This window comes from Cupriavidus sp. FW305-27, assembly GCF_058787995.1.
The window spans coordinates 1-56,324 of sequence record NZ_JBYTAG010000021.1; the positions used below are offsets into that span (position 1 = coordinate 1).

49 protein-coding genes (1 of these 49 running past the window's edge) are annotated in these 56,324 nt (G+C 68.7%); 23 read left to right on the top strand and 26 right to left on the bottom strand.

All coding sequences use genetic code 11. From position 1 onward, the window contains the following. The 3 genes from AC3WRI_RS12435 to AC3WRI_RS12445 all read left to right on the top strand — a co-directional run. On the top strand, window positions 1-239 hold a 239-nt coding region (locus AC3WRI_RS12435; protein ID WP_492293384.1), incomplete at its 5' end, for a hypothetical protein. Between the two features lie 150 nt (window positions 240-389). After that, on the top strand, window positions 390-779 hold the full coding sequence (locus AC3WRI_RS12440; protein WP_010813534.1) for an OsmC family protein: 390 nt from the start codon (window positions 390-392) through the stop codon (window positions 777-779). Between the two features lie 430 nt (window positions 780-1,209). After that, complete coding sequence (locus tag AC3WRI_RS12445) at window positions 1,210-2,031, top strand: hypothetical protein (protein WP_010813533.1); 822 nt, start codon at window positions 1,210-1,212, stop codon at window positions 2,029-2,031. Window positions 2,032-2,213: 182 nt separating this feature from the next. Here the strand turns inward: AC3WRI_RS12445 and AC3WRI_RS12450 are convergent, their stop codons facing one another. From AC3WRI_RS12450 to AC3WRI_RS12485, 8 genes are all read right to left on the bottom strand, one after another. Then, window positions 2,214-2,975 carry a lipoate--protein ligase family protein gene (locus tag AC3WRI_RS12450; RefSeq protein WP_454751022.1) on the bottom strand — a complete coding sequence of 254 codons (762 nt, stop codon included), beginning with the start codon at window positions 2,973-2,975 and terminating at the stop codon, window positions 2,214-2,216. 46 nt (window positions 2,976-3,021) lie between these two features. After that, window positions 3,022-3,363 (bottom strand): carboxymuconolactone decarboxylase family protein, encoded by a 342-nt coding sequence (locus AC3WRI_RS12455; RefSeq protein WP_010813531.1) that lies wholly within the window; start codon window positions 3,361-3,363, stop codon window positions 3,022-3,024. A 79-nt stretch (window positions 3,364-3,442) separates the two neighbouring features. Continuing rightward, the gene (locus AC3WRI_RS12460; RefSeq protein WP_439669585.1) at window positions 3,443-4,567 is read right to left on the bottom strand and encodes an acetoin dehydrogenase dihydrolipoyllysine-residue acetyltransferase subunit; all 1,125 of its coding nucleotides are present in this window, start codon (window positions 4,565-4,567) and stop codon (window positions 3,443-3,445) included. Beyond that, on the bottom strand, window positions 4,567-5,583 hold the full coding sequence (locus AC3WRI_RS12465; protein ID WP_010813529.1) for an alpha-ketoacid dehydrogenase subunit beta: 1,017 nt from the start codon (window positions 5,581-5,583) through the stop codon (window positions 4,567-4,569). The genes AC3WRI_RS12460 and AC3WRI_RS12465 overlap by 1 nt, the downstream gene beginning before the upstream one ends. 36 nt (window positions 5,584-5,619) lie before the next feature. Continuing rightward, complete coding sequence (locus AC3WRI_RS12470; RefSeq protein WP_011616379.1) at window positions 5,620-6,621, bottom strand: thiamine pyrophosphate-dependent dehydrogenase E1 component subunit alpha; 1,002 nt, start codon at window positions 6,619-6,621, stop codon at window positions 5,620-5,622. A gap of 71 nt (window positions 6,622-6,692) precedes the next feature. Further along, the gene (locus AC3WRI_RS12475; protein ID WP_010813527.1) at window positions 6,693-7,772 is read right to left on the bottom strand and encodes an ATP-NAD kinase family protein; all 1,080 of its coding nucleotides are present in this window, start codon (window positions 7,770-7,772) and stop codon (window positions 6,693-6,695) included. A 234-nt stretch (window positions 7,773-8,006) separates the two neighbouring features. Further along, window positions 8,007-10,013 (bottom strand): sigma-54-dependent Fis family transcriptional regulator, encoded by a 2,007-nt coding sequence (locus tag AC3WRI_RS12480; protein WP_011616377.1) that lies wholly within the window; start codon window positions 10,011-10,013, stop codon window positions 8,007-8,009. A gap of 214 nt (window positions 10,014-10,227) precedes the next feature. Next, entirely contained in the window at window positions 10,228-11,268 is a 1,041-nt protein-coding gene (locus AC3WRI_RS12485; RefSeq protein ID WP_010813525.1) for an LLM class flavin-dependent oxidoreductase, read from the bottom strand. Between the two features lie 191 nt (window positions 11,269-11,459). Here AC3WRI_RS12485 and AC3WRI_RS12490 point away from each other — a divergent pair, with 191 nt between their 5' ends. Continuing rightward, complete coding sequence (locus AC3WRI_RS12490; RefSeq protein ID WP_037025844.1) at window positions 11,460-12,215, top strand: IclR family transcriptional regulator; 756 nt, start codon at window positions 11,460-11,462, stop codon at window positions 12,213-12,215. A 12-nt stretch (window positions 12,216-12,227) separates the two neighbouring features. On the opposite strand, the gene AC3WRI_RS12495 is transcribed toward AC3WRI_RS12490, so the two are convergent. Then, entirely contained in the window at window positions 12,228-14,972 is a 2,745-nt protein-coding gene (locus AC3WRI_RS12495) for a hypothetical protein (RefSeq protein WP_492293385.1), read from the bottom strand. 203 nt (window positions 14,973-15,175) lie between these two features. Between AC3WRI_RS12495 and AC3WRI_RS12500 the strand changes: the two genes are divergently transcribed. The 6 genes from AC3WRI_RS12500 to AC3WRI_RS12525 all read left to right on the top strand — a co-directional run bounded on the left by AC3WRI_RS12500 (window position 15,176) and on the right by AC3WRI_RS12525 (window position 21,931). Continuing rightward, on the top strand, window positions 15,176-15,889 hold the full coding sequence (locus tag AC3WRI_RS12500) for an IclR family transcriptional regulator (RefSeq protein WP_492293386.1): 714 nt from the start codon (window positions 15,176-15,178) through the stop codon (window positions 15,887-15,889). A gap of 63 nt (window positions 15,890-15,952) precedes the next feature. Continuing rightward, the gene (locus AC3WRI_RS12505) at window positions 15,953-17,560 is read left to right on the top strand and encodes an OPT/YSL family transporter (protein ID WP_011616372.1); all 1,608 of its coding nucleotides are present in this window, start codon (window positions 15,953-15,955) and stop codon (window positions 17,558-17,560) included. A gap of 67 nt (window positions 17,561-17,627) precedes the next feature. After that, window positions 17,628-18,821: an aminotransferase class V-fold PLP-dependent enzyme gene (locus AC3WRI_RS12510; protein ID WP_010813520.1), complete on the top strand. Its 1,194-nt coding sequence runs from the start codon at window positions 17,628-17,630 to the stop codon at window positions 18,819-18,821. Window positions 18,822-18,865: 44 nt separating this feature from the next. Continuing rightward, window positions 18,866-19,621, top strand: coding sequence for a dipeptidase PepE (pepE, locus tag AC3WRI_RS12515; protein WP_492293387.1), 756 nt, complete (start codon window positions 18,866-18,868; stop codon window positions 19,619-19,621). Between the two features lie 134 nt (window positions 19,622-19,755). Beyond that, window positions 19,756-20,916 (top strand): porin, encoded by a 1,161-nt coding sequence (locus AC3WRI_RS12520; protein ID WP_058697761.1) that lies wholly within the window; start codon window positions 19,756-19,758, stop codon window positions 20,914-20,916. Between the two features lie 58 nt (window positions 20,917-20,974). Beyond that, the gene (locus AC3WRI_RS12525) at window positions 20,975-21,931 is read left to right on the top strand and encodes a DUF1177 domain-containing protein (protein WP_492293388.1); all 957 of its coding nucleotides are present in this window, start codon (window positions 20,975-20,977) and stop codon (window positions 21,929-21,931) included. 25 nt (window positions 21,932-21,956) lie between these two features. Here the strand turns inward: AC3WRI_RS12525 and AC3WRI_RS12530 are convergent, their stop codons facing one another. Then, window positions 21,957-22,937, bottom strand: coding sequence for a DedA family protein/thiosulfate sulfurtransferase GlpE (locus AC3WRI_RS12530; protein ID WP_011616368.1), 981 nt, complete (start codon window positions 22,935-22,937; stop codon window positions 21,957-21,959). Between the two features lie 410 nt (window positions 22,938-23,347). Between AC3WRI_RS12530 and kdgD the strand changes: the two genes are divergently transcribed. Both kdgD and AC3WRI_RS12540 read left to right on the top strand, forming a co-directional pair. Continuing rightward, window positions 23,348-24,262, top strand: coding sequence for a 5-dehydro-4-deoxyglucarate dehydratase (gene kdgD / locus AC3WRI_RS12535; RefSeq protein WP_492293389.1), 915 nt, complete (start codon window positions 23,348-23,350; stop codon window positions 24,260-24,262). A gap of 103 nt (window positions 24,263-24,365) precedes the next feature. After that, a complete protein-coding gene (locus AC3WRI_RS12540; RefSeq protein ID WP_011616366.1) occupies window positions 24,366-25,892 on the top strand; it encodes an aldehyde dehydrogenase (NADP(+)) in 1,527 nt (508 codons plus the stop codon). Window positions 25,893-26,058: 166 nt separating this feature from the next. Here AC3WRI_RS12540 and AC3WRI_RS12545 read toward each other — a convergent pair whose 3' ends face one another. The 3 genes from AC3WRI_RS12545 to gudD all read right to left on the bottom strand — a co-directional run bounded on the left by AC3WRI_RS12545 (window position 26,059) and on the right by gudD (window position 29,619). Next, a complete protein-coding gene (locus tag AC3WRI_RS12545) occupies window positions 26,059-27,057 on the bottom strand; it encodes a Bug family tripartite tricarboxylate transporter substrate binding protein (protein WP_011616365.1) in 999 nt (332 codons plus the stop codon). A gap of 101 nt (window positions 27,058-27,158) precedes the next feature. Then, window positions 27,159-28,181 (bottom strand): Bug family tripartite tricarboxylate transporter substrate binding protein, encoded by a 1,023-nt coding sequence (locus AC3WRI_RS12550; RefSeq protein ID WP_492293390.1) that lies wholly within the window; start codon window positions 28,179-28,181, stop codon window positions 27,159-27,161. An 82-nt stretch (window positions 28,182-28,263) separates the two neighbouring features. Beyond that, window positions 28,264-29,619: a glucarate dehydratase gene (gudD, locus tag AC3WRI_RS12555; protein ID WP_439669580.1), complete on the bottom strand. Its 1,356-nt coding sequence runs from the start codon at window positions 29,617-29,619 to the stop codon at window positions 28,264-28,266. A 154-nt stretch (window positions 29,620-29,773) separates the two neighbouring features. Here gudD and AC3WRI_RS12560 point away from each other — a divergent pair, with 154 nt between their 5' ends. Next, the gene (locus AC3WRI_RS12560) at window positions 29,774-30,538 is read left to right on the top strand and encodes a FadR/GntR family transcriptional regulator (RefSeq protein WP_011616363.1); all 765 of its coding nucleotides are present in this window, start codon (window positions 29,774-29,776) and stop codon (window positions 30,536-30,538) included. 66 nt (window positions 30,539-30,604) lie between these two features. On the opposite strand, the gene AC3WRI_RS12565 is transcribed toward AC3WRI_RS12560, so the two are convergent. Further along, entirely contained in the window at window positions 30,605-31,234 is a 630-nt protein-coding gene (locus AC3WRI_RS12565) for a response regulator transcription factor (RefSeq protein WP_010814027.1), read from the bottom strand. A 293-nt stretch (window positions 31,235-31,527) separates the two neighbouring features. On the opposite strand from AC3WRI_RS12565, the gene fusA reads away from it, so the two are divergent. After that, complete coding sequence (gene fusA, locus AC3WRI_RS12570; protein WP_010814028.1) at window positions 31,528-33,633, top strand: elongation factor G; 2,106 nt, start codon at window positions 31,528-31,530, stop codon at window positions 33,631-33,633. Between the two features lie 92 nt (window positions 33,634-33,725). Here the strand turns inward: fusA and AC3WRI_RS12575 are convergent, their stop codons facing one another. Continuing rightward, window positions 33,726-34,748, bottom strand: a complete 1,023-nt coding sequence (locus AC3WRI_RS12575) for a DUF1338 domain-containing protein (RefSeq protein ID WP_492293391.1) — start codon at window positions 34,746-34,748, stop codon at window positions 33,726-33,728. Window positions 34,749-34,936: 188 nt separating this feature from the next. On the opposite strand from AC3WRI_RS12575, the gene AC3WRI_RS12580 reads away from it, so the two are divergent. From AC3WRI_RS12580 to AC3WRI_RS12590, 3 genes are all read left to right on the top strand, one after another. After that, window positions 34,937-35,854, top strand: coding sequence for a LysR substrate-binding domain-containing protein (locus tag AC3WRI_RS12580; protein WP_010814030.1), 918 nt, complete (start codon window positions 34,937-34,939; stop codon window positions 35,852-35,854). A 423-nt stretch (window positions 35,855-36,277) separates the two neighbouring features. Further along, window positions 36,278-37,381 carry a porin gene (locus AC3WRI_RS12585; RefSeq protein WP_010814031.1) on the top strand — a complete coding sequence of 368 codons (1,104 nt, stop codon included), beginning with the start codon at window positions 36,278-36,280 and terminating at the stop codon, window positions 37,379-37,381. Between the two features lie 200 nt (window positions 37,382-37,581). Next, on the top strand, window positions 37,582-38,007 hold the full coding sequence (locus tag AC3WRI_RS12590; RefSeq protein ID WP_010814032.1) for a PRC-barrel domain-containing protein: 426 nt from the start codon (window positions 37,582-37,584) through the stop codon (window positions 38,005-38,007). Between the two features lie 13 nt (window positions 38,008-38,020). Here AC3WRI_RS12590 and AC3WRI_RS12595 read toward each other — a convergent pair whose 3' ends face one another. Genes AC3WRI_RS12595 through AC3WRI_RS12605 form a run of 3 tightly spaced genes read right to left on the bottom strand, consistent with a single transcriptional unit; the run spans window position 38,021 to window position 40,316 of the window. Continuing rightward, on the bottom strand, window positions 38,021-38,383 hold the full coding sequence (locus tag AC3WRI_RS12595) for a DUF3325 domain-containing protein (RefSeq protein ID WP_439669579.1): 363 nt from the start codon (window positions 38,381-38,383) through the stop codon (window positions 38,021-38,023). Next, window positions 38,380-40,023, bottom strand: a complete 1,644-nt coding sequence (locus AC3WRI_RS12600) for a PepSY-associated TM helix domain-containing protein (RefSeq protein ID WP_492293392.1) — start codon at window positions 40,021-40,023, stop codon at window positions 38,380-38,382. Before AC3WRI_RS12600 ends, AC3WRI_RS12595 begins: the two co-directional genes overlap by 4 nt. After that, on the bottom strand, window positions 40,023-40,316 hold the full coding sequence (locus AC3WRI_RS12605) for a DUF3649 domain-containing protein (protein WP_010814035.1): 294 nt from the start codon (window positions 40,314-40,316) through the stop codon (window positions 40,023-40,025). Before AC3WRI_RS12605 ends, AC3WRI_RS12600 begins: the two co-directional genes overlap by 1 nt. A 676-nt stretch (window positions 40,317-40,992) precedes the next feature. On the opposite strand from AC3WRI_RS12605, the gene fur reads away from it, so the two are divergent. Both fur and AC3WRI_RS12615 read left to right on the top strand, forming a co-directional pair. Continuing rightward, a complete protein-coding gene (gene fur, locus AC3WRI_RS12610; protein WP_011616358.1) occupies window positions 40,993-41,481 on the top strand; it encodes a ferric iron uptake transcriptional regulator in 489 nt (162 codons plus the stop codon). A gap of 28 nt (window positions 41,482-41,509) precedes the next feature. After that, on the top strand, window positions 41,510-41,773 hold the full coding sequence (locus AC3WRI_RS12615) for a hypothetical protein (RefSeq protein WP_010814037.1): 264 nt from the start codon (window positions 41,510-41,512) through the stop codon (window positions 41,771-41,773). Between the two features lie 22 nt (window positions 41,774-41,795). On the opposite strand, the gene AC3WRI_RS12620 is transcribed toward AC3WRI_RS12615, so the two are convergent. Then, window positions 41,796-42,125, bottom strand: coding sequence for a helix-turn-helix domain-containing protein (locus AC3WRI_RS12620; protein ID WP_010814038.1), 330 nt, complete (start codon window positions 42,123-42,125; stop codon window positions 41,796-41,798). Between the two features lie 314 nt (window positions 42,126-42,439). Continuing rightward, window positions 42,440-43,369, bottom strand: a complete 930-nt coding sequence (locus AC3WRI_RS12625; protein ID WP_492293393.1) for a DMT family transporter — start codon at window positions 43,367-43,369, stop codon at window positions 42,440-42,442. A gap of 519 nt (window positions 43,370-43,888) precedes the next feature. Between AC3WRI_RS12625 and AC3WRI_RS12630 the strand changes: the two genes are divergently transcribed. After that, entirely contained in the window at window positions 43,889-44,212 is a 324-nt protein-coding gene (locus tag AC3WRI_RS12630) for a PadR family transcriptional regulator (RefSeq protein ID WP_010814041.1), read from the top strand. 82 nt (window positions 44,213-44,294) lie between these two features. On the opposite strand, the gene AC3WRI_RS12635 is transcribed toward AC3WRI_RS12630, so the two are convergent. The 4 genes from AC3WRI_RS12635 to AC3WRI_RS12650 form a co-directional block, all read right to left on the bottom strand. Then, the gene (locus AC3WRI_RS12635; protein WP_010814042.1) at window positions 44,295-45,323 is read right to left on the bottom strand and encodes a putative 2-aminoethylphosphonate ABC transporter substrate-binding protein; all 1,029 of its coding nucleotides are present in this window, start codon (window positions 45,321-45,323) and stop codon (window positions 44,295-44,297) included. 61 nt (window positions 45,324-45,384) lie between these two features. Next, window positions 45,385-47,112, bottom strand: coding sequence for a putative 2-aminoethylphosphonate ABC transporter permease subunit (locus AC3WRI_RS12640; RefSeq protein ID WP_439672290.1), 1,728 nt, complete (start codon window positions 47,110-47,112; stop codon window positions 45,385-45,387). Further along, complete coding sequence (locus AC3WRI_RS12645; RefSeq protein WP_058697755.1) at window positions 47,109-48,203, bottom strand: putative 2-aminoethylphosphonate ABC transporter ATP-binding protein; 1,095 nt, start codon at window positions 48,201-48,203, stop codon at window positions 47,109-47,111. The genes AC3WRI_RS12640 and AC3WRI_RS12645 overlap by 4 nt, the downstream gene beginning before the upstream one ends. A 163-nt stretch (window positions 48,204-48,366) precedes the next feature. Beyond that, a complete protein-coding gene (locus AC3WRI_RS12650) occupies window positions 48,367-51,624 on the bottom strand; it encodes a bifunctional diguanylate cyclase/phosphodiesterase (protein WP_454750636.1) in 3,258 nt (1,085 codons plus the stop codon). 224 nt (window positions 51,625-51,848) lie between these two features. Here AC3WRI_RS12650 and AC3WRI_RS12655 point away from each other — a divergent pair, with 224 nt between their 5' ends. After that, window positions 51,849-53,840, top strand: coding sequence for a sensor domain-containing diguanylate cyclase (locus AC3WRI_RS12655; protein WP_010814046.1), 1,992 nt, complete (start codon window positions 51,849-51,851; stop codon window positions 53,838-53,840). Between the two features lie 18 nt (window positions 53,841-53,858). On the opposite strand, the gene AC3WRI_RS12660 is transcribed toward AC3WRI_RS12655, so the two are convergent. After that, a complete protein-coding gene (locus tag AC3WRI_RS12660) occupies window positions 53,859-54,233 on the bottom strand; it encodes a hypothetical protein (protein ID WP_010814047.1) in 375 nt (124 codons plus the stop codon). A gap of 323 nt (window positions 54,234-54,556) precedes the next feature. On the opposite strand from AC3WRI_RS12660, the gene AC3WRI_RS12665 reads away from it, so the two are divergent. Beyond that, window positions 54,557-54,907 carry a four-helix bundle copper-binding protein gene (locus AC3WRI_RS12665; protein ID WP_010814048.1) on the top strand — a complete coding sequence of 117 codons (351 nt, stop codon included), beginning with the start codon at window positions 54,557-54,559 and terminating at the stop codon, window positions 54,905-54,907. Here the strand turns inward: AC3WRI_RS12665 and AC3WRI_RS12670 are convergent. Beyond that, a complete protein-coding gene (locus AC3WRI_RS12670; RefSeq protein WP_010814049.1) occupies window positions 54,904-55,794 on the bottom strand; it encodes a LysR family transcriptional regulator in 891 nt (296 codons plus the stop codon). The genes AC3WRI_RS12665 and AC3WRI_RS12670 overlap by 4 nt on opposite strands. 134 nt (window positions 55,795-55,928) lie before the next feature. On the opposite strand from AC3WRI_RS12670, the gene fumC reads away from it, so the two are divergent. Further along, window positions 55,929-56,324, top strand: the 5' end (the start) of a protein-coding gene (gene fumC, locus AC3WRI_RS12675; RefSeq protein WP_010814050.1) for a class II fumarate hydratase. The gene runs 1,011 nt beyond the window's last position; 396 of the gene's 1,407 nt are visible here — the first part of the coding sequence; the start codon lies at window positions 55,929-55,931; its stop codon lies beyond the right edge, outside the window.

The following is a 56,324-nucleotide window of genomic DNA, read 5'->3' on the forward strand; positions in this document are numbered from 1 at the left end:
TCGGTTGTTTGGTTGTTAAAGAACTTCGCCGCCGGCTTTGCCGTTCAGCGCCGCTGCGTTGTCTGCAGCAGAGAAACGAGATTATGCAGAGCTTTCTTCGTTTCGTCAACCGTTTCAGCAACTTTTTTCGCTGCGGCCAGCGCGCCAACTTCGCTGCGCCAACCCTTCCGGTCGACCCCGCAACCCTTGCTGCGCCTGCTTTGCAGCGCTGCGTTGTGTTGCGAGGGGGCGAATATTAAGTGACCGCAGCGGGGTTGGCAAGGGGTATTTCGAAAAAAAGCCAACCCACCTGAAAAAGGCACTCCAAGCCACTTCAGCTCTCGGCGGGCGCTACTTATAGAATGGCTGTTCCGGCCCACCGGGCCGCTCTTTATAGATGGGGACGTTTGATGACTATCCAAGCGACCTGGCAACCAAGCCAGGGCAACAGCATCTGCCACCTGACCAACGGGACTGCCGAGTGGCAAGCCGACCTGGATGCATCCGCCGGCGGCGACACCCAATACCCGAACCCGCATGACCTGCTGGATTCGGCCCTGGCCGCCTGCACCACGCTGACTTTGCAGCTGTACGCCAAACGCAAGGGCTACGCCATCACCGAAGTCCATGTATCGGTCGGTCATGAAGAGGCCAACGGGACCTACACCATGAACCGGGAGGTCAAGGTCAGCGGCGAGCTCACGCCCCAGATCCTGGATGACCTGCTCCGCGTGGCGAATCGCTGCCCGGTGCACAAGACCTTGTCGGGACAGTTTTCCATCCAGACGTCGATTGCCTGACCCACCCTGGCAAGATCACGCTGCTATTGTCACCTCAAATGATAATCGTTATCATTTGCTGACTCAGGCTGTGACACGTCCTGAGTCAGCAAATGGGTTCACCGGACACGGACGTGTCCGGTCTTTTCTTTCCGGCGACCTACCGTCGCGGCGGCCCCGTTCCGGCCGATTCCCTCCTGCCCGATGTCATCGTCCTGACGCACGTGGTGCGATACCGTACCTGGCGTGGACCAGGCGCGTGCCCCACCCGTTCGAGGGGCATCCTGCCCCGGTGTGTTGGCTGGCCCACCAAGGTTTCGTCGCTTTCCGGGCAAACCGGCGCCGTACGCTTTATCTGCCATGCACCGCAGGCTTACCATGAACGGAAAGCAGAACAAGTAGAAGGCGCCAACAGAAAGCGCCGATACATCGAAGCGAGCGGGGGGATTCCTTGACCAACTTCATCGAAGCGTATTGCGCGCAGGTTCGGCTTGCGGGCGCAGTCGGCGTGATCGCCAAACCGGTTGTGGTGGCACAGGACGGCACCTACGCCATGCACTACGTGCCCTGCGAATACCTGAACCCCCAGGCACCCCTGGTGCTGGTCAGCACCACGCCCGGCCACGCCCATGTGCGGCTGGCCGCCGCCGTCACCGAAGAACTGATGCGCGCCCATGCACCCGGCCGCGTGATCCAGCGCGAGAACAAGCGGCGCGTCGAACTGGGCGGCAAGCTGGTGCGGCCCAACCTGATCCGCATGCTCGACCACTTCCGGGTGCCCGAACTGGTTGGCCTGCCGCACGCCGCGGCATTGTGGAACGATGGGTTCGAGCGCCTGCAACCGCTTGCCTTGCTGCCGCATGCCACCACGCGGCGCGGTCTGGCGTTCGACGGACCGCTGGAAGAACTGCTGGAGACCCCGATGCTGCGCGAGGTATTCGAAGCGCGGTTCCTGGGCGCCGTGCGCCAGATGCGCACGGATGCGCTGTACATCGCGCTGGGCCGTACCGCCTGGGCAGGGCTGCGGCATGCAGTCAGCCGCCGGCTGCTGGCAAAGCACCAACTGCTGGGGATGATGCCAGTGCCAGCGCGCGCCGGCAGCATGGTGCGCTACTTCCTGCGCGAGATCGCCGCCAGCGACCTGTCGGCCAAGGATCCGGTGCGCCATCGCGTGGCCTGGCTCGATGCCGCCCATGCCGAGCTGGAAGCCAGCGTGCGCAAGCTGCGCGCTGCCATCCGGCCGGACCCGCACTCTGCCTACCTGATCGCGTAAGCGATCACTCGCCTCCATGACTGTGCTCGACAGACCCCACCGAAGTGGGGTCTCGGCGATCCATGCTGTGCCGATAACGTCTCCTGAGGCATCTGACACGCCTCGCATTCCCGATTTTTGGCGGCCCCGCGTGGGCCGCGATTTTTTTGGGGATCGCCAAATGGCGTCGCCCGGTCAAGCAGCTACGCCGGTGGCGGCGTCTGCCCCACGCTTCGCCGCAGCGCATCCGATACCTGCGCCATCAGCGCGGCGTCGTCATCGACCGCGCGGCCGCTGGCCAACAATGCCTCGAGCACACTGACGACCTTGCCCGCGTCATAGTGCCGGCCGCTGTCGATGGCCGCTTCGAACGCATTGGCGCGCGCGTTGATCTGCACGGGGCCGGCGCTGACCAGCAGCACCGCATGGGCCAGCACCAGGTGGCGCTGCCCGTCGGCCGTTTGCATGGCCGCGGGTGCGCGCCGCCAGTACTGCGCCGTGCCGGCGATCTTGCGCGCGGCTTCGGGCGGGCCCCAGGCCAGGTTGTAGCGGCCGTCGCAGAAGGAGCCGGCCACCGCCTGCCAGTGCGTGTCGACGCCCAGCGATTGCAGCGCGTCGCCGATGACCTCGCACAAGTGCAGGTAGACCGCGTCGCTGCGCGCGCCCGGCGGCTGTTCCACTGTGTAGGCCAGGCTCAGGTTGAGGATGCCGGGGCCCTGCGGCACCAGCCCGCCGCCGGACATGCGCAGGAATACCGGACATCCCTGCTGCGCGAAGTCGGCGCGCGCGGTTTCCAGCGCGGCATGGCGCAGGTAGGTGCGCGGCACCACCAGCGACAGCGGCGCCTCCCACAGCTGCGCCACCTGCCGGCCTTGTGCCGCGAGGTCGAGCAAGGCCAGCTCATCCTGCAGCGGGTCGCTGCCCGCCTGCCCGGCATGGGCCGCATCAATAAATTCAAACGGCATGGGATGGCACCAACCTCCGGATAGCAACGTGCCGAGTCTAGCAACACTAGGCATTGAGCGCATCGAAGTACGCCAGCGCCTTCGACGCGTACATGGCGCCGGGTCCGCCACCCATCTCGATATTGATGGCCAGCACTTCGGCGAGCTGCTCGCGCGTGGCGCGATGGCGCAGCGCCTGGCTGGTGTGGAACAGCACGCAGTCGTCGCAGCCCTTCTGCACCGCCAGCGCGACGGCAATCAGTTCCTTGACGGCGGCGGGCAGGCTGCCGTCCTGCGTGGCGGCCTTCATCACGCCCTGGAAGGCGCTCATGGCGGCGGGCTGGGCCTGGCCGAGCGCACCGAATTGCCTGTTGATCTCGGTCAGGCGGGTCTTCAGGTCTGTGGTCATGAGGTCTCCTGTCTTGAATTGGAACAAGGCGAGCTGGCCGAGCGGATGGCGCCCTGGGCGGCGCCATCCGCGCGCGGCATCAGCCGCCCAGATGCTGCTTCAGCAGCGCGTTGAATTCATTGGCCTTCTCCATCTGGCTCATGTGGCCAGCATCGGCAAAGACCTTGACGGTTGCTCCCGGCGGCGCGGCTTCAGCGTGCGCGGCCGGGATGATCTGGTCCTGACCGCCCCACACCACCAGCACGCGCTTGCCGCTGTTGGCCAGCCGCTGGCCAGGCTGCTCGCTCTGGCGGCCGCCGCCGAAGAGTCCCTGCCCCAGCGCCGTCAGCGCCTCGGTGACGCCGTCCAGCCGCTTGTAGCGCAGCAGGTCGTCCAGCATCTGGCGGCTGACCAGCCCCGCGTCGGCGAACAGCAGTTCGACCACGGGCTTGAGCTCGCGCCGGGACTGGGCACTGACGAAGCCTTCGGTATAGCCGCTGTTGACGGCGTCGCCAAAGCCCACCGGCGACACCAGCGCCACCGACAGCACCCGCTGCGGTGCATCCACGGCCAGTTGCGCGGCCACGCCGCCGCCCATCGAATGGCCGACCACATGCGCCGCCTCGATCCCGGTCTCGTCCATGAAGCGCGCTACAAAGCCGGCCATCTGCGCCAGCGTCGTGCCCGCGAGCCGCGGCGACGACTGTCCGTGGCCGGGCAGGTCGAGCGCCACCACGGTGTACGCGTCGGCCAGGGGATCGAGGTTGAACAGCCAGTTGTCCAGGTCTCCGCCAAATCCGTGGATGAAGAGCACGGTTTCGGCGCCGCCACCCTTGCGGGCATAGCGGACCCGGATGCCGTCGACGTCGGCAAACTGGTACGCGGCAGCGGCGTCCTCTTCGCCAGCGTCGTCCGCCGGCGTTTCATAAGCCGCGACATAGTCATCGATTTGCGCATCGCTCACCTCCGCAGGTGCCAGCACGCCCAGCAGCGCCTTCACCGGCAGCACGTCGCCGGCCTGCGCCACCTTGCGGCGCAGCGTGCCGGCGTCGGGCGCCTCCACCGCATTGGCGATCTTGTCGGTTTCCACATCCAGGATCGGCAGGCCCACGGTAATCTCGGTGCCTTCGTCGACCAGCCACGCATTGACCGTGCCTTCCTTCATCGACAGGCCCCACTTGGGCATCACGATCGGGATAATCGTGGGGGAAATTTCGGTTGCCATCAGTGCTTGCCTCCCTTCATGGTCTTGCGCGCGGCGGCCGCGATCTGCGCGGCGCTGGGGATGTACAGGTCCTCCAGCGTCGGCGAGAACGGCACCGGCGTGTGCGGCGGGCACACCATCTCGATGCCGGCCTTGAGCGCGCCGAAGGCTTGCTGCGCAACCTGCGCGGAGATATCGGTGGCGATATTGCAGCGCGGGCTGGCCTCGTCCACCACCACCAGGCGGCCGGTGTTCTCGACCGACTCCAGCACCGTGTCCATATCCAGTGGCGAGAGCGTGCGCAGGTCCACGATCTCGGCCTCGATGCCCTCCTTGGCCAGCGTTGCCGCCGCTTCGAGCGCGCGATGCACCATCAACCCGTAGGTGACGATCGACACGTCCTTGCCGTCGCGCACGATATTGGCCTCGCCGAACGGGATCGCGTAGGCGCCTTCGGGCACCTCGCCTTCCAGGCCGTACAGGTTCTTGTGCTCGCAGAAGATCACCGGGTCGTTGTCGCGGATCGCCTGGATCAGCAGGCCCTTGGTGTCGTACGGCGTGGACGGGCACACCACCTTCAGGCCGGGGATATGCGTGAACAGCGGCGTCAGCATCTGGCTGTGCTGCGCGGCTGCGCGAAAGCCCGCGCCGACCATCGCGCGGATCACCACCGGCGTCTCCGCCTTGCCGCCGAACATGTAGCGGAACTTGGCCGCCTGGTTGAAGATCTGGTCGAAGCAAACGCCCATGAAATCGATAAACATCAGCTCGGCGATCGGGCGCATGCCGCAGGCCGCGGCGCCGATGGCGGCGCCCACGTAAGCGGATTCAGACAGCGGCGTGTCCAGCAGCCGGTCGCCGTGCTTGGCGTAAAGACCCTTGGTCACGCCCAGCACGCCGCCCCAGGCGTCCTTCTCGCCGTCCGCGCCGGCGCCGCCGACGATATCTTCGCCCAGCATGATGACGCTGGGGTCGCGGGTCATTTCCTGGTCGATCGCCTCGTTGATCGCCAGCTTGATGCTCAGTTTGCGAGCCATGGTTTGTCTCCTGATATTGGGTTAGCGCGTGGCAGATCAGTAGCTGACGTAGACGTCGGTGAGCAGGTCTTCGGGACCCGGCTGCGGCGCGGCCTTGGCTTCCTGCACGGCATGCTCGATCAGCGCGGCGACCTCGCGGTCGATGGTGTCGAGTTCTTCGCGAGCGACCACTCCCGCCTGGGTCACGGCGCGGCCAAACAGCTTCAGGCAATCCTTGTTGGCGCGGATGTCGTCGAGTTCGCCGGCGGCGCGGTAGGTCTGCGCATCGCCCTCGAAGTGGCCATAGAAGCGGACCATCTTGCATTCGAGCAGCGACGGCCCGCCGCCTTCGCGCGCGCGCCGGATCACTTCGCCGGCCGCTTCATGGACGGCGAAGAAATCGGTGCCGTCCACCGTCACGCCCGGGATGCCGAAGCCGGCGGCGCGGTCCACGTAGCTGTCCACCGCGGTGCCGTAATCGCGCGAGGTCGATTCGGCATAGCCGTTGTTCTCGATCACGAAGATCACCGGCAGGTTCCAGACCGCGGCCAGGTTCAGGCTTTCCAGGAAAGTGCCCTGGTTGGAGGCGCCGTCGCCGCAGAAGGTGATGCCGACCTCGCCCTTGCCGCGGAACTTGGCAGCCAGCGCGGCGCCGCAGATCAGCGGCGCGCCTGCGCCCAGGATGCCGTTGGCGCCCATCATGCCCTTGGACAGGTCGGCGATATGCATCGAGCCACCCTTGCCATTGCACGAGCCGCCCTTCTTGCCGTAGATCTCCTTCATCATCGCCACCGGATCGACGCCCTTGGCAATGCAATGGCCGTGGCCGCGGTGTGTGCTGGCGATGCGGTCGCCATCGTTCAGGTGGTGCAGAATGCCGACGCCCGCGGCTTCCTCGCCCGCGTATAGATGGACGAAGCCCGGGATGTCGCCGCGCCCGAAGTCCACGTGCAGGCGTTCTTCGAAATCGCGGATGGTGCGCATCTTCCGGTACACCGTCAGCAACGTCTCCTTGTCGAGCGGCAGCGCGGCGGAATCTTGAGAAGCTCTGGCTGTCATGTCTGTCTCCTTCGTTTTCAGGTGTTGCACTTCAAGAAAGGGGAAAAGCGGGCGGACGCGGTGCCCGCGCGTCATCCCACCGCGGCGGGCTGCGGCAGGCTGCGCATCAGGTGGTGGCGCGCGGCATGGCGCATGCAGGCCGCGACGTCGATGCTGCGAAAGGCGTGGTCATGCAGGGTGACCGTGACTTCGTCGTCCGGGCCGAAGGCCAGCTCGCGCTCTCCGTCCAGCGCGACAATGCCGCTGCGCTGGCGCACGCGATGGGGCCGGCCGTGTTCGAGCCGCTGCCAGCCGGCCACCGGCACGGTGCACATCAGGCCGGGTGCGATCGGCGCGCACAGGTCGAATTCGCCTTCGCCGGGCGCGGCCAGTTCGATCGCGAGGCCGCCCTCCTCACGCCGGCCCACCGGCTCCAGCAGCCCGGCGATGGATGACAGGCCGATGGCCTCGGGGTCGGCAAAGGACACGTAGACGGCGGCAAGCGTGTCGGTCTTCCACAGGGCGCGCGCGCCGATGAAGTGCTCGTGCGAGATCACCGCATCCACCAGCGCAATATCGCGGCGAAAGCCGCCGTTGCCGTCACGGATGACGATGTCGAGCCGCTTGTTCGACGCCAGCGCCTGCGCAGGAGGAATGCGGCCCGTGGCATAGAGGCCGGTTGCCAGCCCGATGATGGTGGGCTCGCGCATTTCGGGGTAGGCATTGTTGGTGCCGGTCGACAGGCCCGCGATCGGCACCGCGCCGCACTCGCGCACCACCGCGCGGTGGGTGCCGTCGCCGCCCAGCACGATGATCGCGGCCACGCCCGCATCGGCCATGCAGCGCGCGGCGCGCAGGGTGTCGTCGACGCGCGCGGTGACCGGCATGTCGAGGTAGTCGACCGCGGGCAGGCCCGAGTCCGGCCCCTGCCGGCGTGCCAGGTGCCGCGCCAGCATGACGCGCAGGCCTTCGCGGTCGGGCATCATCAGCACGCGCTCCACGCCGCAGGAGGCCAGCGCGGCCAGCAGGCGCAGCACGATATTGACGCGGTCGGCCAGCTGCAGGCTGTTGGCGTTGGCGATCACACGACGGATGTCGCGCGCGGAAATCGGGTTGGCGATGATGCCGACCACTGGCGCGATCTGCGCGCTGGCGCCTGCTGCGTGCCCCATTGCCTGTCTCCTGTTGTCGTTGTCTTGCCAGGCGTATTTGCAATGGCTGTGCCAGTGCGCGCAGGCAGTGAAAACAGCGGAAACAGGGGTATCAGCCGGTCGGATCCGAGGGATTACCCCGAGACGGCAGGGCAAAAACAACGCTGCGCTGTGACAGGTGTCACAGCGCAGGTGTACAGGGGATGGACAACCGTATCGCACGGACGGCGCGCGTGCGCCGTGCTGCCTGCCGGCTTATGCGTCGGTGGGCTCCGGGCCGCCGTCGCGCCGGTTGGGCGACTGGATGCCGTAGCGCTCCATGCGCCGGTACAGCGTCATGCGGCTGACGCCGATCTGCCGCGCCACGGCGCTCAGGTTCCAGCCGGACGCGCGCAGGTATTGCATCAGCAGCATGCCTTCCGGCGGCAACTGGTGCGGGTCGAACGGTGCGGCAGCGGGTGACTGGGCGGGCCCTGGCTGCGGCAGGGCGGCGGACGGTGCGGGTCCCGCCAGGCTGTCAGGCAGGTCCGGCACATCGATATAGCCGTCGGCGCAGACCGCGCGCGCGTACTCCAGCACGTTGCGCAGTTCGCGCAGGTTGCCAGGCCAGCGGTGGCGGTGCAGCCGCTCGCGTGCCGCGGGCGACAGCGTGATCTCGCTGCCCTCTGCGCTCCCTTCCTGCAGCAGCTTGCGGACCAGCCAGTCCAGGTCGGTACGCGCACGCAGCGGCGGCAGCGTAAAGCGCGCGCCGTTGAGGCGGTAGTACAGGTCCTCGCGGAAGCGCCCGTCGGCCACCAGTTGCTCCAGGCTGTGGTGCGTGGCGGAAATGACCCGCAGCCGCACCGGCACCGGCCGCGCGGCGCCAACAGGCAGCACTTCGCCCTCGGCCAGCACGCGCAGCAGCCGCGACTGCAGCTCGCGCGGCATGTCGCCGATCTCGTCCAGGAACAGCGTGCCGCCGTCGGCCTCCTGGATCAGGCCGCGCTTGCCGCGCGGGCCTGCGCCGGAGAAGCTGTTGGGCAGGTGCCCGAACAATTCGCTTTCAATCAGTGTTTCAGGGATCGCCGCGCAGTTCACCGCTACGAACGGCCCGCCGCGGCGCGCGCTGGCAAGATGCAGCGCCTTGGCCAGGAACTCCTTGCCGCTGCCGGTCTCGCCGTGGATCAGCAGGTTGATCGGCGAATCGACCAGGCGCGCCGCGCGCTGCAACTGCAGCTGCAGCGCGGCATCGCCGCCGGTCAGCGCCGCCAGGGCATCCGGCATCGCCACCTGCGTTTCGGCGGGCGGCGCCTGCCAGCGCAGCGCGGGCGGCAGCACGCTCAGGTACAGCAGGCCGCCACTGCGGGTCAGCGCCACCAGGCGCTGCTCGCTCGGGCGCGAATAGACATAGTGGCCCAGGTCCTCCAGGCGCGCGTCGAACAGCGTCTCGAACCGCTGGCCCAGCACGGTGGCGCCCGGTGCGCCACCCAGCTCGCCTTCCAGCATCAGCCTGGCGCGGTGGTTATGGCCGACGATGCGGCCCGCCTCGTCCAGCGCCAGCAGGTATTCGGGATTGACGTCGACGAACTCCGGCGCCACGTTCAGCTTCAGGATCCAGTCGCGGCGGTGCGCGCGCAGGAAGTTGGCGTTCTCGATATGCGCGGCGTAGATGCGCACCATCTGCAGCGCCAGCCCCTGGCTGTCCTTGGCCTGCGGCGAGGTCAGCGCGGAGATGTCGAGGATGGCGTGCAGGTTGCCGTGCGTGTCGAACAGCGGCGCGGCGGTGCAGGTCAGTGGGATATGGGTGGCGTCGAAATGGTCGGCCTGGTGCACCGTCAGCGCCTGGCCCGTGGCCAGGGCGGTGCCGACCGCGCAGGTGCCGGCGCCGCTCTCGCTCCACTCGGCGCCCAGGTACAGGCCCGCGTGGCGCAGCGCGGCATCGCTGCGGGCCTCGCCGATATAGTCGACGGTCACGCCCTGCGCATCGGTCAGCAGCACCACATAGCCCAGGCCCGCCACTTGCCCATACAGGCTCTGCAGGCCGTGGCGCGCGATGCGCGCGAAGTCGTCGATGCGTTCCTGGTGTTCGCGCAGGCGCGGCTGCGGCAGGATGCGCGCCTCCTGCATGCGCGACGGATCCAGGCCGTACTGGTGCACGCAGCGGCGCCATGAGTTCTGGATGATGGCGTCGTGCGCGATCCGGTCCGCAAGCACGGCCGGCGGGGCAAGGTATGTGGTGGCCTGGACCACCGTCTCGATGTGCTCGCGTTGCCGCAGGTCCATCGCTGTCTCCTGTCGTCGCTGCCGTCGGCCCCATGTTTCGGATGGGGGTGGATCGTGCGAACTGTCGGGCGCGTGCTGCGGGAGCCGCGCCTCTCTCGGTCTCGGGCCTTCTAATGTATCCGAGCGGATCGGCCGGGCGCAAACAGGATTCGCGGCGCGCCGGCGGGCACACGCCGCAAGTGCGGCGCACGCCATACCGGAGCATCGCAGGCGCTCAGAGCGCTGATGAGGTCTTCAGGCTACGCGCCGCATCGGCAGCGATGGCGAACGAGCGCAGGCGTGCCTGGTGGTCATGGATCTGCCCGGTCAGCATCAGCTCATCCGGGCGCAGGTCATCGACAAAGCGCTGCATGCCGGCACGCACGGCGTCGGGATCGCCCACTACCGAGCACGCCAGCGAGCGGCGGATATGGTCGGCCTCGCTCTCGGTCCACAGCGCTTCGATATCGTCCACCGGTGCGCGCAGCTGCCCCGGAGTGCCTCGCACCAGCGCCAGGAACTGCTGCTGCAGCGAGCTGAACAGGCGGCGCGCCTGGTCGCCGGTCTCGGCCGCGAACACGTTCAGGCCCAGCATCACATAGGGCCGGTCCAGCGCTTCGGAGGGCCGGAAGGTGCGCCGGTACAGGTCCACCGCCTGGCGCATGAAGCCCGGCGCAAAGTGCGAGGCAAAGGCGAACGGCAGGCCCATCGCCGCCGCCAGCTGCGCGCTGAACAGGCTCGAACCCAGCAGCCAGATGGGCACCTTGAGCCCGGCGCCGGGCACCGCGCGCAGGCGCTGGCCGGGGCGCACGTCGTCGAAATAGGCCTGCAGTTCTTCCACGTCCTGCGGGAAGGTATCGGCGCTGTCGGCCGACAGGTGGCGGCGCAAGGCGCGCGCGGTGGCCTGGTCGGTGCCGGGCGCGCGGCCCAGGCCCAGGTCGATGCGGCCCGGGTAGAGCGAGGCCAGCGTGCCGAACTGCTCGGCGATCACCAGCGGCGAATGGTTGGGCAGCATCACGCCGCCCGAGCCCACGCGGATGGTCCTGGTGCCGTTGGCGACATAGCCGATCAGCACGGCGGTGGCGGCGCTGGCAATGCCGGGCATGTTGTGATGCTCGGCCAGCCAGTAGCGGTGGTAGCCCAGCCGCTCGGCATGGCGGGCCAGGTCGAGCGAGTTGCGCATGGCCTGGCCGGCATCGCTGCCTTCAGGGATGGGGGCCAGGTCCAGCACGGACCAGGCCACGCCTGCGCCGTTGGGAATAGAGTCGTGATTCATGTGGTGGATGGCGGGCGACCGATGCCGCACGCGGGCAATGCGTATGGCCCGCTATCTTAGAGACCATGGCGCGATCGTGCTGGCGGCCTGATCGCGGCCCTTCGGGCGGCGTGGGTATCACGGGGGCGCGGGAAGGATTGAGTCGCGCCGCGCTTGCCCGTACCATGCAGCCCGATGCCAAGGAACAAGCGATGACACTCAAGACACTGGACGGTGCGCTGGCCCTGCTGACGCACTTCACCGTGCGCCAGCCGACCTGGGGCGTGCGCGAGCTGGCCAAGCACAGCGGCGTGCACTACGCCGTGGTGCACCGCGTGCTGGCGACGTTTGCCGCCAATGGCTTCCTGGTGCAGGACGCGGCCACCGGCAAGTATTCGCTGGGACTGCGGTTGTTCGAGCTGGGACAGGTGGTGCGCAAGAGCTTCTCGCCCGACGAGATCGTGCGCCCGGTGCTGGAAAAGCTCGCCGCGCAAAGCGGCGAGACCGTGTTCCTGTCGTGGCTCGATGGCCATGAGGGCCTGTGCGTGGGACTGGTGCAGAGCCAGCACCAGCTGCGCTTTTCGATCGAGCTGGGCGAGCGCTTCCCGCTCTATGCGGGCGCGCATGCCAAGGCGATGCTGGCCTTCCAGGACGATGCCTTCCGCGATGAGGTCTACCGCCAGGGGCTGGCGCGCATCGCCCCACACACGACGCTGGACCGCGAGCGCATCGAGCAGCAGCTGGCCGAGGTGCGCGAGCGCGGCTGGGCCCATACGCGCGAGGAAGCCGCCGCCAGCGTGGCCGGCCTGGCGTTGCCGCTGTGGTCGCGCGACCGCAGCGCGGTGGTGGGCTCGGTCGCCATCGCCGGGCCGCAGCAGCGGCTGGACCAAGCCGCGGTACCGCGCCTGCTGGAGGCGCTGCGCGATGCCAGCGGCCGGCTGGAAGACGTCATCGGCTTCGTGCGCTGACGCGCTGTCTCTTCACACCAGCAGCGCCTTGCCCACGGCCCCGCCCAGCACGCGCTGGCCGATCGCATGGCCCAGCGCGCGATAGCTCTCCCATTGCGCCTCATCGAAGAACTGGTCGCCGGTGGCCTCCTGCGGAAACGCGGGATGGGTCGCGCCGTAGTGGCGCACGTCGGCCGGCGCCCATGACACCAGCCGCGGCTTGAGCAGCACGATGCGGCAGGTGCGTGCGCGTGGCGCCCCGCACTCCGGGCCGGTGCGAAAGACATTGAGCAGCACCGCGCATTTGTCGCCGGTCGGCGCGCCCGGCAGGAAATCATCCGGCACGCCGAAGACACGGCTCAGCACCGGGTGCGTGGTGGCAGCCTCGGTATCGACCACGATCTCCAGCCCATGGTCGATGCGCGCCAGCCGGATCAGGTTGGCCAGGTCGCCGAAGCGGTAGTCGGGGTCGCCCCCGCAATCACACAGCACGATCAGCGAGACATCGCGGCCCGGGCGCAGCAGCTCGTACACGCCGGTGTTGTCGAAATGCCCGCCATCGGACAGGTACTGCCAGCCGCGCCGCGTGCCGTGGAAGCGCGCGCTCAGTTCGCAGCCCAGGTAGTACTGCGTGCGGAAAAGCGCGATGCCCGCGGCCAGCCATGGATGCGCGGCGCGTTCCGGATGGCGCCGCGCGCGGCCCCGGCGCCCGCCTTCGCGCGCGTGGCTGGCCGGATACGACGGCCACCATATGCCCAGACGCAGGTTCGCCAGGCCAAGCAGCATGGATGTGCCCAGCGTGGTCGCGCGCCCCAGCCTGGTGGAGACGGCCGCGCCCGAGATCGCCATCCAATCTCCCACCGTGCGCGATTCGGCCAGTTTGCCCGAAGACGGCCATGAAACGTCGGGGCAGCAACCCCGGCCGTCGATGGTAAAGCGCGCGTAGGCGTCCGGCGGGATCGCCGCCGCCACGCCGGACAGCACCACGCAGGGGCCGGGCGCCAGGCACAGCGGCTTGCCCTTGCGGTCGCGCTGCACCAGTTGCTCGGCCGGGTCGACGGTGAGATTCAGCGTGACGTTGATCAGGTGCAGCGGCGCCAGCACGCGCGGATCGTAGTAGGTGTTCAGGCTGAGCTGGTCGCCGGGCACGGGCTCGGCCACGCTGAAGCGGGCGCGCTGGCTGCCGTCGCGGCCGGCACTCGGGTCGGGAGCCGCGAAGCGCTCCCCGTTGGATGCGCCCAGGAACGCGCGCGTGAGCCGCGCCGCGTAGAACGGCTGCAGCGTCGACAGGTTCAGGAAGCCGGAGAAGCGCCCCGCCACCAGCGCCAGCACCAGGCTCACCACAGTGAACGTGGCCAGCGCCGGGCCGGTATAGGCGTTGCCGAACACCAGCCAGTCGACCGGCTCGCGCCCGTCCCAGCGCACCCACAGCACCAGCCACGACCACAGCACGAACAGCAGCAGGGCCAGCACCGCCGCCACCGCGCCCGCCAGCAGCGATACCGGCAGCCGGGCACACAGCGCGCGCCATGGCGTGTCGGTGCTGCCCTGGCGGCCGGCGTCGCGCCAGCGCGAACCGTAGCGCACCAGCCAGACCAGCACGCCCAGCACGGTTGCGGGCAGCGCCGCGCCCCACTGGTGGTGGGCCTGGTGGGCAAACAGGTAAGCGGTGCGTGCGATGGTGTCGGCAATGCCCAGCGCCGCCAGCCACAGGGTCAGCGTCAGCGCGCCACGCAGTGCGCGCGTGGCGCGCACGCGGTAGGCGGCCACGGTGCGCGGCTCGCCCTGCAGCAGCGCCAGGCACCACAGCACACCTAGCAGCGTCAGCACGCCCAGCGCGGCAAAGAGCTTGCCGATGACCAGCCCCGGACCGAGCCATTCCGACCAGCGCGCCGCGGCCAGCAGCATCAGGCCCAGCAGCGTGGCGAGCAGCGGCGCGGGGCTCAGGAAGCGGGCCGTCGCCTGCGGATCGTTGGCGCGCGGGTAGATCAGCCAGTAGGCCAGCCCGGGAGGCACCGCGCCAGCCAGCGCGGTGGCCAGCGGCAGCCACAGCAGCGTGCTCCACCAGATCGCGCATTCGCCCTGGTTGAAGGCCTGGCGCGCGTCGTGCAGCAGGTCCATCTCATAGCGCCCCAATCCGTAGGAAACCCCCACCGCGATGTGTTGCCCGAGCGCCAGCACAGCCAGCAGCACCAGCAGCGCGCTGCCGATCACGAAATGCATGGCCAGCCAGTTGCGCACCACCAGCGCGGCGGCATAGAGGTTGTCGCCGGCACCGGTGGGCGACAGGTAGCGGCCGGGGTCCGCGGCATAGGACACCGAGGTATGGATGCGCCCCGGCGGCTCGCATTGCAGCGTGTGATAGGCGTCGGTGGCGGCCTGGACCGGGCCCGCGCCCCGACGCAGGCGGCCGGGCACGAACAGGCTGACGAAGAAGGCGCCGAGGTAGCCGCCGCCGCTGACGGTGGAGAGGTAGTCGAACTGCGCCAGCAGCGAGGCCAGGCCCGGCACGGTCTGCGCCGCGGCGGCGGCCGCCGGCGTCGCGGCTTCCGGCGCGGGGGCCGGCGCTGCCGCCTTGGCGGGCATCGCGGTGCCCGCCATCGCCTGCATCACGCCCAGGCAGAAGGTGGCGCTGCGGATGCCGCCGCCGGACAGTGCCAGGGCCCAGTTGCGCTGGCCATCGCCGGCGCGCGGCGCAATGCCGAGCTGGCGGCGGCGCTGGGCGATGCGGGTGGCCTCGTCGCCGGATCCGCCGGTTCCGTGGTGTTCCGCGGCCATGCGCGTCCTCCCGGTAACAGTCGGTCTGCGCCAAGTATAGGCGGCGGCGCTCCGCCGTTGCCGCCGCCGGCATTCGCCCGGCGCGGCCAGCCGGCCCCACGTTAACCCTGATTGTTGAGAGCCGGGACCAAGCCTAGCATTTCTCTGTATCAGAGACGCTGTCTCTTATATAGAGACACAAACAGTCGACGCAACCACCCGCCATGCTCAAGACCCTGGACGGCGCCCTGGCGCTGTTGACCCACTTCACCGCCCGCCAGCCCAGCTGGGGCGTGCGCGAACTGGCGCGCTACAGCGGCGTGCACCACGCCGTGGTGTACCGCGCGTTGGCGACCTTTGCCGCCAACGGCTTCCTGGTGCAGGACGCGCTTGGCCGCTACGGCCTGGGGTTGCGCTGGTTCGAGCTGGGACAAGTGATGCGCAAGACGTTTTCGCCGGCCGAGGTGGTGCAACCGGCGCTGGAAGCGCTGGCGCGCGAATGCGGCGAGACCGTGTTCCTGTCGTGGCTGGACGGTGGCGAGGGCTTGTGCACGGATATCGCCCAGAGCCAGCACCAGCTGCGCTTTTCGATCGAAGTGGGCCAGCGCTTCTCGCTGGACGCGGGCGCGCACGCCAAGGCCATCCTGGCATTCCAGCCGGAAGCGTTCCGGCGCCAGGTAACAGGCGACGCGCCCGAGCCGGAAGCACGGCTGGCGCAGATCCGCGCCGACGGCTGGGCCTACACCTGCGAGGAATCCGCCGCCACGGTGGCCGGGCTGGCGCTGCCGCTGCGCCACCGCGACACCCGGGCAGTGGTGGGATCGCTGGCCATCGCCGGCCCGCTGCAGCGCCTGACGCCTGAGGCTGTGCCGCGCTTGCTGGAGGCGCTGCGCACCGCGCGCAACACCATCGGCCCGGTGGCGGGTTTCATGCGCTGAGCGCGCGCAAGGCATCACACACAACAGACAAAACCAGACAACACTACGGGGAGCAGTGGACAAATGACCATGCCAACACAACTGAACGCGCCGATGGCGGCGCAGCCTGCAACACGGACACGCTTCATGGAGCCCTTGCTGCTACTGGTCTCCGTGGGGCTGTCGGTGTTCGGCGCCATGATCGGGATGCAGCTGATCGTGTCGCTGGGGATCTCGGCCAACACCTCGATCATCGGCGCGCTGATCGCGATCGTGTTCTCGCGCATCCCGCTCGAGATCACGCGGCGCTTCCGCGTGCTGGAGCGGCAGAACCTGGTGCAGACGGCAATCTCGTCGGCCACCTTCGGCGCCGCCAACTCGCTGATGATCCCGATCGGCGTGCCATACGCGATGGGCATGCCGGAACTGGCCACGCCGATGCTGATCGGCGCGGTGATCGCCATGTTCGTTGACGGCGCCATGCTGTACTTCCTCTTCGGCAGCAGGATCTTTCCCGCCACCGGCACCTGGCCGGCCGGCATCGCCACGGCCGAGGCCATCTGGGCCGGCGACCGCGGCGGGCGCAAGGCCGCGTTCCTGGGGCTGGGTATTGCCGTGGGCGTGGGCGGCGCCTGGCTGGGCGTGCCGATGTCCGCGTTCGGCGCGGCCTTCCTGGGCAACCTGGCGGCACTGACCATGTTCGGCATTGGCCTGCTGGTGCGCGGCTATTCGGTGGCGCTGACCGGCATTGACATCGCCAAGGCCTATATCCCGCACGGGCTGATGATCGGCGCGGGCATCGTCGCGCTGTTCCAGGTCGCCAATGAGATCCGCCGCGCGCGCCATGCCCCGGCCGCGGACACGTGCACCATCGAAGTCCCGGCCTCGCGCGCCAGCCGCATCCTGTCGGGCGGCTTCCTGATCTACCTGGCGATTGCGCTGCTGATCTCGGTGCTGGCCGGCCATGTCTCGGACATGTCGCTGGGCATGCTGGTGGTGTTCGTGCTCTATGCCGCCTTTGCCGCCTATGTGCATGAGCTGATCGTCGGCATCGCGGCGATGCATTCGGGCTGGTTCCCGGCCTTCGCGGTGGCACTGATCACGCTGACCATCGGCATCCTGATCGGCTTCCCGCCGACGGCGCTGGCGGTGCTGGTGGGTTTCTCCGCCGCCACCGGCCCGGCCTTTGCCGACATGGGCTACGACCTCAAGACCGGCTACCTGCTGCGCGGCGAAGGCCGCGACATGGAGGCCGAGCTGGCCGGGCGCAAGCAGCAGTTCCTGGCCGCGATGATCGGCTTTGCCGTGGCCGCGATGGTAGTGCTGGTGTTCCACGGCACCTTCTTCGCGCAGAACATGATCCCGCCGGTGGACCGCGTCTACGCGGCCTCGATCAAGGCGGGCTCGTCGGCGGAGATTGCCCGCAACCTGGTGATCTGGGCCATCCCCGGCGCGCTGCTGCAGCTGATCGGCGGCTCCAGGCGCCAGCTTGGCATCCTGCTCTCCACCGGCATGCTGATTGCCTCGCCGCTGGCCGGCTGGGCAGTGCTGGCAGGCCTCGCGATCCGCTTCGTGCTGCAGCGCCTGCGCGGCGACAAGCACGTGGCCGAGATGAGCGCCTTCGCCGGCGGCGTGATTGCCGGCGACGCCCTGTTCAGCTTCTTCGGCTCCGTCACCAAGCTGCGCAAGTAAGTGCGCAACTGAGTCTTACCTCGGGGCGCGGTCGCCGCGTCCCGCCTGCCATTACCCGAGACGTTCCATGGATATCCAAGCCATCCAGGCGATCCGCGCCGACACCCCGCTGACGGCCTCCACCATCTATCTCGACACCGCCGCGGCCTCGTTGCCGCCCGACGCGGTGCTCGATACCGTGCGCAGCTACCTGCTCGATACCGGCCACGTCGGCATCTACCTGCCGGCCTTCCGCAAAGAGACCTACGCGCGCGTGGAAGCGGTGCGCGGCAAGCTGGCCGGACTGCTCAACTGCGCCGCCGACGAAGTCGCCTTCACCAAGAACGCCACCGAGAGCATCTCGATCGTCGCGCGCGGCATCGCCTGGAAGGCCGGTGACGAAGTGCTGGTGGCTGACACCGAGATGCTGAGCAACCTGCTGCCCTGGCGCCGGCTGGAGCAATCGCACGGCATCGTCGTGAAGATGGTCGCGGCCAATGCCGAAGGACTGCTGTCGCCCGCGGCGTTCGAGGCCGCCGTGACCTCGCGCACGCGCCTGCTCACCTTCTCGCACCTGCCCAATTCGACGGGTGCGGTGCAGCCGGCCGCGCAGATCTGCGCGCTGGCGCGCCGCCATGGCGTGCTGTCGCTGGTCAATGCGGCACAGAGCGTGGGCATGCTGCGCTCGGACGTGGCCGAGCTGGACTGCGATTTCCTGGCAGGCTGCGGCCGCAAGGCGCTGCGCGCGACCGAGGGCTCGGGCTTCCTGTATGTGCGCCGCGCGCTGATCGAGCAGGTCGAGCCCGCGCTGGTGGGCTGGTGGAACGGCGCCTATGACCGTGCCACGGGCGCGCTGTCCCTTGTCGCTGGCGCCAGGCGCTTCGAGGCTGGCTGCCCGATCGTGCCGGCGATCCTCGGCATGGGCACCGCCATCGATTACGCCGCCGCCATCGGCATCGACGCCATCGAAGCGCGTGTGCGCGACCTGACCGAGTACGCGGTGGCGAAGTTCTCGTCGACCCCCGGCTTCGAGCTGTACGGCCCGGCCGACGTGGCCAACCGCATCGGCATCGTGCCGTTCAATGTGCGCGGCGTGGACCCGGCGCGCATCGTCGCCGCGCTGGAAACGCAGCAATGCATCATCGAGGCTGGCAACTTCATGGCCGACGCCATCCTGGCGCGCTATGGCGTGTCCACCATGGCGCGCGTCTCGCTGCACTACTTCAACACGCATGAAGAGATCGACCGCGTCGCCGCGCTGATCCGCGCCGCGATCGCCTGATCGCGCATTGAACTTCACCAGACTCTCCTGACGGAAACCAAGACATGACCCAACGCATCCTCCTGATGAGCAGCTCGCGCAAGGACAACCTCGGCTACCTCGAGCACGCCGGCGAGCAGATCCACACGCTGCTCAGGCGCGAGCCGCGCAAGGTGCTGTTCGTGCCGTTCGCCGGCGTGACCTTCAGCTTCGACACCTATGAAGGCATGGTCAAGCCGGTGTTCGAGACGCTGGGCTACGCGCTCGAATCGATCCACCACAGCGCCGATCCGCTGCGCGCCGTGGAGCAGGCCGAGGCCATCGCGGTGGGCGGCGGCAACACCTTTGCGCTGCTCAAGCGCATGTACGACGCCGGCATCGTCGACGCAATCCGCGCCAGGGTGCGCGCGGGCACGCCATATGTGGGCTGGAGCGCCGGCAGCAACGTCGCCTGCCCGACCATCCGCACCACCAACGACATGCCCATCGTGCAGCCGCCGTCGCTGCGCGCGCTGGGGCTGGTGCCGTTCCAGATCAACCCGCACTTCATCAGCGGCAAGCCCGCCGGCCACAACGGCGAAAGCCGCGAAGAGCGCCTGGCCGAGTTCCTGCACATCAACGCGCCGGAGCAGGTGTTTGCGCTGCCGGAGGGTTCGGCGCTGTTCTCGGACGGCACCCGCGGCACCGTGCTGGGCGAGCGCCATGCGCTGTGGTTTCCGGCCAAAGGCAAGGTCGAAACGATTCGCGAGGGCGAGATCTTCCCGCTGTCGCAGATCACCGGTCCGGCCGGGATGCAGGACTGGCCGGGATTTGCTGCCTGAGCCGGCGGCACTGCCATGAGCCGCTGACGCACTGACCCGGGCCGGTCCCGGGCACAACAAAGAGAAAACCGCCCCGCGGGCCGCGCAGTGCCGCCCGCGCGGGCTCCCTTTTGCCTTTTGGAGGAGAAAACAACATGAGCCACACCATTCGCCACGCCGCCCGCCTGGCACTGCCGTTGCTGCTGGGCCTGCCGGCCGCCGCGATGGCGCGGTCCGGGGTGACGCTGTACGGCGTGATCGACACCGCGCTGACCTACCAGACCCATTCGAACCCGGCGGGCGATGCCCAGATCGGGCTGCAGCAGGGCGGCGAAGGCTTCCTGTCGGGCAGCCGCTTCGGCCTGAAGGGCACCGAGGACCTGGGCGGCGGCGTGAAAGCCGGCTTCGTGCTGGAAAACGGCTTCCTGGCCGACACCGGCAGGCTGGACCAGCAGGGCCAGCTGTTCGGGCGCCAGGCCTACGTGAAGATCGGCAACCAGTGGGGCGATCTGGCACTGGGCCGGCAGTACACCACGGCCAACACCATGCTGTACTACGTCGATCCGCTCGGCGTGGGCGCGGCGCCGTCGAACTCCTGGATGGTTTACCTGACCGGCCAGCGCTATGACAATGCCGTCAGCTATACCGGCAACTTCGGCCCGGTGTCCGTCATCGCCGAATACGCGCTGGGCGAAACCCCGGGCAACAGCAAGGCGACCTCGTCGATGTCGCTGGGCCTGAAGTACGCCGCCGGCCCGATCACCGCCATCGGCGACTTCCAGCAGACCCGCGACAGCCAGAGCCGCGCCGCGCGCATCTACATGGCCGGCCTGAAGGCCGCGGTCGGACGCGCCAACCTGTTTGCCAACTACATCTACAGCGACCGCGACGCCGCCTTCGATTCATCGAAGGGCGGCACCGACACGGCCACCATCACCAGCATGTCGACCGCCGCCACGGCCACCAACCGCGCCGCCATCAACTCGGTCTTCGGCAGCAGCCGGCGCGACGACTTCTTCACGCTGGGCGCCAACTACGCCGTCACGGGCAACGTCACGCTGACCGCCAGCATGATGCACAACCGCACCCGCGCCGACAACTTCAGCGGCAACCGCACCACGGCATACGGCGTGGCCGGCTATGCGTTCAGCAAGCGCACCGATGCCTACCTGGCGGTGGCCTATGACTGGGTGCGCGGCGGCTGGTCGGGCCTGTTCGGCAACAACACCACCAACTGGACCGGCGGCAGCGGCAAGCCGCTGGACGGGCGCGACAACCAGACCACGGTCATGGCCGGCCTGCGTCACCAGTTCTGACTTTTCGTAGACGCCATGCCCGCGCCGAGCGGGCATGGCACATCCTTTGGAGAAAGCCATGGCCCTGCAGCAGACGCTGGTCATTCATGAAGCCCTGGACAGCCCGCACGCCAACGGTGCGGTCGTCAGCGAACTGTTCGCGCCCTATGCCGGCGCCGGCGTGAGCGTGGAAGTGACCACGATCCACAACGCCCCGCCCGAGAACACGGCCAACACCACCGACTTCATCACCATCGTGATCCCCGGCACCACGGGCAAGCGTGGCGGCGGCAGTGCGCCGACGCTGGGCGTGATCGGCCGCAACGGCGCGATTGGCGCGCGCCCGGAACTGGTGGGGCTGGTGTCTGACGCCGACGGCCCGATCGGCTGCCTGGCGGTGGCGCTCAAGCTGGCGCAGATGAAGGCGCGCGACGACCACCTGGCGGGCGACGTGATCGTGACCACGCACCTGTCGACCAATGTCTCGATGCAGCCGCACGACCCGGTGCCGTTCATGGGCATGCCGGTCTCGTCCGACACCATGAACGACTACCAGGTGCTGCCGGAGATGGACGCGATCCTGTCGATCGATGCCTCCAAGGGCAACAGCATCATCAAGCACCGCGGCTTTGCGATTTCGCCGACGGCGATGCAGGGCTACATCCTGCGCGTGGCGCCGGACCTGGTGGCGACCATGGAGTCCACCACCGGCTGCCCGGCGGTGACCTTCCCGATCTCGCAGCAGGACATCACGCCGTACCACAACGGCCTGTACCACTTCAACAGCATCATGCAGCCGCACGTGGCCACCCGGGCGCCGGTGGTCGGCGTGGCGGTGACGGCGCGGTCGGTGGTGTCGGGCAGCGCGACCTCGGCCAACCATGAGATCGACATCGCTGAAGCCGTGCGCTTCTGCGTGGAGGTGTCCAAGCGCTTCGGCGCCGGCAAGTGTCAGTTCTTCAATGCCGCCGAATGGGAGAAGATCCGCGCCGTCTACCCGGACCTGTCGGTATTCCAGACCGCGGGCAAGCGCTGAGCGCAGCGCCGGCGGCCTGGCAGGTTCAGGCGGCTTCGGCCGGCCCTGGCTGGTTGGCCGCCTCGGTCGGGGCGGTGCCGCCGTGGCGCCGCTTCCATTCGTCGAAGCCGCCGGCCAGCGCCCAGGTCTTCGGGTAGCCGGCCACGCGCAGGCGCTCGGCCAGCAGCGCGGCGGACAGTTCATTGGGGCAGGCGCAATAGACCACGATGTCGGCCCCGGCGTGCGGCACCCCCAGCGCGTCCAGGCTGTCCAGCGCGCCCTGCATGTCGAGCACCACCGAGCCGGGGATGCGCTCCATCGGCGTGTCGCCGTGGGCGCGCACGTCGATCACCACCGGCAGGCTGCCGGCGAGCCGGCGCGCTTCCAGCTCATCCACCGTCATGCGCGGCACGCGCCGCGTGCGGCGCAGCAGCCGGAAGCGGCGCCACCAGCGCCACGCCAGGAACAGCGCGAACGCCACCAACAGCCCCACCACGGCCATATGCCCGTAGGCGCTGAACGCCTCCAGGATGGCATCGATAAAATCACTGAACACCACGCCGATCAGCAAGGCGCTGCCAGCCCAGACCAGCGCGCCGATGGCGTCATAGAACAGGAACACCGGCAACGGCGTGCCGGTCATGCCCGCCATCGCGGTGGACAAGGCCCCGGCACCGGGCAGCAGCTTGGCGATCACCAGCGAGCGCGGCCCCACGCGCAGGTAGAGCGACTGGGTCTGGCGGATGCACGAGTCCTGCGAAATCGATACCCGGCAGATCGTGCGCAGCATCGGCTGCCCCAGCCGGCGCCCGGCGAAGTACCAGCCGGTATCGGCAATCAGGCAGGCAAAGATCACCGCAGCCAGCACCGCGCCGATCGACGGCCCGGTCTCCTGCATGCCCAGCGCGCCGGCGACGAACAGCATCGGGTAGGCCGGCACCGGCAGCCCGGCCTGCTCGACCAGCACGTTCAGGAACACCAGCATCAGCCCGTGGTTTTCCAGCAAGGCCTGTAACTCTCCCACCATGTTCTCCCCGTCAGTCCAGGATGCCAGTGTGCCAGTCGCCGGGGGCCCGTGCACCGGCAGCTTTGCATGGGTGTTTCAAATTTCCTGAGTGGCAGGCGCGCTGGCAGAAACCACTCCGACTTACGTTGTCCTACAACATTACACGGCTGCCCCACCGGAGCTCCACGGTAGGACGGCCGCGCCATCCATGCTTGAAGTGCCCCAGACGGCATGTTTCTGTCCCTTTTTGCCCGCCGGCAGGGCTTTCCAGCGAAAACGCCGGCCGCATCCCGGTTAACCCCGAATGATCACAAGCCCTATTGCCTTCGCCAGAGCCTTGTCATACGATGACTGATAACTCGGATGATCTGCACCGCCGCAGTCAGCCGCCACTGCCACCCGGGGCCACTGGCCCGCTCAGGATTGCCGCAATGCTCGCACCCAACGAACTCAAGCAAATCATCTCCGAAGGCCTGCTGTCCTTCCCCATCACCGACTTCGACGCCCAGGGCGACTTCGCGCCGCAGTCCTACGCCGCGCGGCTGGAGTGGCTGGCCCCCTACGGCGCCACCGCTCTGTTCGCTGCGGGCGGCACCGGCGAGTTCTTCTCGCTGACACCGCAGGACTACTCGGCCGTGGTCGACACCGCCGTGCGCACCTGCGCCGGCAAGGTGCCGATCCTGGCCGGCGCCGGCGGCCCGACCCGCACCGCCATCGCCTACGCGCAGGAAGCCCAGCGCCTGGGCGCGGCCGGCTTGCTGTTGCTGCCGCACTACCTGACCGAAGCCAGCCAGGACGGCATCGCCGCCCACGTGGAGCAGGTCTGCAAGTCGGTGGATATCGGCGTGATCGTCTACAACCGCGCCAACTCGAAGCTGGATGCGACGCAACTCGCGCGCCTGGCCGAGCGCTGCCCCAACCTGGTCGGCTTCAAGGACGGCGTGGGCGACATCGAGGCCATGGTCAGCATCCGCCGCAAGCTGGGCGACCGCTTCTCCTACCTCGGCGGCCTGCCCACGGCCGAGGTCTATGCCGCGGCCTACAAGGCGCTGGGCGTGCCGGTGTATTCGTCGGCAGTGTTCAACTTCATCCCCGAGACCGCGATGGACTTCTACCGCGCCATCGCCGCGGATGACCACGACACCGTGGGCCGCCTGCTCGACAACTTCTTCCTGCCCTACCTGGCCATCCGCAACCGCAAGGCCGGCTATGCCGTGAGCATCGTCAAGGCCGGCGCCCGACTGGTCGGCCACGACGGCGGCCCGGTGCGCGCGCCGCTGACCGACCTGACCGGCGAGGAGATGGAGATGCTGGGCGCGCTGATCAACAAGCTCGGCCCGCAGTAAGCGGCAAGCAAGCCGCCCTCGCATTGCATATCGACAGGCCGGCCGCGGGGCACTTGCCCTCCGGCCGGCGTTCCCGTTCCAAACGCTGACAAGGAATCCTTCCATGCACATCACCGGCGACATGCTGATCGGCGCGCAAGCCGTGCGCGGCACCGAAGCCCTGCTGCAGGCCATCAATCCCGCCACCGGCGAAGCCCTGGGCCCTGACTTCCATGGCGGCGGCCAGGCCGAGGTCGAGCGCGCCTGTGCGCTGGCCGAAGCCGCTTTCGACACCTACCGCAACACCACGCCAGAGCAGCGCGCGGCCTTGCTCGAAGCCATCGCCACCGGCATCGAGGCGCTCGGCGACACGCTGATCGAACGCGCCCACCTGGAAAGCGCGCTGCCGGTCGCGCGCCTGCAGGGCGAGCGCGGCCGCACCGCCGGCCAGCTGCGCCTGTTCGCCACCGTGCTGCGCGAAGGCCGCTGGCAGCAGGCCACCTTCGACCCCGCACTGCCCGAGCGCAACCCGCCGCGCCCGGACCTGCGCATGCAGCGCATCGCCATCGGTCCGGTAGCAGTGTTCGGCGCCAGCAACTTCCCGCTGGCGTTCTCCGTGGCCGGCGGCGACACTGCCTCGGCGCTGGCCGCGGGCTGCCCGGTCGTGGTCAAGGCGCACCCGGCGCACCTGGGCACGTCGGAACTGGTGGGGCGCGTGATCCAGCAGGCCGTGCAGGACGCGGGCCTGCCCGAAGGCGTGTTCTCGCTGCTGGTCGGGGCGGGCAATGCCATCGGCACGGCACTGGTCACGCATCCGGCAATCCAGGCGGTGGGCTTCACCGGCTCGCGCGCCGGCGGCCTGGCGCTGATGCAGGCCGCCCAGCGCCGCCCGCAGCCGATCCCGGTGTATGCGGAGATGAGCAGCATCAATCCGGTGTTCCTGCTGCCCGCGGCGCTCGATGCGCGCGGCGAGGACATCGGCCGCCAGCTGGTGGATTCGCTGGTGATGGGCGTCGGCCAGTTCTGTACCAACCCCGGGCTGGTGATCGGCATTGAAGGCCCCGCGCTCGACAAGTTCCGCGCCGCGGCGCTCGGCGCGCTGCAAGGCAAGCCGGCGGCGACCATGCTGACGCCCGGAATCCATGCCGCCTTTGAGCAAGGCGTGGCGCAGCTGTCGTCGCTCGACGGCCTGCAACGCATTGGCGATGGCGTCGACGGCAACGGGGCCAACCAGGCGCGGCCAGTAATGTTCGAGACCACCGCGGCGCAGTTCATGGCGGATCACCGGATGCAGGCCGAGGTGTTCGGGCCGTCGACGGTGCTGGTGGTATGCCGCGATCTCGAAGAGATGCTGGCGGTGGCGCGACAGCTTGAAGGCCAGCTGACGGCGACGATGCAGCTCGACGATGCCGACCACGCGGCCGCGCGGCGCCTGCTGCCGGTGCTGGAACGCAAGGCCGGGCGGGTGCTGTGCAATGGCTACCCGACTGGGGTCGAGGTTGCCTATGCGATGGTGCATGGCGGGCCGTTCCCGGCGACTTCGGATGCGCGTTCGACTTCAGTGGGAGCGACGGCGATTGACCGGTTCTTGCGGCCGGTTTGTTATCAGAACCTGCCGCAGGCGTTGTTGCCGGAAGCGGTGAAGGGTTGATCGCGCAGGCCCCGCAGTGCGCGGGGCTTTTTTCTTATTGGGGGGTCTTCGCTAGATTTGGGAAGCCCTGCTTTGGCTTGTTGCCATGCGGTCGGTTGTCGCCCTTGGCAACAACAAAAACACTCCGCAAATCTGCGAAGAACCAGCTACGGCCCGCGAGCCCAGATCAAGCCTCCAGCTTGATCCCCGCCTGCTTCACCACCCCCGCCCATCGCGCCTGCTCGGCAACAAAGAACTTCCCGGTCTCCCCGGGCGTCATCGTCACCACCTCCGCCCCCTGGGCCACCAGCTGCGCGCGCAGATCCGGCGCGCGGATGATGCGGATCAGCTCGCCGCTGAGGCGCGCCACCATCGCATCGGGCATGCTGGCCGGAGCCATCACGCCCTGCCACGTCCCGGATTCAAAATTCGGCACGCCCTGCTCGGCGATGGTCGGCACGTTCTGCAGCAGCGGCATGCGCGTGCGCTTGGACTGGGCGATCAGCTTGAGCTTGCCCGACTGCACGTGCGGCAGCGTGGCCAGCATACCGTTCATCAGCACCTGGGCGCTGCCGCCCACGGTATCGGCAATGGCCTGCGAGCCGCCCTTGTAGGGTACGTATTGCCACTTGGCGCCGGTGGCCTGCTCCACCGCCACGCCGGCCAGGTGCGGCGCGCTGCCGATGGCGGTCACGGCGAAGTTGAGCTGGCTGCGCTGCGACAGCGCCACCAGTTCCTTCACGCTGGCCGCCTGCACCGACGGATGCACCACCAGCAGGTGCGGCGAGTAGGCCAGCATCGACACCGGCTTGAGGTCCTTGGCGATATTGAAGGTCAGCTTGGTATAGACCGACGGGCTGATCGCCAGCGCGCCGATATCGCACAGCATCAGCGTGTGGTTGTCGGTGGCCTGCGCGACCAGTGCCGCGCCGACGTTGCCGTTGGCACCGGGGCGGTTGTCCACCACCACTGACTGGCCCAGCGCCTCGCCCAGCTGCTTGCTGATCAGGCGCGCGATGATGTCTGACGAGCCGCCGGCGGTGTACGGCACCACCAGGCGGATCGGGCGGGTGGGCCAGTCCGGTCCGGCGTGCGCCGCCGAGGACAGGCCCGCGAGCGGACCGGCTGCCAGGCCGGCGGCCAGTGCGGAGGATTGCTTGAGGAAGGTGCGGCGTCCCTGGGTCATGCTGTTGTCTCCTGTCGATGACGCGAGCGCCGGCGCGGCACGCTATGCGTGCATGCCCGGCGCGTTCTGTGCTGCAGTGTCTGGGGTTCAGTGCGATGGCTTCAGTCCAGCGCGATCTTGCCCTTCTCGATCACGGTCTTCCAGCGCAGCAGTTCCTGCGCCTCGAACTGGTTGAACTGCTCGGGCGTGTTGGCCACCACCTCGAAGCCGCTCTCGGACAGCTTCTGGCGCATCTTCGGGTCGTTCAGCGACGACACCAGGGCGCCGTGCAGGCGGCTCTTCACCTCGGGCGGCAGGCCGCGCGGCGCAGCAACGCCCTGCCACGAGTACACCTCGACGTCCTTAACGCCGGCCTCGGCCATGGTCGGCACATTGGGCAGCACCGGCGAGCGCTTGTCGGAGGTCACCGCCATGGCCTTGAGCTTGCCGGTGCGGATGTGCTGCAGCACGGCGTTGACGTTCTGGAACGACACGTCGACCTGGCCGGCAAGCAGGTCGGAGATGGCCGGGCTGCCGCCCTTGTAGGGCACGTGCAGGCCGTCGGTGGCGCTCTTCTGCCAGAACAGCGCAGCAGTCAGGTGGTCGGACGAGCCCGCGCCGGACGAGGCAAAGCTGACCTTGCCCGGATTCTTCTTCATGTAGGCCACCAGTTCCTGCAGCGTATTGGCCGGGAACTGCGGATTGGCCACCAGCACGTTGGGCGCGCGCACCGCCACGGTCAGCAGGTCGAAGTCCTTGGCCGGGTCATAGGCCAGGTTCTTCTGCAGGAACGGGTTCACAGCATACACGCCGATCGACGCCACCATCATGGTGTAGCCGTCCGCCGGCGCGCGCTTGACGAAGGTGGCGCCGATGGCGCCGGTCGCGCCGGGGCGGTTGTCGATGACGAAGGGCTGGCCCAGCTTTTCATTGAGCGGCACGGTCAGCATGCGCGCGATGGCGTCGCTGGAGCCACCCGGCGGGAACGGCACCACCACCGATACCGGGCGTTGCGGCCACTCCTGTGGCGCGGCGTATGCGGCGGCGCTCACGGTCAGGGCCGCCACCGTGACGACAGAGCCGAGCGCAAAGGCGCGCAGCCAGTGAGGCAGGCGCAGGGCGCGCTGGCGTTGGAACGTGTACATCGTTGTCTCCTGCAGTGTCTTTATCAGATCAGCCAGCCGTGCCGATCACGGCAGCGGCCGGTTGGGCGTTGCCGGTACTGCGTCAGCGCACCATGCAGGGCGCCTTGTTGTTGAACTTCCAGCCGGGGATCAGGAATTGCATCGCCGCGGCATCGTCGCGTGCGCCCAGGCCCTTGCGCTGGTACAGCTCGTGCGCGCGCGCCAGGGCATCCATGTCGAGCTCCACGCCCAGGCCCGGGGTCTTGGGCACCTGCACCAGGCCGCCTTCGATCCGCAGCGGGTTGCGGGTCAGGTTTTCGCCGTCCTGCCAGATCCAGTGCGTGTCGATGGCAGTGACGCGCCCCGGCGCGGCGGCGGCCACGTGGGTGAACATCGCCAGCGAAATATCGAAGTGGTTGTTCGAGTGCGAGCCCCAGGTCAGGCCCCATTCGGCGCACATCTGCGCCACGCGCACCGAGCCCTGCATGGTCCAGAAGTGCGGGTCGGCCAGCGGGATGTCGACCGACTGCAGCCGCACGGCGTGCCCCATCTGGCGCCAGTCGGTGGCGATCATGTTGGTGGCGGTGGGCAGGCCGGTGGCAGTGCGGAATTCGGCCATGATCTCGCGCCCGGAATAGCCGTCTTCGGCGCCGCACGGGTCTTCGGCATAGGCCAGCACGCCGCGCTTGTCGCGGCACAGGCGCACGGCCTCTGCCAGCGACCAGGCGCCGTTGGGATCCAGCGTTATGCGCGCCTTCGGGAAGCGTTCGGCCAGCGCCAGGATCGCTTCCATCTCTTCGTCGCCGCTCAGCACGCCGCCCTTGAGCTTGAAGTCGTTGAATCCATAGCGCTCGTAAGCGGCTTCGGCCAGGCGCACCACGCCCTCGGGCGTCATCGCCCCTTCATTGCGCAGGCGGAACCACGCGTTGTCGGCATCGGGCTCGGTGCGGTAGTCCAGCGTGGTGCGCTGGCGATCGCCGATATAGAACAGGTAGCCGAGCATCTCCACGGCGTCGCGCTGCTGGCCTTCGCCGAGCAGTGCGGCCACCGGCACCTCGAGGTGCTGGCCGAGCAGGTCGAGCAGCGCCGCCTCGAGCGCCGTCACCGCATGGATGGTGATGCGCAGGTCAAAGGTCTGCAGGCCGCGGCCGCCGGCATCGCGGCTGGCGAATGCCGCGCGCACGCGGTTCAGGATGGACTGGTACTGGCCGATGGGCTGGCCCACCAGCAGCGGCCGCGCGTCTTCCAGCGTCTGGCGGATGCCCTCGCCGCCCGGGACCTCGCCCACGCCGGTGTGGCCGGCGCTGTCGCGCACGATCACGATATTGCGAGTGAAGTACGGGCCATGGGCGCCGGACAGGTTCATCAGCATGCTGTCATGCCCGGCCACGGGCACCACGGTCAGTTCGGTCACGACCGGGGTGTGGGCGGACGCCATGGGGGCGGCGGTTGGGGTCATCTCAGGGTTGTCTCCGGCATTTCCGATGGCGGGCGCAGTATTGTTCACTGGACCATCACTTCGCGTATGTTATCTGTCATCATATGACTGATAACCCAGTATAATGAGGCCATCTCGAACCGGTCAAGTCCGGGAAACCCCGCCCGTATCCACCATGCCGAACTCCACCTCCGCCCAGTCCGTTCCGCCCGTTTCTGCGCCGCTGCGCCGCCGCGGCCGCACGCTTGCCGAAGAAGTGGTGCAAGCCCTTGGCGAAGAAATCCGCCAGGGCCAGCTCAAGCCCGGCAACAAGCTGCCGACCGAGTCGGAGATCATGGCGTCGATGGGGGTCAGCCGCACCGTGGTGCGCGAGGCACTGTCGCGGCTGCAGGCCAGCGGCCTGGTCGAGACGCGCCACGGCATCGGCACCTTCGTGCTGGCGCGCGCGGCCGAGGCGCCCTCGCCCTTCCGCATCGGGCCGGACGCGCTGGGCACGGCCATGGATGTGATGGCGATGCTGGAATTCCGCGTCAGCCTTGAGGCCGAGGCCGCGGGCCTGGCCGCGTCGCGCCGCACCGACGCGCAGCTGGCCGCGATGCGCCAGGCGCTGGACGAGCTCAAGCGCAGTGCCGGCGCCGGCAACGACGCCGTGGAGAGCGATTTTGCCTTCCACCTGGCGATTGCACGCGCCACCGGCAACCGCTATTTCACCGACATCATGGGCCACCTGGGCACCATGGTGATCCCGCGCAGCCGCCTGCAGGTCAGCACGCCCGAGCGCGAGCAGTACCTGGACCGCGTCAGCATCGAGCACGAGAACATCTACGACGCGATCGAGCGCCGCGACCCGGACGGGGCCAAGGCCGCCATGCGCATGCACCTGACCAACAGCCGCGAACGGCTGCGCAAGGCCTCGGCGCCGGCCGGCGCCCAAGGCTGAGCGACGCGCGCGCACTGGATGGGTGCGGCCGCCAAGTCATACGATGTCTAATGATATGGACCGAGATCAGGGGGTCAGCCGGCAACGCCGCGCAAAGTCCACCAGCTCCACCAGGGACGAGACCTGCAGCTTACCCATGATGCGTGCCTTGTAGCTGCTCACGGTCTTGTTGCTGATAAAGAGGCTGGCGCTGATGGCCTTGTAGGACATGCCGCGCGCCAGCATCTGCAGCACCACCAGTTCCTTGTCGGAAAGGCGCCGCAGGATCTCCTCATCCGCCGACATGGCCTGGCGCGGCGCGCCGCCGCGGCTGAGCACCGGGAACACGGTATAGCCCGCCAGCACCGCCTCGACCGCACGCAGGATTTCCTTGATGTCCTGGGTCTTGCTGACGAAGCCCTGCGCACCGGCCTGCCATGACCGGCTGATGAACACCGCCGGGTCCAGCGCCGTCACCACCAGAATGCGCACCTGCGGATGGATCGCGCGCAGGCGCGGCGCCACATCCAGCCCGCTGGAGCGCGGGATGTCCAGGTCGAGCAGCACGAGGTCCGGCGTGCGCGCGCGCACCAGCTCGATGGCGCACTGTCCGTTGTCTGCTTCGATCACCTCGTCTACGCCAAGCAGCTGCAGCAGATGGTGCCTGAGCACCAGCCGCATCGCCGGATGGTCGTCAACGATCAGGATGGTTGTCATGCGTGGCTTCGTAGTCCGGGAACGCATCGGCGACGGCGCGCATTCTGCCCGGGCATGGGATGGCAGGGCGATTGACACGCGGGGCGCGATGCTGCGCCAGTATAGGGAGCCGCGGACGCTGGCAGGATGGGAGAAATCGGTTTCGCATGAGGCCGAATCCTAGGCCCGCCTCAGACACGCGCTCATGCCGGAGCACGGGGCCGTGGCGGTGTTGCCCCTGCGCACGGCAGGGACAACGGCAAACAGCCAGTGGTGCTACTCTATTCAAGCGTGTTTCATCCATGGAGAACACTGTGCCTCGCAAGACCCCCATCGAGCGCTACCGCAACATCGGCATCAGCGCGCATATCGACGCCGGCAAGACCACGACGACCGAACGGATCCTGTTCTACACGGGCGTCAACCACAAGCTGGGCGAAGTGCACGATGGCGCGGCCACCATGGACTGGATGGAGCAGGAGCAGGAGCGCGGCATCACCATCACGTCGGCCGCCACCACTGCCTTCTGGAAGGGCATGGCCGGCAACTACCCCGAACACCGCATCAACATCATCGATACGCCGGGACACGTCGACTTCACCATCGAAGTCGAGCGCTCCATGCGCGTGCTTGACGGCGCCTGCATGGTCTACGACGCCGTCGGCGGCGTGCAGCCACAGTCCGAGACGGTCTGGCGCCAGGCCAACAAGTACGCGGTGCCGCGCATTGCCTTCGTCAATAAGATGGACCGCGTCGGCGCCGACTTCTTCCGCGTGCAGACGCAGATCGCCGACCGCCTCAAGGGCCGCGCCGTGCCGATCCAGATCCCGCTGGGCGCCGAGGACCATTTCCAGGGCGTGGTCGACCTGGTCAAGATGAAGGCCATCGTCTGGGACGATGCCAGCCAGGGCGTGCGCTTTGCCTACCAGGACATCCCGGCGGACCTGCTGGCGACCGCACAGGAATGGCGCGACAAGATGGTCGAAGCCGCCGCCGAGGCCGACGAGACGCTGCTCAACCAGTACCTGTCGGGCGAGCCGCTGACCGAGGAGCAGATCAAGCGCGGCCTGCGCAAGCGCACCATCGCCAACGAGATCGTGCCGATGCTGTGCGGCAGCGCCTTCAAGAACAAGGGCGTGCAGAGCATGCTGGACGCGGTCATCGACTACCTGCCCTCGCCCGCCGACGTGCCGGCCATCCTGGGCCACACCGAAGACGACCGCGAAGCCGAACGCCATCCCAACGACGACGAGCCGTTTGCCGCGCTGGCGTTCAAGATCATGACCGACCCCTTTGTCGGCCAGCTGATCTTCTTCCGCGTCTATTCCGGCGTGGTCAAATCCGGCGACACCGTCTACAACCCGGTCAAGGCCAAGCGCGAGCGCCTGGGCCGCATCCTGCAGATGCACGCCAACGTGCGCCAGGAGATCAAGGAAGTGCGCGCCGGCGACATCGCCGCGGCCGTCGGCCTGAAAGAAGCGACCACCGGCGACACCCTGTGCGACCCCGACAAGGTCATCATCCTGGAGCGCATGAGCTTCCCGGAACCGGTGATCTCGCAGGCAGTGGAGCCCAGGACCAAGGCCGACCAGGAAAAGATGGGCATTGCGCTGAACCGCCTTGCGCAGGAAGACCCGTCCTTCCGCGTGACCACGGACGAGGAATCCGGCCAGACCATCATCTCCGGCATGGGCGAGCTGCACCTGGAAATCCTGGTCGACCGCATGCGGCGCGAGTTCGGCGTGGAGGCATCGGTCGGCAAGCCCCAGGTGGCCTACCGCGAGACCATCCGCCAGCCGGTCAAGGACGTGGAAGGCAAGTTCATCAAGCAATCGGGCGGACGCGGCCAGTACGGCCACGTGGTGCTCAACCTCGAGCCGATGCCGCACGGCGGCGGCTATGAGTTCGTCGATGCCATCAAGGGCGGCGTGGTGCCGCGCGAGTTCATCCCCGCGGTGGACAAGGGCATCCGCGAGACCCTGCAGTCAGGCGTGCTGGCCGGCTACCCGATCGTCGACATCAAGGCCACGCTGGTGTTCGGCTCCTACCATGACGTCGACTCGAACGAGAACGCATTCCGCATGGCCGGCTCGATGGCGTTCAAGGAAGGCATGCGCCGGGCCAGGCCCGTCCTGCTGGAGCCGATGATGGCCGTCGAGGTGGAAACGCCTGAGGAATTCACCGGCAACGTGATGGGCGATCTGTCGTCACGACGCGGAATGGTGCACGGCATGGAAGACATCGCCGGTGGCGGCGGCAAGATCGTGCGCGCCGAGGTGCCGCTGGCAACCATGTTCGGCTACTCCACCACGCTGCGCTCGCTGACGCAGGGGCGCGCGACGTACACGATGGAGTTCAAGCACTATGCCGAGGCGCCGGCCAATGTGGCTGAGGCGGTGATATCGACGAAGCGGGGGTAACAATGGTTTGCTCCCCTCCCCCGCGTGCGGGAGAGGGGCCGAGGGAAAGGGCCGGCGCATCCACGCGCCCGCGCCCTCCTCCTTCATCGCAATCAGCAGGCCGCCGCCGTCATCTTGAAGATCCCCTGCGCATTCCCGGCATCAAACCCCAGGTCATAACGCTGCGGCGCTGCCGCTTCATCGGCAAAGCGATCGCGCGTGATGAACTCGTAGAACGATCCCGGCACGTCCCGCTCCACCGTCTCGCCGTGCGCGCCGACGAAGGCGCGGCGCACCGTATCCGCGCGGAACGCGGTCTGCTTGACGCGGCCGCTGCGCGAGACTTCGACCCTGTCCTTCATCGGCCGGCCCAGCTGCTTCTGCTGCTCGGCGAGCGCGAACACGTCGTCGACGCGGTCGGTGGCGTGGTTGAAGGCGTTGCCTTCGGTGGCGACCCAGGCCATCTCGGCCGATTCACTGAGCAGCGTTTCATAGTCGGCCAGGCTCGGGGTGGCGTGCTGGCGCTCGAAGCATGGCACCAGCAGGCCGACCAGCTCGGCGCCGTCGGCCAGGTCCAGCGCGCCGTCGCGCTCCAGTTGCCACAGCAGGGTCTGCGCGCGCGGCGTGAGCGGGTCGGCGGAGGTGCCGGTGACGCGGCTGACGGCGGCGCGGAAGGCGTCGCTGAAGCGTTCCGGATGGAATTCGCTGAGGAAGAACTGGGCGATGCCCTCGGGCGCGTCGGCATGCGCGTATGAGCGACCGGTCATGCCGATGCGGTCCAGCGGATAGGTGCCGTTGAGCACGTAGCCGAGCGGGCGCAGGATGCGGGTGAAGGCGGCCTCGCCTTCGGGCAGCGCGCCGTTGTCGCGCCACTTGACCGTGCGCAGCGCGCCGTGGTCGAAAGTGACCTTGCCGCCGGCGGCGGCAACGTCGTCGGTGTAGGCGCGGCCGCTCGGCACGCGCTCGAGGATGCCGCCGAACAGCACCATGTTCAGGGCCTGGGCGATTTCCGCGCGGCTGGCACGGCCCTGCGGGGCCTGCGGCAAATCCGCGGGCAAGGTGACCAGCGCGAGCAGTTGCGCGGCGCGGGCGGCGCCGACGTTGGCGGTGAGAAGCGTGGAGAGATTGGAGGTCATGGGCACAAACAGGTGAGCACTGGGATGGCAGCCGGGCTGGCGACGATACGCGGGGCAGGATAGGGGCACCCCCATGGCGCGCACAAGCGCGCATTGCGCACAACGTTGTGCGTGCGGCGCACGACCGCGGTAGCGGTGCGGCCTGGCGCCGCTGTTTATACTGTCAGCCTTCCTTCCCTCGCAGTCCCATGAGAAACGACATCCCCAACCTGGGCGCGCTGCAGGCCTTCGAGGCCTCGGCGCGGCTGGGCAGCTTTACCCGCGCCGCGGCAGAGCTGGCGCTGACGCACAGCGCGGTGGGGCGGCAGGTGGCGCAGCTGGAGCAGCGCCTGGGCGTGGCGCTGTTCACACGCGTGCGCCGGCGCCTGGAGCTGACCGATACCGGGCGCGAATACGCCGCGCGCATTCGCCGGCACCTGGACCACCTGCAGCGCGACACGCTGGAAATCACCACCGGCCGGGCCATGGGCTACACGCTGGAGCTGGCGGTGGTGCCCACCTTTGCCACCCAATGGCTGATCCCGCGCCTGCCGGACTTTGCGCGGCGCCATCCCAATGTGACGGTCAACCTGGCGGCGCGCTCGCAGCCGTTCTCGTTCCAGGAATGCGCCTATGACGCGGCGATTTATTTCGGCGACCAGTTCTGGCCCGGCACGCGCGGCGGCGTGATCTTCCGCGAAGGCGGCATGGTGCCGGTGTGCAGCCCCGCCTTCCTGGCCGGGCATCCCGTGACCGACGCCGCCAGCCTGGCGCGCTGCCGCCACCTGCACCTGAGCACGCGCGCCAACGCCTGGCGCGACTGGTACGCGGCACAGGGCTGGGCCTATGACCTGGCCGCCTCGCGCGGGCCGCGCTACGAGCTGTTCACGATGATGACGGCCGCCGCTACGGCCGGGCTTGGCATCGGCCTGGCGCCGCGCCTGCTGATCGAGCGCGAGCTGCAGACCGGCCAGCTGGTAATCCCGCTGGCGGGCATGCTGGACGAACAGCAGGGCTACTACTTCGCCTATCCGGAGGGCCGGCCCGAATCCGAAGCGCTGGCGGCCTTCCGCAACTGGATCCTGGGCCTGTCGCGCGATGCGCCGGCCACCGCTGCCGGCAACTGATCGCGCCGCCTCGCTGCGCCCGATGACGCACTTTCCGGGGGCATTTGCGCAATGCAGGTAAACTAGCGCCTGTTCGCCGCACCCGGGACGACCCGGAACATGCCTCCCCAGTCATATCGGCCCAGGCCGCCATGACTGCCGAAGTGGGCGCCGGCGAACCCGCTCAATGGCCTTCGGGCCGCTCCCGTGGCGCCGGCAACCGGCGCTGCCCAAGGCTTGCCCGGCAACACTGCCGGCATTCGCCGCCAACCAGGCATCGCCGCCCACTTCGACCTTCGCCCGGGCCCTGCGCGTCCGTTGCGCTGCGCCCGATGACGACCCGCGCGCCCCCGCGCGGGACTGGAACCCGCAGGCCATCGGCCTGACGGATCCGCGCCGGCGCGCTGCAAGCACCGGGGCGGGTCGGACTTCCGGAGGAAATCCATGAACCAGACAGCCAGCCACTGGCTGCTGGCGGCCGGGCTTTTGCCTTTCGTCGCCCTTGCCGCCCTCGCCGGCACCAACGCCCACGCCGAGCCAGGCGTGACCCTGTACGGCATCGCCAGCTCCGCCGTGCGCTACACCTCCAACCTGGATGGCCACCACAACGGCCAGGCCGCACTGGTCTCCGGCGGCATGGTCGGCAGCCGCTTCGGCCTGAAGGGCGATGAAGACCTGGGCGGCGGCAACCACGCCATCTTCCGGCTCGAGGCCGGCATCGGCAGCGACGACGGCCGCTCCAGCTACAACACGCTGTTCGGGCGCCAGGCCTATGCGGGACTTTCCGGCGACTGGGGCAGCCTGACCTTCGGGCGCCAGTACAACGCGCTGAACAATATTGGCTGGGCCTTCAATCCGCTGGACCAGGGCTGGGGCAATTTCTGGTCCGACCCGCTGTATATCGGCGGCGACATCTTCTTCCAGGACTACCGCATCAACAACAGCATGGTCTACAAGAAGACCGCAGGACCGTTCACGCTGCAGTTGGACTATGGCACCGGCGAGCAGCCCGGCAGCCTGGCGCGCGGCATCACGCTGGGGGGCGGGCTGATGTTCCAGCAGGGCGCACTGGCGCTGGGCGCGGCCTATGACCAGCGCAAGAGCGCCGACGGCGGCAACACCGTGCGCAACTACTCGGTGGGCGGCTCCTACGCTTTCGGCAAGGCCACGGCCTACCTCGGGCACATGGGCCGGCGCGAATCGGCGGGCGACGCTCGCTTCAATATTGCCTTTGCCGGCCTCGGCTACCAGCTCACGCCGGCGCTGCACGTCTCGGGCGCCTACTACCGCTACTGGCAGGGCGGCAACGTGACCACGCAGTTCCAGGACGTGCCGGCGCTGCTGGGCAGCGGCAACGCCGACAGCATCGCCGTGGTGGCCGACTATGCGTTGTCCAAGCGCACCAGCGTATACCTGGAAGCCGATGCCGTGCACGCGCGCGGCGGCGCGGTCGGACGCGAGACCGAATACTGGGCCGGCGCGCCCGCCGCGGGCGTGGACAGGACCACGCGCGTGGGCGTCATGCTCGGCATGCGGCATCACTTCTGAGGATCGCGGCGGCACCACCGGGTGCCGCTGCAGGAAGGCACGCGGCGCCATGCTGACGCGCCTTTTTTTCCATGCCGCGCGAAAGAATTACCACGGCGGCAGCCGGCAACTTCAGCCCCATGCGTACGGCGCCACAAACGGCGCAGGCATGGTCATTGCGCATGCCATGCATTCCAACGTCCTGCGACAAGGAGCACAGCATGCCGAACCAACCTCCCACCAGTGAAGGCGCGGCCATCATCGGTTCAGGCGTGGGCGAAGGCCCGGGCCCTGAAGTGATGGCGGCATCGAGCCTTGACGGCACCAAGGCCTATTCATCCGATGGCGAACACGTCGGCAAGATTTCCGAGATCATGCTGGATGTGCCGCACGGCCGCATCGCCTACGCGGTGCTGACCACCGGCGGCTTCCTCGGCATTGGCGACACGCTGCACGCCATCCCATGGAATGCACTGGTCATGGACACCGACGAGAAATGCTTCCGGATTGCGGTGACGGCAGACCGGCTCAAATCCGCACCGGGCTTCAACAAGGACAGCTGGCCGAGCATGGCCGATCCCCAGTGGGGCAAGTCGCTGCACGAGTACTACGGCCGCGATCCGTACTGGGTGCCCCCGCCGCTGTAAGGCTGCGCAGGGGCTACATCCAGGTTGCAAGCAGCCAGCGCGCGGCCAGCGCGGCCAGGCCGATACCCGCCACGCCCGGCAGCAGGCGCTGCACCGCGCGTGGCGCATAGGACAGGCCCAGCGCCACGGCAAACGCGCTGGCGGTCAGCGTGCCAAGCCACGACACCGTTCCCAGCGGCCCGCCGTCGGCAGCAACGTGGAGCGACCAGGTTAGCGCGAGCGCGCCGGCACCCGCCGCGCGCAGCCCAGCCACCGAGCGCCGCGACGGCATGCTGCCGCGGCCATGGATATCGGCATGGTGGCGGTCAAGCGACAGCGCCAGTGCGGCGAATCCTGACAGCGACAGTGCGAAGGCAGCCAGCATATTCATGCTCATGCGGGCTCCTGCGTGACGGCAGCCACTTCGGCCACCTTCTGCGGCTGGCGTGACGTGCGCCGCGGTGCCGGCTGCCCGCGTCCGACCATCCAGGCCGCGGCTGCCAGCGCGATACCGAGCGTCAGCGTCACCAGGTCGAAGCCAGCCACCGCCGCCGGCCCGCGCCCCTGCATCAAGGTCACGCCCAGGTGCGATCCGGTGGTCAGGGCGTTGAGCACCGGGACGCCCCCGAACAGCGCCGCACCCACCCACAACTGCGCGCGCCACATGCCACGCGCGGGACGCAGCAGCGCCAGCAGCGCGCAGGCGGCCCAGGCGATGAAGAACCAGCGGACCTCCGCTTCAGGCCGCTGCGCCAGTTCCACCGGCAACAGGCGGTTGGCCCAGAAGTAGCTGGCAAAGGCAATCGGCAGGCCGGCGATGGCGCCGATGTTCAGCGCCTCGACCAGGCGCAGGCCAACGCCGGGCCGAGCACCTGCAGCCAGCGCCTTGGCCTGCTGCTGGCGCGTGCGTACCGCCCACAGGATCGCCCCGGTAGCCACCATGGCGGTTCCGGCAAGGCCGCACAGGAAGAACAGCGCGCGCAGGCCTGGTGAAGCAAAGCCGGCGATATGCAGGCCGGTCATGACGCTGCGCGTCAGCTCTGCCGCTGACTTGTCTTCCGCGTACGCGCGCAGCATGGCGCCGCTGGTGCCGGAGAATTCAAGCGTGGACGCATCGTGTGCCAGCGTGGTCGGCTCGGCACGGGTCAGCGCCACGGTGGCATTGGCATCGCCCGGCAGGTTCACGGTGATGCGCCGCGGCGCGGCCCCCTGCCAGCGGCGCTCCGCCTGCGCCACCATGTCTGCCACGCTTGCCAGCGCGGCGGGCGTGCCCGCTGCGCTGGCTGGCCGCGGACGCAGCATCGCCTCGGCCTGGAAAGCGCGCTCGCCGCCGCGATAGGCGGCCTCGATGCCCCAGGGCATATACATGAACAGCAGCGTGACCAGCCCCGTGTAGGTGATCATCAGGTGGAATGGCAGCGCCAGCACCGCCAGCGCATTGTGCGCATCGAGCCAGGATCGCTGGCCCTTGCCGCGCCGGAACGTGAAGAAGTCGGCAAAGATGCGCCGGTGCGTGATGACGCCGCTGACGATGGCAACCAGCATGAACATGGCGCAGAAGCCGGCGATCCAGCGCGCCCACCTGGCCGGCATGTAGTGCAGGTCGAAATGCAGCCGGTACAGGAACTCGCCGCCGCGGGTCTCGCGCGCGGCCTGCAGCGGCGCGCCGGTGGCCGGGTCGAGCAAGCGGCTGTCGAACCGGCGCGGCTTGCCGTCGGCATCGCGCGGCGCCTGGCCCGGCTTGTAGACCCACCGCACGGTGGCGGCCTGGCGCCGATCGTCGGGCAGCGTGATGAACCAGCGCGCGGCATCGGGTGCCTGCCGGCTGAGGTAGCGCACCGCGTTCTGCGCCACCCGCGTGGCCGGCACCTCGGCGGCGGGCGCGGTGCGATGCAGCTCGGGCCGCATCCACAGCGAGATCTCTTCCTTGAAATAGCTGGCGCTGCCGCCGCAGAACATCAGCAGCAACACCCAGCACACCAGCAGGCCGCTCCAGGTATGGAGCCATGCCATCGACTGCCTGAAACCTGCCCGCATCAGCCGCCCCGTCCCACGGCCAGCAACGCCAACAGCAGCGCGGCCGGCAGCGCCAGCCCGGCCCAGGCTCGCCACGCGCTGCGCACCGCGAAGACCCAGACCACCGCCGCGGCATAGACCGCGAAGGACAGCAGCGTGGCCGTCGTCACGGCATCGGGCCGCGCCATCGGCAGCCACACGGACAGGGCCGCGGTGGCCAGCGCCGCCAGCGCGTAGCCGCCAGCAATGGCCGCGACCGCGCGCGAGGCCACCCCGGCGCGATAGCGCCAGCCGGAAGCGTGGGCCTGGCTCATGCCGGCACGCGCAGTACTGCGCCGCAGGCCAGGCCGGCCGTCACGGCTGGGGCTGACTGCAGCGGCATGCCAGAGACGGGGCGGCGATGGCGGGAGGAAAGTCGATACATGGCGCAGGACCGGGGCAAGAAATCGTTACGAATGATAACAATTCGCATTATTACCCTCAAGGTCGTACATTGCGCCACCGGGCCACCCTCAAGAAATGAGGCCACCCGTAAAATTTTCCTTGTAATGAGATCGATTCCCATTTACCATCCGATCACTGCCTGACGCACGACGCACCTCCCGACAGGCAGACCGGCCAGGTCCGGCGCGCCGCGGCACGCGGCAGCAACCGAAGCTGGCAGGAACGACAGGATTTCCGGATGCCGCCGCTGCGGCATTCGACACCGACTTTTGTGGGGACCGCTCCGTCACGCGGAGCGTTTGGCAGTAGCCAGTCTTCGGAAGATCGGGAAAGCAACCAGACCCCGCTTTCCCGATCGCGTCTTCCGGTGACAAGCCAGGCCATCTTTTTATTCCGCGCGTCGTGCAGGCACGGCGCGCCGCCAGGGACGGGGGCGCCAGCACTGGTCCGGCCCTGGCGCTTCAGCCTGAAATCCCGCCAAGCCATCGACGCCGCCCGTGCGCGGCGCCAGGCCGGGCGCCGCCCTGCGCGCGGGGCGCCAGCCGCATGCCAATGCCTTCCGCCATGTCATTCGAGAGCACAAACCCGATCCATCTCAAGCGCGCCGGCCTGAAGGCCACCTCGCCGCGCATGCGGATCCTTGAAGTGTTCCGCACCAGCGCCCGGCGCCACCTGAGCGCCGAAGACGTCTACCGCATCCTGCTGACGCAGGACGAGGACGCGGGACTGTCCACGGTGTATCGCGTGCTCAACCAGCTGGTGCAGGCCGACATCCTGCTGCGACACAGCTTCGAGTCCGACCACGCCGTGTTCGAACTCAACGAAGGCGGCCACCATGACCACCTGATCTGCGTCGCCTGCGGCCGCGTGGAGGAATTCCGCGATGAAAGCATCGAGCAGCGCCAGCGCCAGGTAGCCGCCGACAACGCCTTTGTCTTGCGCGAGCACATGCTGGTGCTGTACGGCGTCTGCCCGCAATGCCGGGCCGGCGCCACCGAGGCCGAACCCACGCCGGAGCTGCCCGCCCGGGCGTAAGCTCGCCGCGCACCTGACGGAGCCATCCATGGAGCGCCTGAACAAGCCCCTGTCCGAACTGAAACGCCTGATCAACCTGTGCCTGCGGCAGGAGCCCGGCTGCCACGACTGCCAGCTGCGCGCGGTCTGCGTGCACCGGCCCGACCACACCGGCTGCAACTGGAGCGCCGAAGTCGATTTCCCCGAACGCAGCGAAGCCGACGCCGTGCGCCACCTGCGCCAGGCACGCCGCGTGGTGATGATGGTGCGCGAGCAGTACAACGTGGCGGCGGGCACGGCGGCACAGGCCTGAGTCAGGGACCTCGCGTCCTGGCTCAGATATCGAGTTGCGCTGCAGTGATGCCGAGTGCGGCGGCAATGCGCTCACGCGAGGTCTTGCGCAGGCGGGTGCTGTTCTCCTGCTGCGCATAGGCTGGCTGTGAAATGCCGAGGCGCACTGCGACGTCTGCCTGGGTCAGGCCAAGATGCTCGCGCCAGGCGCGCAGAGGCGGCACGTCATCGGCTAGCACGCGACGCACGACCGCATGCGGAACCAGATCACTGGCGCGCGCATATTGCGAGAGGTAGTCCCCATAGGGAATCACGACAAACGCCGGCTTGCCATCCGGCCCGATGATCGTCTGGATGTTAGTAGGTGCGTTCATCCCGCTTTCTCACTTCCTGTATTTCCACGATTCATATCGCTCCGTCCCCGTCGGACAGCACCCGGTAGTTGCCGACTCCGAGCCGATAGCCATAGGCATGGTTGGCTAGCGCTTTGACATGTTGGCAGTTCGGCATATGCCCCAAGTCCTCAATCGCATCAAGGATCGTGGCGCGCATTGGCTTGTCGAGCTTTCGGACTTGCCTCGTGGCCTTCGTTGCCCAATATATCGAGTTCATCACTCGAATATAAGAAATTTATAAGCAATAAAGGCGTTATGGCAATGAATATAAGTTTATTCTTATCCAGAGGCGCTCAACGTTTGACCGCTACACCACCTGCCGGACTGGCGCCGTGCTCCACCCCCGTCACCGGCCGCAACACCAGCCATACCGCCACCCCGATCAGCACGCCACCCGCCGCGTGCGCCCACGACAGTGCCTCGCCCAGGAACAGCGCGCCCCAGACGATGCCGAACGGCGGGATCAGGAAGGTGACGCTCAGCGAGCGCACCGGGCCCAGCTCGGCAATCAGTCGGTAATACAGGATGTAGGCCAGCGCCGTGCACAGCACGCCCAGCCCCAGCATGGCCGCCCACACGCCGGCGCCGGCAGCGGGCAGCGTGTTGTGGCGCCACAGCGCGGCGAGGCAGAAGGGCAGCAGGAACACGGTGGCACCGACCATGCTGCCGGCGGCGACCAGCCGGCTGTCTAGCCCGCCGCGCCGCGTGATCCAGCGCCGCGCGAGAAAGCCGGAGAGGCCGTAGCAGGCGGTGGCCGCCAGGCAGGCCAGCGCGCCCAGCAGCACGTCGGTCGAGAACGCCACCGGTCCGGTGCGGGTCAGCACCGCGACGCCCGCCACGCCCAGCAGCACGCCCAGGGCCTTGGCGCGCGTGAGCCGTTCGGAAAACGCCAGCGCGCCGATCAGCACGCCCATCAGCGGGGTCATGGCATTGAACACGGCCGAATAACCGGCCGGCAGCCACAGCGCGGCGATGGCGTACATGACAAACGGGATACCGGAATTGACCACACCCAGCGCCAGCACCGCCGGCCATTTGCCCTGCATATCCCAGCGCAGCTTCAGCAGCGGCAGGCATGCCGCCAGCGTGAGCGCGCCGATCAGCACCCGGGCGAACGCGGTCGGCATCGGTCCCAGCGCCGGCACGCCGACGCGGATAAACAGGAAACTGGCGCCCCAGATGGCGGCCAGGGCAAGCAAGCGGGCGAGATCGGCGGGTTTCATCAGGGGAACCGGGAGGCGCGGGTTGGAGGTTGCCGCGATTTGACGCCTGTGCAGCGCATGCCGCAAGCCGGATTCGGACCTGTGCCCCGCCGTCGCCACGATGGCGATCCGCTTTCCGCCAGGAATTTAGGTGATGTTGACTGATTTACGACATTTTCGAGCGCCGCTCCCTGCACAATCTCACGCCAATTCGTCACTTTTCCAATCAAAAGCTTTCATCATCACCCCACGCTGGAGGGGGGCTGTTACCGGCGCGTGACAAGCCGCCTTCGATTAAATTAAACTCTGGTCTGCGCCAGAGTTAATTGACCCCTCCGACGCATTCCCGACAAGCCGCCAGGGCTCCTGGCGGCTTCTTTTTTGTCCGAACGGGTAAAATGCGCCTTGCCCGGCGCATGAGCACTGCCAGTCCAGCAGGATGACAGGTGCCGCGCCACAGGCATCACAAGGCCTGCAAACCCCGAGTTCCGGACGGCGCCTGCGTCAACCGGCGCGGCGTCTGCCGCGTTGCCAGTCCACATGAAACGACAGTTCCTGGGCCTGCTGGCCCGCGTCTACGTCCTGCAATTCGCGCTTGAAGTCCCGGCTACGGTGGCCATGCTTGCCGACATGTTGCTGGAATACGGCTTCCAGGTCGATATCGGCTCAGTGCGCCCGTTGCTGCGTGCCCTGCAAATGGAAGGCTATCTGGAAAGCGTGCTGCGCGACGGCATCGGCCGGGTCTACCTGCTGACCGAGCGCGGCCGCGAAGAGCTCCAGGCCAGCCGCCAGCGCATCGACGATCTCTACCGCCGCCTGCACGCCGGCCAGCCGGCCACCGACGAAGTGCCGCACCAGGCCTGATCCGGCCAGGGCGGCCGCCGCGGCGCGGGGAGCGTACCCGTTTCTGCGGGCCATCTCCTCGCCGCCGGGCGCGCCGTGTGCCTTACTTCTTCTCCGCCTTCCCTTCATAGCGCTTGCTCCATTCAGCCAGGATGCGGTCGCGGTTGTCGCTCGCCCAGCGGAAGTCGTTCTTGATCAGGCGCTTCTCGTAGTCGGCGGGCAGCAGCGCGTCGGGCCTGGCAATGCCGGGCACGGCCAGCACGGCAAAGTTCTTCTCATACAGCGCCATCGCTTCACGCGAGGCCGAGAAGTCAGCCAGCTTGCGCGCGGCGTCCAGGTTCCTGGTGCCCTTGACGATGGCGGTGGCCTCGATGTCCCAGCCCAGGCCTTCGCTCGGCAGCACGATATCGATCGGCGCGCCTTCCTTCTTCGACTTCATGGCACGGTACTCGAACGCAATGCCGATCGGGAACTCGCCCTGCGCGGCCATCTTGCACGGCTTGGAGCCCGAGTGCGTGTACAGGCCGATGTTCTTGTGCAGGGCATCCATGTACTGCCAGCCCTTCTGCTCGCCCATCATCTGCAGCCAGGCGCTGACATCGAGGAAGCCCGTGCCCGACGAGGCCGGGTGCGGCATCACCACCTTGCCCGCGTAGATCGGCTTGGTCAGGTCGGCCCACGAGGCCGGCTTGGGCAGGCCCTGCTTCTGCGCCTCTACGGTGTTGAAGCAGATCGCCGCGCCCCACACGTCCATGCCGACCCATGCCGGCGGATTGGCCGGGCTGCGGTACTTGGCATCGATCGCGGCCAGGTTCTTCGGCGCATACGGGTCGAGCATGCCTTCCTTGTCCAGGATCGCCAGGCTGGAGCCGGCCAGGCCCCACACCGCATCGGCGCGCGGCGCGGCCTTTTCCGCCAGCAGCTTGGCGGTGACGATGCCGGTGGAATCGCGCACCCACTTGATTTCGATATCGGGATGCACCTTCTCGAACGCGGACTTGTAGGCGGCGATCTGGTCGGCTTCGAGCGCGGTATAGACCGTCAGCACGGTGGCGGCGCTGGCGTTGCCGGCCAGCATCGGCAGGGCGGCCGCGGCGGCAAGCGCCGCGACAAGGTTGGTGATGCGGGACATGGTTTCTCCTTGGGTTCGGTGAGTGTTCCGGAATGCAGGGGTACGGCGAATCGGGCAAAGGTCAGCCGGCGCGCCAGCGTTGTGCGCGGCGCAGCCAGCCGGCCGAGACCGCGTGCAGCAGCAGGGCCGCCAGCACCGAGGTCAGCAGGATCAGCGTCGACATCGCGGCAGCGGGCGCGGTGTCGCCGGCATCGTCCATGTTCAGCACCGAGATCGCCGCCAGCACGGTGTCGGGGCTGTACAGGAAAATCACCGCCGAGACCGTGGTCATCGACGACACGAAGAGGTAGCGGAAGATATCGAGCAGTGCCGGCAGGCACACCGGCACGGTCACGCGCCAGCACGTCACCAGCGGCGCCACCCCGAGCGACAGCGCCGCGGCCTCGAACTCGTTGTCGAGCTGGCGCAGCGCCGCGGCCGCGGTCAGATGGCCGGTGGTGTAGCAGTGCGCCACGTTGCACAGCACCAGCAGCGCCATGGTGCCGTACAGCGCGTGCAGCGGATTGCCGGGCGCGTTGAAGAAGAACACATAGCCCAGGCCCAGCACCAGCCCCGGCACCGCCATCGGCAACAGGAAGCCCGCGCGCAGCACGCCGTGCAGCCAGGCCGGGCCGCGCGTGCGCAGCGTCAGCCAGGCGCCCAGGAAGATCGCCGCCGTGCCCGCCAGCGCGGTCAGTGCCGACAGCTTCAGGCTGTTGCGGTAGGCCAGCCAGCCGCCGCCGTCCATATTGTCGAAGTCGTAATGCGCCAGCGTCAGGCCCAGGTTGTACGGCCACAGCTTGACCAGCGACGCGCCCAGCGCGGTGGCGATCACTGCCAGCAGCGCGGCACTGACCAGCGCCACCAGCAGCAGGCACGCGCCGTCGCGGCCGCGCTCGGGCGCCGGCACATACACCTGCGCGCGGCTGCCCATCTGTGTGCGCTGGCGCTGCTGCATTGCCATGTCCACGGCAAAGGTCAGCAGCGCGGGCGCCAGCAGCAGCATGCCGATCAGCGCGCCGCGGTCGAACTGCTGCTGCCCGACCACCGCCTTGTACGCTTCCAGCGCCAGCACCGGATAACCGCCGCCCACCACCTTGGGTACGCCAAAGTCCGTGATCACCAGCGTCAGCACCAGGCAGGCGGCGGCGAACAGGCCCTGGCGCGCGCCCGGCAGCGTGACCGTGCAGAAGGTACGCCACGGGCTGGCGCCCATCGCGCGCGCCGCCTCATAGAGGCGCGCATCGGCCAGCGACAGCGTCGCCACCAGCACCATCAGCGCATGCGGGAAGGTGTAGAAGGCCTCGCCCAGCACGATGCCCCAGAAGCCATAGATGCCGCCTTGCCCGAAGGCGCCGCGAAAGATGCCCTGGTTGCCGAACAGGTAGACCAGCGCGATCGCCGGCAGCAGCGACGGCGCAAACAGCGGCAGCAGCGCAATGCCGCGCCACAGCGGCCGCAGTGCGATGCAGGAACGCTGCAGCGCATAGGCAAAGCCAAATGCCAGCGGCACCACCAGCGCCACCACCGCCAGCGACACCGCCACGCTGCGGCCGAGCATCGGCAGGAAGTTGGAGCTGGTCACCAGCGCCGCCATGCGCGCGCCCAGCGCCCATTGCCCCGCCGCATCGAACCACGCCTGGCGGAACAGCGCCAGCAACGGCAGCAGCAGGCCGACGGCCAGCCCGGCCAGCCAGAGCCACTTCATCGCGGCCGGGGCACCGTGCGCCAGCCGGGAGGCCAGGCCGGTGCCGCGCGGCGATGCTGCCTGCGTAGCCTCGGGCAGGACGGCAGTGACCGCGCGCATCATGCAAACACCCGCAACGCCTGCGCGGGCAGCGCAATCCAGAACTTGTGGCCGCCCGCGTCGGGCAGCCGGTGCCGCGCCTCGCGCGCCACGTCGGCAAACAGGGTCAGCCCCGGCAGGCGATCCGCATCCAGCGCCAGCCGGTAGCGGTTGCCGAGGTAGGTCTGGTCGACCACGCGCGCCAGCAGCCGGTTGGGCTCGGCAGGATCCGGGTCCAGCCGCACCGCTTCCGGGCGGCAGCACAGCCGGCCGGCGGATGCCGCCGGCTGCGGCGAGTCGACCAGGAAATCGACGGCCTGGCTGCCCTCGCCGACGGTGAAGCGCCCGGCCTGCACGCTGCGCCCCGGCAGCCAGTTGGCCTGCCCGACAAAACCGGCGACAAAGGCCGACGCCGGCTGCTCATAGATTTCGGCGGGAGTGCCGGCCTGCACGATGCGCCCGCCGTCCATCACGGCAATGCGGTCGGCCATGGTCATGGCCTCTTCCTGGTCGTGGGTGACCATCACGGTGGTGATATTCAGCCTGCGCTGCAGCTGGCGCAGCTCCAGCCGCAGGTGTTCGCGCACGCGGGCGTCGAGTGCCGACATCGGCTCATCAAGCAGCAGCAGCGAAGGCGCCGGCGCCAGCGCGCGGGCCATCGCCACGCGCTGCTGCTGGCCACCGGAGAGCTGGCCCGGGAACTTGCGCTCGCTGCCGGCCAGGCCGACCAGGTCGAGCATCTCGGCCACGCGCGCGTCGCGGTGCGTGCGTCCCATGCCGCGCCCGTGCAGTCCATAGGCCACGTTCTGCGCCACGGTCAGGTTGGGAAACAGCGCATAGGACTGGAACAGGATGCCGTAGTCGCGTGCCTGCGGCGGCAACCCGCTCAGTTCACGCGCGCCGGCATGGATGCGTCCTGCGTCCTCGCGCTCAAGTCCCGCGATGATGCGCAGCAGCGTGGTCTTGCCGCACCCGGACGGGCCCAGCAGGCACAGCAGCTCGCCCTGCCCGACCGACATCGACACGCCGTCCAGCGCCACGAAGCTGCCAAAGCGCTTGCTGACCTGCTCCACCGCCAGGAACGCCCGGCCCTCCCCGGACTTGCCTGCCTGCATCACCGAATCTCCGCAATCTCAATTGAATCGGTCGCCAGCATAGGCAGCGCAGATGCCAGCCGTGTGGCAGATCGGCAAAGTATTTCGATGGAGGTATCGGGGGATTTGGGATGGGGCGGCGGCGCGGGCACGCCGGCAAGTTATGAATGGTGCCCCTGGACGATTATGACTCGCGCAGCGCAGTGGCGCCCGCAGACGTGGGGGTCGGCACCCGAATCCCCTGTTCCAGGATCTCCCGCAGCACCTGCTGCGGCACCGCCTGGCTGAACAGGAACCCCTGCAGCCCGTCGCACCCCTGCGCCCGCAGGAACTCGAACTGCGCCGCCGTCTCCACCCCTTCGGCAATCACCTTGAGGTGCAGCTGGTGGCCCAGCGCGATGATCGCCGCTGCCACCGCCTGGTCGTGGCCGGGCGTGGCCACGTCGTCGACAAAGGACTTGTCGATCTTGAGCCGGCTGATCGGCAGCCGGGTCAGGTAATTGAGCCCGGAGTAGCCGGTGCCGAAATCGTCGATCGACAGCCCCACGCCCAGCTCGCGCAGCCGGCGGAAGGTCTCGATGGTGGTCTCGCCGCCGTCGACCAGGATGCCTTCGGTGACTTCGATCACCAGCCCCTGCGGCGGCAGGCCGGCCTGCTGCAGGCAGTGCGCCACGGTATCGGGGAAGTTGGCCTGGCGCAGCTGCAGCGGCGAGATATTGACCGCGACCTCGATCTCGCTGCCCAGCGCCTGGCGCAGGGCCTGGATTTCGCGGCAGGCGGTGGCCAGGGTCCATTCGCCCAGCGGCGCCACCAGGCCGCTCTGCTCGGCGATGGGGATGAACTCGGCCGGCTGCATGGCGCCGCGTTCCGGGGTGTTCCAGGTAATCAGCGCCTCGACGCCGGTTATAGCCAGGGTCGCGGCATCGACGATCGGCTGGTAGCGCAGCCGGAACTCATCGCCGGCGAGCGCGCGCCGCAGCAGCCCTTCGATGGTGAAGCGCGCCAGCGAGGCCTCGGCCATGGCGCTGGCAAAGCGGCACAACTGTGCGCGCCCGTCGTGCTTGGCCGCGTAGACGGCCGAATCGGCAGCCTTGAGCAGCTCGGTCAGGCTATCGCCATCGTCCGGGTAGATCGCCATGCCGATCGATGGCGTCACGCGCAGGCGCTGGCCGCCGGCCTGCAGTTCTTCATTGACGCGCGCCTGGATCTTGGCGGCAATCAGCTCGGCTTCGCTGTCGTGGCGCAGGCCGCCCAGCACCACGCCGAATTCATCGCCGCCCATGCGCGCCACCAGGTCGCCCTGTCGTACCGCGCCCTTGAGGCGGTCGGCCATGGTGCGCAGCACGTCGTCGCCGACGGGGTGGCCGAGCGAGTCGTTGATGTGCTTGAAATGGTCCAGGTCAAGCAGCAGCAGCGCCACGCGCTCGCCGTGGCTGCGCGCGTACAGCAGCAGCGCCTGCGCGCGCTCGCTCAGCTCGGCGCGGTTGGGCAGGCCGGTCAGCGGGTCATGCAGCGCGAGGTGTCGGATGTACTCGTCGACGCGGAGGCGCTCGGTCAGGTCGTAGCCGATGGCCTGGTAGCCAGGCGACGGCGCGGACCGGGGCACATCGGCACGATCGGCACCATCGGCGGGACCGGCTGGCGCTGCGTCAGCGGCTGGAGCCTCGATGGGCGCCGGCAGGGCGAACACCGCCAGCTGCACCGGCATGCGCGAGCCGCCCTTGCGCACCCAGGTCCATTCGCGCTCGTCGGTCAGGGCAAGCCGTGCCTTGGCCACCAGGGCGGGCAGCCCCGGCGGCACCGGCTCGCCCAGTTCGCCACTGAGCATGCGGGCATGGTCGGCCAGTTCGTCGGCAACATGCAGGCCGGTCATGTGCATGTGGCCGACCAGTTCCGCGGCGTTGTACCAGAGCATGCGCTGGCCAGCCGCGTTGATGCCGGTGATCAGCCCGTCCTCATCGAACGTGATCACGCAGAAGGCGGCATGGTCGAGCAGCCCGGCATAGCGCGCGGCCTGCACCGCGGCGGCCTGCTGGGCGCGCCGTTCCGGTTCCAGGTCCGTGACCGCCCACAGCCAGTGCGCCGCGCCGCCGTCGGCCGCAGGCAGGCGCGCGGCGCTGGCGCGCAGCGTGAAGCGGCTGCCGTCTGCGCGCACGCCCGCCAGTTCACGGTGGACTTCGGACCCCGGCGCAGCATCGCCGGGGACAACGCCGGTGGCGCCGGGGACCAGGGTGTCCAGGCTGCGTCCGGCCAGCCGCTGCGGATCAGCGCCGAACAGTTGTCCCGCCCGCTCGCTCGCGCGCACCACCACGCCCTGCGCATCGATCAGGATAAAGCCGTCGGCCGACTGCGCCAGGCACGCCTGCAGCATCGCGCTGTCATCTTCCCAGGCATGCACGGCCTGCGCTTCGCGCTGGCATGCGGCACGGCCCTGGCGTGCCAGCGCATGGGTGAGCCACGCCAGCAGCAGCGTGGCCAGCGTGCCCGCGGCCAGCGCCAGGTACGCCTGCCGCGGGCCATGCGCGGCTTCGAAGGCGGGGCGCGTGGCGGCGCGCAGCGTCCAGGTGACACCGCCATACTGGAACTGGCGCTCGCCGTGCAGCAGCGCCGCACTGCCGTCCTCGCGGCGCTCGCCCTCGGTCGGCCCGCCGGACAGCATCGGCCCGGGCGCGGCCGGGGAGCCCTCGTGCAGCGAGAGCTCCAGTTCCGCCGCCGCCGGGGCACCGACCGCGCGCATCAGGTCGCCCAGGCGCAGCGACACGTAGACATAGCCAAGCACCGCCTGGCGCCGCTGCGCCACCGTGCTGACCGGCGCCTCGCCGGCGTAGACCGGCAGGAATACCAGCGCGCCGTGCTGGTGCTGCGCCGCCTCGGTTTCGCGGACCAGTGCCAGGCCGGGCGTGAGCCGCGGTTCGCCGCTGTCGCGGGCGGCTTCCAGCGCCGCCCGGCGCGCCGGCTCGGACAGCATGTCAAAGCCGGCGGCGCGCGTGTTGCGCCCGTCCAGCGGTTCGATATAGAGGATCGGTGCGTACAGGTCGCGCTTGCCGCCGGGATGAATGTCGTAGTCGGCAAGGCCGTCGGCACGGGCGGCCTGCACCAGCCGCGGCACCCGCTGCAACGGCGTGAGCGGCGCGTAGCCGATCGACTGGGTGCCGGCGGGCAGGTCGTCGAGCTGGGCAGTATAGAGATAGTCGCGCCACTGCGTGCGCGAGGTGTCGGGGTTGGCGGTCAGCACGGCGGCCACGCCGCGCAGCAGGCGTTCGTTCTCCAGCATGCGCTCGCGCAGCGCGCTGCCGGCCTGTCCCAGCAGCGCGTCGAAATGCTGCTGCGCCTCGCGGCGCTCGAGCCGCTCCGCCTGCAGCCATGCCCCTGCCGTCAACAGCGCGCCGCCGGCCGCGACCAGCAATGACAACAAGGCAGGGGAAAGCGAAGTCAGTCTCATGGTCGATCAGTTCCGGCATGCAGCAGGGGCATGCCGTCTGCGTGGACGTGCCTTCGCATTAACGGGGGACTATACCGTGGCACGGGCAGCGCGCACACCCCCGCCGGGGATGGACCCGTTCGGGGGAAAGACCGCATGCCCCCCATGGCGGGGTATGGTAGGGTTGCACCGGAGATGCCCCCAAGTACGCGGTCTGCGCCACTGGTGCTCCAACTGCGCCCTACATGCCCGTCTACACACCCACGCTGAAAGCGCGCATTGCGATCATCACCACCGTGCTGGCCGCGGTGTTCGGCACCGGCATCGTACTGACCGCCCTGTACGATGCCCACCGCGACCTGCACGATGCGCTGCAGGTCCAGCAGGATTCCGTCGTCAAGCTGACCGCCAACCAGCTCGACACCGCCATGAACGACCGCATTGTGCTGCTGTCGCACCAGGCTGCGCAACTCAGCGGCCTGCTGGTGCAGGCACAGGGCGCGCAAGCCGCCGCGGCGCGCGAGCGGGCACTGGATACGCTGTCCGCAGCGATCCCGGTGCCGGCCGCGTTCAACGCGCTGCTGGTCGCCGACATGCAGGGCAACATCGTCACCCACCGCGGCGCCGGGGCGGACATTGGCGACCGCAGCTATTTCCGCGAGGCCGCCCGCTCGCTCGCGCCCGTAGTGTCGCCGCCCATCCGCTCGCGCACCAACGGCCAGATGGGGGTGATGGTGGCGGTGCCGGTGCTGACGCCGAACCGGACCTTCGTCGGCCTGGTGGGCGGCTGGCTGGACCTGTCCAGCGCCAACTTCCTGGTCGAGATCCTGCACAACCGCCTTGGCACCACCGGCTACTACTGCCTGGTATCGGCCGGCCCCAAGCCGGTCTATATCCGCCATCCCGATCCCGCGCAGGCGCGCCAGCCGGCGCTGGCCGTGGCCGATACCTGCGGCGAGGATGACAGCCCCGCGCCGCTGGAATTCCTCACGCCGGCGCGGCCGGTGATCGCGCGCTACCTGATGTCGAGCACCGGCTGGGAACTGGTGGCGCTGCTGCCCGCGCGCGAGGCCTACGCACCGCTGCACCAGATGCAGCAGCGCTTCCTGGGCATGGCCGGGGTGGCCATGGCGGCGGTAGCCCTGCTGATCTGGCTGGCGGTGCGGCGCCAGCTGGCGCCGCTGGCGCGCCTGCACAAGGTGGTACAGGCCAGCGCCAACGACCTGTCCGCGTTCGAGCGGCTGCCAACACGGCAGCAGCGCGACGAGATCGGCGACCTGACGCGCGCCTTCATCAAGCTGATGCGCGACGTGCGCGAGCGCCGCCAGGCGCTGGACCGCAGCGAACGGCGCCTGCGCGCGGTGACCGACACGCTGCCGTCGCTGCTGGCCTTTATCGACACCGATGAGCGCTATGTGTTCAACAACCAGGCCTACGAACGTGTCTTCGGCCTGAAGCCGGAGGAACTGCGCGGCAGGCACGTGCGCGAAATCCTGGGCGAGGCCCGCTACGCGCGCGTGCAGCCCTTCATGCAGCGCGCGCTGGCGGGCACTGCGGTGACCTTCGAAACCGAAGACAGCGACCCCGAATACCACTGCATGGAGAGCAGCCTGCGCCCGGAATGGAGCGCCGACGGCAGCGAGGTGGTGGGCGTGCATATCCACGTGCAAGACATCACGCAGCGCAAGCTGGAGACGCAGCGCCTGGCGCGCATGTCGCGCACCGACCACCTGACACAGCTGATGAATCGCAGCGCCTTCGAGGGCCAGCTGCATGCGGCGATGGTGCGCAGCCGCGAGCATGGCACGCTGATGGCCCTGCTGTACCTAGACATGGACCGCTTCAAGGCCGTCAACGATATCCACGGCCACGCCGCCGGCGACCAGCTGCTGCAGACCTTTGCCCAGCGCGTGCGCCGCTGCGTGCGCGAGCGCGACACCGTCGCCAGGCTGGGTGGCGACGAGTTCGCGGTGGTGCTCGAAGACATGACCCAGCCCGCCGCGGCACGCCGCGTGGCGCAGGCCATCCTGCAGGCGATGGACGAGCCCTTCTACTTCGAGGGCGTATCCGCCGACGTTGACGTCAGCATCGGCGTGGCGCTCTACCACGGCGGCCCGGCGCAGGACCGCGAACTGATGCGGCTGGCGGACGTGCTGCTATACCGCGCCAAGGGCGCGGGCCGCGGGCGCTATGAGATCGGCCCGCCGGAACTGGCGGGCGAGCTCAGCCCGCAGTAGGCGGCCCCGGCCGGGGGCTCAGTGGATAGTGCCGCCGGGCTTGTCCGACGCCGCGCCGCCGGCCCCCTCGGGCTCGAACGGCACGTGGCGGCCATCGCTGGACTGGTAGCCCAGCTGCGCATCGGCGCCCAGCATCTTCTCCCACGCGATCATGGCCTGGGCCACCGCATCGGGCGCGCCCTTGAACACCACCACGTCGTTGCCGCAGCCGGGGCATTCGCCGCCGAACACGGCATCGATGCCGGGCAGGCCCGGCACGTCGAGCGCGTCGAATTGCGCGAACGCGGTCTTGCAGTGCCCGCAGACCAACTGGGCGGGGCGCAAGGCCTCGATCTTTGCGCGTGCCTGTGCCGCACGCTCCTCGGGGGTTCCCCGCCGTTTTGCCTCGCCCATGATGTGCCTTCCTTCCCCGTGCTGCCGGTGTGTGTTTGCATCGGCCCCGCCAGTGCGGCCGGACCCGTGCCTGTTAGATGCGCAATGCGGGCCGGTGGTGCCCGGCCATGGTCGCAGGTGACGGCGGCGCTGCGTGCGCGCCGTCGCCGATCTGCTGCGCTCAGTTGGCATTGTAACCAGCGGCGCGCAGCAAATACCGGGCCGACAGGAACCGGCAGCGCCTGCTATTGTGGATAACGATGCCCCGTGCGCGTGCGGATGCGCCGCTTCCGCCACCGTGGGCATGCTGGTCCCCATCCACCTACCCCGAAGGAGGACGTTCCATGATCCGACCCACCGTGCAGGAAAACGCCGCCCGCTACGCCGACTGCATTGCCGCCTGCAATGCCGCATCCGCTGCCGCACTCAAGTGCGCCGCGGCCTGCCTGGAAGAACAGGACGTGCGCAAGATGGCGCGCTGCATCGCGCTGGACATGGATTGCGCCGGCATCGCCCAGCTGGCCGCGTCCTATATGCTGCGCAACAGCGAGTTCGCGACGCTGGTGTGCGAAGACTGCGCCGAAGTCTGCAAGTGGTGCAAGGAGGAATGCGAGCACCATGACAACGAGCACTGCCAGGAATGCGCCCGCGCCTGCGCAGCCTGCATGGAGCAGTGCCTGAAGATGACGGCTTAGCGGTCCGCGCCCGATTCCTGCCGCCCCTGCGGCGGCTCGGCCAGTGCGACGAAGGCATCGATCAGCCTGGCGCCGCGCCGCTCGCGCAGGCAGTAGAGATACTCGTGCAGGCAGGGCGAGGCATCGGTGAAGCCCAGCACGCGCAGGTCCGGATGGCTCGGCACCTCGTGCCGGGCGATCACCGATACGCCCAGGTTGCGGATCACCGCCTCGCGGATCGACTCCCGGCTGCCGATCTCCATCTGCGCGGCGGGGCTCACGCGCGCCTGCGCCAGCATGTCTTCGGTTGCGATGCGCGTGGTCGACCCGAGCTCGCGCATCAGCAGGCGGCAGCCCGCCAGCGCACTGACGGCCACTTCGGTGTGCCCGGCCAGCGCATGGGTGCGATGCACCACCAGCATCAGCGGGTCCACGCCCAGCAGCACGCGCGACAGGCGCGCATCGTCCACCCGCTGCGACGAGGTGGCGATATCGACGCGGTATTCCTGCAGCGCTTCCAGCACCTCCTGCGAATTGCCCGTCACCACGCTGACATCGATGGCGGGAAAGCGCTCGCTGAAGCCGCGGATCAGCTCCAGCACATAGTAGGGCGCGGTCGCGCCCACGCGCAGGCTGCCGGTGCGCAGGTCGCCCGAATGGCGCAGGAAGAAGTCGATCTCGGTTTCCTGCTGCACCAGCGCCTCGACGCGCGGCAGCAATGCCAGCCCCGCGTCTGACAGCGCCAGGCGGCGCCCGCCGCGGTGGAACAGCTCGACCCCGTAGGCTTCTTCCAGCGCGCGGATCTGCGCGGTGATGGTGGGCTGCGACAGGCCCAGGCGCTTGGCGGCCTGCGTGACGCTGCCGATGCGGGCCACCATGAAGAAGGACTTGAGCTGGGCGATGAGCATGCGGCCGAGGGATGTCGCTAAGGGCAAGGCAAGGCGGCGGGCGCCTGGGCGCCGGCCGCGGTGAAGCGGTATTCTAATGGACTGCACCAAGCCACCCGGTCCAACCGTCCGCTGCCTTGCATAGGAGTCTGCCCATGTCTGACCCGTCCACCGCCGCCACCCGCATCGAGAAAGACAGCCTGGGCGACGTGCCCGTGCCCGCCGACCACCTGTGGGGCGCGCAGACCGAGCGCTCGCGCCAGAACTTCCGCATCGGCAACGAGAAAATGCCGCCGGCGCTGATCGAGGCCTTTGCCGTCCTGAAGCTGTGCGCGGCGCGCGCCAATGGCGAGCTTGGCGTGCTCAAGCCCGAACTGGCACACGCGATCGAACAGGCCGCGACCGAAGTCATCGAAGGCCGCTGGCCCGACGAGTTCCCGCTGTCGGTCTGGCAGACCGGATCCGGCACGCAGACCAACATGAACCTGAACGAGGTCATCGCGAACCGCGCGATTCAGTTGCTGGGCGGCAAGGTCGGCAGCAAGACGCCG

Excerpts from the sequence above, each read along its gene's own strand:
- AC3WRI_RS12585 (WP_010814031.1), top strand. The coding sequence starts at position 36,278 with ATGAACCAGACAGCCAGCCACTGGCTGCTGGCGGCCGGGCTTTTGCCT.
- AC3WRI_RS12600 (WP_492293392.1), bottom strand. The coding sequence starts at position 40,023 with ATGCGGGCAGGTTTCAGGCAGTCGATGGCATGGCTCCATACCTGGAGC.
- AC3WRI_RS12495 (WP_492293385.1), bottom strand. The coding sequence starts at position 14,972 with ATGGCCGCGGAACACCACGGAACCGGCGGATCCGGCGACGAGGCCACC.
- AC3WRI_RS12625 (WP_492293393.1), bottom strand. The coding sequence starts at position 43,369 with ATGAAACCCGCCGATCTCGCCCGCTTGCTTGCCCTGGCCGCCATCTGG.
- AC3WRI_RS12465 (WP_010813529.1), bottom strand. The coding sequence starts at position 5,583 with ATGGCTCGCAAACTGAGCATCAAGCTGGCGATCAACGAGGCGATCGAC.
- AC3WRI_RS12525 (WP_492293388.1), top strand. The coding sequence starts at position 20,975 with ATGGCCCTGCAGCAGACGCTGGTCATTCATGAAGCCCTGGACAGCCCG.
- AC3WRI_RS12590 (WP_010814032.1), top strand. The coding sequence starts at position 37,582 with ATGCCGAACCAACCTCCCACCAGTGAAGGCGCGGCCATCATCGGTTCA.
- AC3WRI_RS12650 (WP_454750636.1), bottom strand. The coding sequence starts at position 51,624 with ATGAGACTGACTTCGCTTTCCCCTGCCTTGTTGTCATTGCTGGTCGCG.
- AC3WRI_RS12560 (WP_011616363.1), top strand. The coding sequence starts at position 29,774 with ATGCCGAACTCCACCTCCGCCCAGTCCGTTCCGCCCGTTTCTGCGCCG.
- AC3WRI_RS12645 (WP_058697755.1), bottom strand. The coding sequence starts at position 48,203 with ATGCAGGCAGGCAAGTCCGGGGAGGGCCGGGCGTTCCTGGCGGTGGAG.
- AC3WRI_RS12475 (WP_010813527.1), bottom strand. The coding sequence starts at position 7,772 with ATGGGGCACGCAGCAGGCGCCAGCGCGCAGATCGCGCCAGTGGTCGGC.
- AC3WRI_RS12565 (WP_010814027.1), bottom strand. The coding sequence starts at position 31,234 with ATGACAACCATCCTGATCGTTGACGACCATCCGGCGATGCGGCTGGTG.
- AC3WRI_RS12455 (WP_010813531.1), bottom strand. The coding sequence starts at position 3,363 with ATGACCACAGACCTGAAGACCCGCCTGACCGAGATCAACAGGCAATTC.
- AC3WRI_RS12605 (WP_010814035.1), bottom strand. The coding sequence starts at position 40,316 with ATGAGCCAGGCCCACGCTTCCGGCTGGCGCTATCGCGCCGGGGTGGCC.
- pepE (WP_492293387.1), top strand. The coding sequence starts at position 18,866 with ATGACCCAACGCATCCTCCTGATGAGCAGCTCGCGCAAGGACAACCTC.
- fur (WP_011616358.1), top strand. The coding sequence starts at position 40,993 with ATGCCAATGCCTTCCGCCATGTCATTCGAGAGCACAAACCCGATCCAT.
- gudD (WP_439669580.1), bottom strand. The coding sequence starts at position 29,619 with ATGACCCCAACCGCCGCCCCCATGGCGTCCGCCCACACCCCGGTCGTG.
- AC3WRI_RS12530 (WP_011616368.1), bottom strand. The coding sequence starts at position 22,937 with ATGGTGGGAGAGTTACAGGCCTTGCTGGAAAACCACGGGCTGATGCTG.
- AC3WRI_RS12485 (WP_010813525.1), bottom strand. The coding sequence starts at position 11,268 with ATGAATCACGACTCTATTCCCAACGGCGCAGGCGTGGCCTGGTCCGTG.
- AC3WRI_RS12450 (WP_454751022.1), bottom strand. The coding sequence starts at position 2,975 with ATGCCGTTTGAATTTATTGATGCGGCCCATGCCGGGCAGGCGGGCAGC.
- AC3WRI_RS12620 (WP_010814038.1), bottom strand. The coding sequence starts at position 42,125 with ATGAACGCACCTACTAACATCCAGACGATCATCGGGCCGGATGGCAAG.
- AC3WRI_RS12660 (WP_010814047.1), bottom strand. The coding sequence starts at position 54,233 with ATGGGCGAGGCAAAACGGCGGGGAACCCCCGAGGAGCGTGCGGCACAG.
- kdgD (WP_492293389.1), top strand. The coding sequence starts at position 23,348 with ATGCTCGCACCCAACGAACTCAAGCAAATCATCTCCGAAGGCCTGCTG.
- AC3WRI_RS12655 (WP_010814046.1), top strand. The coding sequence starts at position 51,849 with ATGCCCGTCTACACACCCACGCTGAAAGCGCGCATTGCGATCATCACC.
- AC3WRI_RS12580 (WP_010814030.1), top strand. The coding sequence starts at position 34,937 with ATGAGAAACGACATCCCCAACCTGGGCGCGCTGCAGGCCTTCGAGGCC.
- AC3WRI_RS12490 (WP_037025844.1), top strand. The coding sequence starts at position 11,460 with ATGACACTCAAGACACTGGACGGTGCGCTGGCCCTGCTGACGCACTTC.
- AC3WRI_RS12540 (WP_011616366.1), top strand. The coding sequence starts at position 24,366 with ATGCACATCACCGGCGACATGCTGATCGGCGCGCAAGCCGTGCGCGGC.
- AC3WRI_RS12670 (WP_010814049.1), bottom strand. The coding sequence starts at position 55,794 with ATGCTCATCGCCCAGCTCAAGTCCTTCTTCATGGTGGCCCGCATCGGC.
- AC3WRI_RS12510 (WP_010813520.1), top strand. The coding sequence starts at position 17,628 with ATGGATATCCAAGCCATCCAGGCGATCCGCGCCGACACCCCGCTGACG.
- AC3WRI_RS12545 (WP_011616365.1), bottom strand. The coding sequence starts at position 27,057 with ATGACCCAGGGACGCCGCACCTTCCTCAAGCAATCCTCCGCACTGGCC.
- AC3WRI_RS12665 (WP_010814048.1), top strand. The coding sequence starts at position 54,557 with ATGATCCGACCCACCGTGCAGGAAAACGCCGCCCGCTACGCCGACTGC.
- AC3WRI_RS12550 (WP_492293390.1), bottom strand. The coding sequence starts at position 28,181 with ATGTACACGTTCCAACGCCAGCGCGCCCTGCGCCTGCCTCACTGGCTG.
- AC3WRI_RS12470 (WP_011616379.1), bottom strand. The coding sequence starts at position 6,621 with ATGACAGCCAGAGCTTCTCAAGATTCCGCCGCGCTGCCGCTCGACAAG.
- AC3WRI_RS12630 (WP_010814041.1), top strand. The coding sequence starts at position 43,889 with ATGAAACGACAGTTCCTGGGCCTGCTGGCCCGCGTCTACGTCCTGCAA.
- AC3WRI_RS12505 (WP_011616372.1), top strand. The coding sequence starts at position 15,953 with ATGACCATGCCAACACAACTGAACGCGCCGATGGCGGCGCAGCCTGCA.
- AC3WRI_RS12520 (WP_058697761.1), top strand. The coding sequence starts at position 19,756 with ATGAGCCACACCATTCGCCACGCCGCCCGCCTGGCACTGCCGTTGCTG.
- AC3WRI_RS12575 (WP_492293391.1), bottom strand. The coding sequence starts at position 34,748 with ATGACCTCCAATCTCTCCACGCTTCTCACCGCCAACGTCGGCGCCGCC.
- AC3WRI_RS12500 (WP_492293386.1), top strand. The coding sequence starts at position 15,176 with ATGCTCAAGACCCTGGACGGCGCCCTGGCGCTGTTGACCCACTTCACC.
- AC3WRI_RS12615 (WP_010814037.1), top strand. The coding sequence starts at position 41,510 with ATGGAGCGCCTGAACAAGCCCCTGTCCGAACTGAAACGCCTGATCAAC.
- AC3WRI_RS12440 (WP_010813534.1), top strand. The coding sequence starts at position 390 with ATGACTATCCAAGCGACCTGGCAACCAAGCCAGGGCAACAGCATCTGC.
- AC3WRI_RS12460 (WP_439669585.1), bottom strand. The coding sequence starts at position 4,567 with ATGGCAACCGAAATTTCCCCCACGATTATCCCGATCGTGATGCCCAAG.
- AC3WRI_RS12640 (WP_439672290.1), bottom strand. The coding sequence starts at position 47,112 with ATGATGCGCGCGGTCACTGCCGTCCTGCCCGAGGCTACGCAGGCAGCA.
- AC3WRI_RS12635 (WP_010814042.1), bottom strand. The coding sequence starts at position 45,323 with ATGTCCCGCATCACCAACCTTGTCGCGGCGCTTGCCGCCGCGGCCGCC.
- AC3WRI_RS12595 (WP_439669579.1), bottom strand. The coding sequence starts at position 38,383 with ATGAGCATGAATATGCTGGCTGCCTTCGCACTGTCGCTGTCAGGATTC.
- AC3WRI_RS12480 (WP_011616377.1), bottom strand. The coding sequence starts at position 10,013 with ATGGACCTGCGGCAACGCGAGCACATCGAGACGGTGGTCCAGGCCACC.